Source organism: Planobispora longispora, assembly GCF_016863135.1.
Lineage (GTDB): Bacteria > Actinomycetota > Actinomycetes > Streptosporangiales > Streptosporangiaceae > Planobispora > Planobispora longispora.
This window is the reverse complement of sequence record NZ_BOOH01000016.1, coordinates 168,846-226,516: the sequence shown is the minus strand read 5'-3', so window position 1 is coordinate 226,516 and position 57,671 is coordinate 168,846. Positions and strand designations below refer to the sequence as shown.

Sequence of the window (57,671 nt, the reverse complement as noted above, 5' to 3'; positions counted from 1 at the left end):
GTACCGGACGGCGGGCGACGGGGACCCGCCGGGCGGCGCCCCGCCGTCGAACACGACGACCTCGTCACCCCGGCGGACCAGCTCGTCGACGAGGTGGCTGCCCAGGAACCCGCACCCGCCCGTGACCACGACTCGTGCCATCGCCGCTACCTGCCGATCCCCCGGTAGGCGTACCCGTGCCTCCGGAGATGCTCGATGGTGCTGCGCGGATAGTAGGCACGGCCGTCGACGATGACGCACGCCGGCGCCACGAGGTCCCGCAGGGCGACGAAGTCGATCTCCGTGAACTCGTCGTGCCACGCCAGGACGGCGATGCAGTCGGCCCCGGCCAGCGCCTCCCGCGCCGTCTGGACCGGCACCAGGTCGAAGAGCTTCTTGACCTCGCCGGGGTCCGCGAGCGGGTCGAAGACGGCCACCTCCGCGCCGGCCTCCCGCAGCATGGTCACGACCGGCAGCGCCGGGGTGGCGCGCAGGTCGCCGGTGTTGTTCTTGAAGGCGACGCCCAGTACCGCGATCTTCGCGCCGTCCGGCCGCCTGCCGGACTTCGCCAGCTCCTCGACGATCAGATCGACGGTGTAGCCCGGCATGGAGTCGTTGACCTCCCGCGCGGCGCCGATCGTGTTCAGCTGGACATCGCGGTCCCGGGCCGCCCGCCAGACCATCCACGGGTCCTTGGTGAGGCACGATCCGCCCACGCCCACGCTCGGCAGCAGGATGTTGACGTTCCCCGAGCCCTTGGGCATCGTGTTGGCCGCGCTGATCACTTCCAGCACGTCCACGTCCAGGGCGCCGCAGAGCTTGGCCAGCTCGTTGGCCATGGCGATGTTGTGGTCGATCCACCAGTTGCTGGCCAGCTTCACCGTCTCGGCGCTCTCCGGCGACTCGCAGCTGATGATCTCGACGCCGATCGTCCGCCGCCAGAAGCGCGCCGCGGCCGCCGCGCTCTCGCGGCACAGCCCGCCCACGATGATGGGGAACGTCCGCAGCTCGCGCAGGGCGTGGCCCTCCGACAGCCGCTCGGGGCAGAAGGCCAGTCCGAAGTCCTTCCCCGCGACCAGGCCGCTCTCCTCCAGCAGCGGGACGACCACGTCCCTGGTCGTCCCCGGCGGCACCGTGCTCTTGAGGATGACGAGCTGGCCCCTGCGCAGCCGTTTGGCCAGTTCGGCGCACGCGCTCCGCAGGTAGTCGTCGACGAGTTCGGTGCCGCGGACCGGCGTGCCCACCGAGATGATCACTACGTCCACGCCGGCCACCAGGTCGTAGTCGGTGCTGACGCTCAGGCGACCGGAGTCCAGGCCGTCGCAGAGCAGCTCCGCCAGCCCCGGCTCGCTGAACGCGCAGCGGCGTCGCGCGAGACCGGCCACCAGTTCGGGGTCGACGTCGATTCCCACGACGTTCACGCCCTGCTCGGCGAGCACCGCCGCGATAGGCGATCCCACATAGCCCATTCCGATTACCGCGGCCGAGGTATTTCCCTGATCAGACAGGAATTCCATGGGTAACCCACCTCAGAAATATGGCGTGTCGGTGCCATATCAGCCTGCCAACCGGCGCGTCGGCGACGCATCTCCTGCGGTGCTGTGAACCTTTTTCCACTCCGCAACTCACAAGATGCGCCACAAAATCCGAACGTAGGAAAATGCACGAAATCACACCACTCAATGGGGAGCCCCACGTTGCCTGCGCGACTCCACCAACTCAGCATGGGCACGCCTGCCGACCTCGCCGCCCGTATCACCGCCTCGGCGCTGACGACCGAGTCCCGGGTGAGCCCGTACATCGACGACTGGCTCGCCGAGAAGAGAAACCAGCCGTTCGAGAGCACACGCATAACGCTGGATCAGCTGTCGGAGCCGGACGGCTGGCACTTCGCCCCGGACACGGGGAACCTGGAACACCGCAGCGGCCGATTCTTCAGCGTGTCGGGACTGCACGTCCAGGCGAACCACGGGCACACCAGAGAATGGTGGCAGCCCATTCTGGTGCAGCGGGACATCGCCATCCTGGGGATAATCGCCAAGGAATTCGACGGCGTCCTGCACTTCCTGATGCAGGCCAAGATGGAGCCCGGAAACCTCCACATGGTGCAGCTGTCGCCCACGGTCCAGGCGACGTCCAGCAACTACACCCAGGTGCACCGGGGAAGGCGCGCCCGCTACGTCGAGTACTTCACCGAGCCGGGCATGGGCCGGGTCCTCGTCGACGTCCTGCAGTCGGAGCAGGGCGCCTGGTTCCATCTCAAGCGCAACCGGAACGTCGTCGTGGAGGTCACCGGCGACGTGCCCGTCCACGAGGACTTCTGCTGGCTGACCCTCGGGCAGATCCGCGAGCTGCTCAAGCTCCCCAACGTCATGAACATGGACGCGCGGACGGTTCTCGCGTGCCTGCTCAGCGCCGGCGGCGGCGCTCCGGCCGGCGACGGCCCGGAGCCCGGCGGCCTGCACACGATGACGGAGATCCTCAGCTGGTTCACCGGCCGCAAGGGCCACCACGAGCTCTCCGCCCGGCTGGTCCCGCTGGATTCCGTGGTGGGATGGCGCCGGGACGCCGGGCGGATCCTCGCCGAGGACGGCAGGCACTTCAGCATCGTCGGCGTCCGGGTCCACGCCCGCACCCGCGAGGTGACCAGCTGGAAGCAGCCGCTCCTCGCGCCGCACGGCCTGACCCTGGCGGGGCTCGTGGTCCGGCGCATCGGCGGGAGGCTGCACGCGCTGGTGCGCGCGGAGGCCCTGCCGGGCTACCGCGACACCATCGAGCTCGGTCCCACGGTGCGGTTCGCGATGGACGACCACGCGGACACCCCGGCGGACCGGCGCCCGGAGTTCCTCGACTACGTGCTGTCGGCGCGCGAAGGCGTGCGCTACGACGTCGTGCAGTCGGAGGAGGGAGGGCGCTTCCTCCACGCCGAGACCCGTTACCTCGTGGTGGAGGCGGGCGACGACTTCCCGCTGCCGGTGCCGCCGGACTTCGCGTGGATCGCGTTCGACCAGCTCCTGGCGCTGCAGCGGCACAGCTACTACCTCGGCGTCGAGGCGCGGACCCTGCTGCTGTGCCTGGGCAACCTCTGACGGGAAGACGAAGGCGGTGACCCGGTCGCGAGGACCGGGTCACCGCCTTCTCCGTGGTGATTCCCCGTGGCGGTCAGGCCCTCACCGCAGGGCCTTCTCCCCCTCGTGCTCCTCCACGGACCGCGCCGGGACCGAGTGCGCCGGACGCTTGCGCCGGGAGGTGGCGAAGCGCCGGAACATCGGCTCCTCGACCAGCTTGAACTGCACCCAGGCGATGGCCAGCGTGATCGCGATCATCACTCCCAGCATGGCCCAGCCGACGGGCGTGCTCCAGCCCTCCGGCGTCCCGAACAGCGGGCGGGCGTAGACGATGACCATGTAGTGCCAGATGTAGAAGGCGTAGGACAGGTTTCCGAGCGCGACCATCGGACGGCTGGCGAGCCATCCGGTACGGCCCCGGCCGTCCCTGACGGCCGCCGCGGCGATGATGAGGCCGACCGGGACGAGGTGGATCGCCGCCATGTTCAGCCGCTCGGGGATCAGCGGAGCGATCGCGAAGACGACGGCGAAGAGGGCGACGGCGGTGCCGAGGTTCACCGGAATCTTCCGGCCGCTGAGAACGATCTTGGCCAGGAGGATGCCGAAGACGAACTCCAGCATCCGGAACGGCGGGAACTGCTGGATCACCCACATCTCCAGCTCCGGCCAGCCGAAGCCCTCGATGGGCTTGGAGGCGGGCAGCAGCACCGGGGCCAGCAGCGGCACCGCGAAGGCGGCCGCCACCACCCCGCCGGCCCAGGCCCACAGCCGCTCGGGCCTGATCCGGTCGACGAGGCGGATGAGCAGCGGGAAGCACAGGTAGAAGAACAGCTCGGCCGAGAGCGACCAGGTCGGCGGGTTGAAGGCGACCCGGGTCATCAGGTCCGGTATGAACGCCTGCAGCCCCAGGACGTGCGCCACCACGGTCCCCCCGTTGATGGGGGTGCTGAGCACCAGGCCGAGCACCGCGATGTAGACCACCAGCGTGGTCCAGTAGTTGGGGAAGACCCGCACGGCGCGGCGCCGCCAGAACGTCGGGGCGCTGTCACCCGGCCGGCGCGCCCAGGTCATGACGAAACCGCTCAGCACGAAGAAGTAGACCAGTCCGGCCCAGCCGCCCTGGAAGATCCACTCGGTGTACTCGTACTGGAAGTTGGAGGCGAACAGGGCGCCGCCGAGGAGGGCGTGGGTGAGGAACACCAGAAGGGCGGCGACGAACCGCATTCCGGTGAGGGTTTCGAGGCGGGACGATTGCACATTCGGTGAAACGTCCTGCTGAGATGTTTTCTGTACCATCGGACGGCACTTTCTCGGAGTCGCGGATCAATCGTGTGATTTCGGCCGCACGCCCCGCGTTCGCGGCCGCACTCTTTAATCGACTATCGCTTTCGGGTACGGCGGTGACACCTTCGTGGATGCGCTCGTCATCGAATCCGCCGGCACCGGCCGATCGTCCATTCGATGTTGAGTCCGAGGGCGGTCCCCGCCGGGCCGTTCATCAGCTCGGGGAGCACGCGCTCCCGCATGAGGTGGTGGATGACGGCCTCGCGCAGGCCCTGGTCGTCGATCTCCGACAGGTACTCGGCCTGGTTGGCGGGGACGAGCGCCGTCATCAGGGACTCCTCCGCGAGGATCTCGTAGGTCCGCTCTTCGACGACCCCCCGGAAGCGGGGGGCCAGCGCCGCGGACACCGACGACCGGGTCTGCGGGACGGGCAGGATCCGCTTGTCTGCGCGGCGCTGGGCGGCCTCCCTGACGCCGGGCCGTACCCGCGCCACCGCCTCCCCGAGCACGGGCGCCAGGGCGTGCGGCGCGGGGGAGTCGAGCGCGGCGAGCCAGTACTGGCGCAGCAGGCGGTTGGAGTCGTGGAAGAGCAGGGCGTAGGGACCCGTGGGTCCCAGGTCGGGTGAGCTGAAGGAGAGCAGGCCGCCGGGGCTCAGGACGTCGGCGATGGAGTCCACGGCGTGCCGCATGGCATCGTCGGTGAGGAGGTGGAACACCATGTTGGCCATCACCACGTCCACCTGCTCGCCGCCCATGACCTCGATCAGCGGGCGGAAGGCGCCGTCCACGCGGAGCGCGTGGAAGCGGGTCCACGGGTTCTCGCCCAGCAGCTCGTAGCCCTTGGCGAACCAGGTGGTGGGGATGTCGACGAGGTGCAGCTCGAAGGCGGCCCCCCGGTCGGCCAGGCGCTGCTCGACGCCGTGCGAGACGCAGGCTTTGATCAGCTCTATCGAGGCCAGGCCGGTTCCCGCGCCGTAGTCGAGCACCCGGACGGTCTCACCGGGCCGGACGCTTTCGATCCGCGCCTCGATGGCCCGGAGCGTGTCGCGGACCACGATGCCCGTGGCGCCGGAGCTCCAGCTGCGCGGGTGGGCGAGGTCGCCGTCGGTGTAGAGGAGCCGGTGCAGGCTCTCGCCGTCGGTGAGATCGATGTCCGGGGTGGGCCGCCAGGTGTCCCGGCGCTCCGTCGAGATCCGCGGCGGCGGCGGCTGCACGGGCATCAGGCGGTTGAGGGAGACCGCCACGAAGGGCCGGGTGGTCGGGTAGCGGCGTTCGAGGTGGCTGACGGGCTGGAGCCCGGCCAGGCGCAGGCACCGCGTGAAGGCGGGGTACTCCATGGGGTACTGGTGCGACAGCCCGTGGTAGGCGTCGAAGGCCACCGAGTGCAGGGCCCCGAGGTGCCGCCGGGTCACGTGCGGCGGGACGCAGTGGCCCTCGAGGATGACGAGCCCGTGCCTGCCCACGTGGGGCACCCACCGCTGGAAGTGGGCGACCAGGTCCGACTCCATCTCGGCGGCGCTCAGCGCGCGGCCGTCCGGTCCCACGTAGGCGGCGGACGACCAGCCCGGCACGTCGTCGCGCGGCTCCCCGCCGAGGTAGGTGCGGTCGTGGTCGATGAAGGCGCGGATGTGCAGCCCGTCCTCTATCGCCAGCCCGTGGGCCGCCAGCTGCCCGGCCAGCGCGTCGGGGTCGCTGATGTCGCCCAGGAGCAGCAGCGGGTCGCGCACCCCGGCCGCCTCGAGCACGGCCCGCGCCGAGTCGAGGGCGACGCTGCTGGCGTCGATGCCGACGTAGCGGACGCTGTCCCCGAACAGGTTGTGCAGGTGGGCCAGCCAGCTGCCGTCCCCGCAGCCCATGTCGGCGATGAACGAGGGGCGCGGGTCGCGGCCGAGGATCTCCGCGAACACCGGGTCCGCCTCCGCGAAGTAGCGCCGGTGGGCGGCGGCGCTGGCCTCGACGTTGAGCCGGCGCTGGCAGTGCCACTCGCCGTCGCCGGGCCGCACGAGCAGGTCGCCGCGGCAGAGGTCCTCGAGCCGGGCGAGCATCGGCAGGTAGGAGCCGACCATCCCGAGGTGGTCGACCATCTTCAGGCCCGCCAGCCCGAGCGGGGTCCAGGCTCCCTCCCCGTCGAGCCAGCCGATCATGGCCAGCAGCCGGGCGGCGTCGCCCTCGGGCCGCCGGAGGCGCCCCGAACCGCGCAGCGACAGCAGCGCGGGCACGGCGAGCACGCCGTCCAGGTGCATGGTGACCATGTCCGCGGGGTCGGCGGCGGCCCGCCAGTGCTCGTGCGCCCTGAGCAGGTCCGAGAACGCCGCCTCGGTGGCGGGGTCCCAGGGGTGCTCCCAGGAGTCGGGGGCGTTGTCGGTGAAGCGGGCCAGGAACCGCCCGCCGGCGGCGTAGCGCTCGCGGTGCCGCTGCGCGGCCCGGCCCTCCTCGGTCCATTCCAGCGTCTTCTCGTCCAGCCAGCCGACGCCGGCGAGGGCTCGCCAGGCGACGCGGACGTATCCCGTGTCCAGCCGGTCGCTCCCGCCCTGCGCGTCCAGCAGGTCCAGGGCGTCGAGCGCGCGGATCGCGGAAGAGAGCATCACGCCGTCCTGATAAAAAAACAGGATCCGGCGGACCAGTCCCCGGTCTATATCATTGAATTGCGTCCGAGGCGGCGCGGCAGTCGTCACTGAAATCCTCCCTCAATCACCTCTGTTACGATCGCAACACCGGCTCGGACGGCGCAACTCCTCCATTGCGTGACCTCCGTTCCGAATTCACCGTGAATGGGAGAGGAAAAGCGCGCGCATAAGAAAAGGCGCCGAGCGGGTCGGCGCCTTTTCTCCCGGGACGGCCGCTGGTCGGGCCGCCCCGGTGCCGGTTCTCATCTCTCGGAGAGCGCGGGCTGCTCATCCACCTCCTTCGGCTCGTCTGCGGGCTTCTTCGCGGGCTCCCCGTCGAGCTCTCCGTCGAGCTCTCCGTCGAGCTCCTCGACGGGCCCTTCGGCGGCCGCGCCCATGGGGGACACGTGCCGCAGCGAGGTGACGGCGAGGATCGCCAGGCCGACGATGATCGCCGCGCTGGCCCACGCCGTCGTGTTCAGTGCGCTGGTGAGGGCGCTGTTGGCCGCCTCGGCCAGCTCCGCGGCCGCCTGACCGCCGCCGAGCTGCTGCACGGCCGTCGCGGCCCCGGGCGCGCTCTCCTGGGCGGCCGCCGCCGCGTCGGCCGGGATCCCGGCCGGCATCGTGTCGTCGATCTGGGAGCGGTAGACGGACATGCCCAGCATGCCGATCACGGCCACCCCCATCGCGGATCCGAACTCGGCGGAGGTCTCGTTCACCGACGCCGCGGCGCCGGCCTTCTCCAGCGGCACCGAGGTCATGATCAAGGTGGCGCTCAGCCCCGCCGCCGGGCCGATGCCGGCCGACACCGCGACCAGGCCCGGCACCAGGAGGCCCAGGCTGCCCTCGCCGTCGACCTGGGCGACCAGCGCGTAGCCGACGGCGACGAGGACCAGCCCTCCGGTGATGACGTACCCGGGACGGTACTTCTGGGCCAGGAGCGGGCCGACCTGGAGGCTGACCAGGGTCGCCAGGCCCATCGGGATCGTCCACAGCGCGGCGCTCAGCGGCGTCAGCCCCTCCACCAGCTGCAGGTACATGTAGACGAAGAGGTACGCCCCGGACAGGAACCCGGCGAAGACGGTCATCGCCACGGCCGAGCTGAACGTGCGGTTGCGGAACAGGCTCAGGTCCAGCAGCGGGTTGGCCAGCCTGGACTGCCGGCGCAGGAAGACCGTGAGGAAGACCGCGCCCGCGACGATGGCCAGCACGGCCAGGGGGCCGACGCCCTCACGCGAGATCTGCTTGAGGCCGTAGATGAAGGGCAGGACGGCCGCCAGCGAGAGCACCACGCTGGGCAGGTCGATCCGGCCGGCGTCGGGGTTGCGGAACTCGGGCAGCGTCCTCGGCCCGACGGCCAGCAGGAAGACGGTGACCGGCACGGCCAGCAGGAACACCGATCCCCACCAGAAGAACTGCAGCATCGCCCCGCCGACGACGGGACCGAGGATCGCGCCGAGCAGGAAGCAGCCCATCCACACGCCGATCGCCGCGGACTGCTGCTTCGGGTCCTTGAACATGTGGGAGATCAGGGAGAGCGTCGACGGCATCAGCGTCGCGCCGGCGACCCCCAGCAGGGCTCTGGCCGCGATGAGCATCTCCCCGCTGGTGGAGAGGGAGGCCAGCACCGAGGCGGCGGCGAACGCCGTGGCGCCGATGAACAGCAGCCGCCGGCGGCCGATCCGGTCGCCGATGTTGCCCATCGTGACCAGGAGTCCCGCGATCATGAAGCCGTAGATGTCGATGATCCACAGCTGCTGCAGGCTGGTGGCGCCGAGATCGGCGCTGAGGTGGGGGAGCGCCATGTAGAGCACGCTCATGTCCAGGGCGATCAGGATGGTGGGCAGAGCCAGCACGGCCAGGCCGACCCATTCCCGCCGTCCGGCTCGCATGCTCGCCTCTTCCGCGGTGGGCGTGTGCATGGATGCTCCTTTCTGCCGCGGCCGAGCGCAGGTAGAGGCGCCACCGCGCTCAGGGGTTCGGGGGTTCGGGTTCCACTTCGTGTTTAACCGCCGGCGCCTCTACGTCGCTTCTCCGTACGTGCGCAGCCAGGCGCCGTCAGCCGGTTGCGGGCGGAATGTTCTGGTTCAGACGGAACAGGTTGGCAGGGTCGTACTTCGCCTTGATCTCGGCCAGCCGCTCGTAGGCGCCGCCCGGGTAGGCCGCCCGGATCCGCTCCTCGCCCTCGTCGAGCAGGAAGTTGACGTAGACGCCGTCGTCGCTCTGCTTGAGCGAGGCGGCGAAGTCGGCCACCCAGGCGGCGTGCCGGTCCGCCTCGGCGGGGTCGGCGTAGATCGCGGCCAGGTTGACCATGATGCGGCTCTGGCGGTGGGCGAACGCGGTGGCGTCGGCGGGCACCCGCGCCATGGCGCCGCCCAGGACCCGCAGCTGCGTCGCGGCCATCAGCGCCGTCGAGGACTCGATGCGCCGGACGATGTTCTCGGCGACCGCGAGGTCGACGTAGTCGATGAACATGTTGGCGGAGGCGGCGATGGGGTGCATCTCCTCCTCCTCGGGCGGATACATGCCCGAGTACGGCATGGGCTCCACCATGTCGGCCAGCGGGGTGATGGCCCGGAAGGGTGCGAGAACCCGCTCGGCGTCCTCGTCGGGGCCCGAGTAGCAGATCATCGCGAAGATGACCGGCGTGCCGTGGAGCTCCTCGGCCAGGAACGGCATCGGCGGAGCCGGCATGATGTTCGCGATCGTGGACAGCTCCTCGGGGGCCGCCTCGGCCTCCGCGACGAAGGCGACGATGGCCTCGGGGGTCGCGGGCAGGATCAGGAAGCCGCCGTGGATGCCGGCCAGTTCGTGCAGGCGGAACTTGAACCGGGTGGCGACGCCGAAGTTCCCGCCCCCGCCCCGGATCGCCCAGAACAGGTCCGGGTGGTTGTCCTCGTCGACCTGGAGGATCTTCCCGTCGGCCGTGACGATCTCGGCGGCCAGCAGGTCGTCCACGGTGAGGCCGTGCTTGCGCACGAGGTAGCCGACGCCGCCGCCCAGCGTGATGCCGCCGACGCCCACCGTGCCGGTGTCCCCGAATCCGGTGACCAGGCCGTGTTCTCCGGTCGCGGCGGCGTACTCCCCGGCCGTCATGCCGGTCTGCACCCACGCGGTCCGGCCCTCGACGTCGATGTCCAGGGCCTTCATCGCCGCCAGGTCGAGACAGATGCCCCCGTCGGAGACACTGTGGCCCACACCGCTGTGCCCGCCGCTGCGGACGGACAGCTCCAGGCCGGTCTCCCTGGCGAGCGTGACGATCCGTGAGACCTGGGCGGCGTCGGCCGGCCGGATGATGACCGCGGGCCGGTGGTCGATCCCGCCGGCGTACAGGGCGCGGGCCCCGTCGTACTCGGCGTCGCCGGGCTTGATGATCTGCCCGTACAGTTCGGGGTCGAGGTCCTCCACGGACAGGGACCCGGTTTCTGCAGTTGTTGTCACGAGGCGGACTCCTTCTTCAGGCAGGATTCACAGACGACTCAATCGTGAGCGCCTCGATCCCCGCATCTTCCAGGATGCGAAACCGGCTTCCCGGAGCCGGAGCCGGGTCGGGCGGCGCCTGTCATGCCACGGCCGGGACCACGTGCTTGCCGATGAGCTCCACCTGCCGCGCCGGGTCCGGCCCGGAGACGATCCCGACGGCCGTCTGGATGCCGGCCGCCTCCAGCTTGCGCAGCTCCTCGACCAGCGCGCCGGCGTTCTGGCCCGCGTCCGCGACGTCGAAGGGCAGGATGCAGGTCTTCTCGATCTCGTCGTAGTCGCGCCCCTCGGCCGCGCAGTGGCCGCGCAGCACGTCCAGCCTGTCCCGGACATCGGATCCGGCGTAGAGGTTGCAGGCGTCCGCGTAGCGGGCCACCAGGCGCAGGGTCCTGTCACCGCCGCCGCCGATCATGATCGGCGGGCGCGGCCTGGAGTGGCTCTGCGGCAGGTTGAGCAGCCGCTCCAGCGCGTAGTGGCGCCCGGAGAAGGGCTGTTCGGAGCCCTGCTCGCCCTCCCACATCCCCCGGCAGATCTGGAGCGTCTCCTCCAGCATCTCGAAGCGCCGGGCCAGGGAGGGGAAGGGGATTCCCAGGCCGGCCGCCTCCGCCTCGTCCCACCCGACGCCCAGGCCCAGCACGGCCCGGCCGCCGGACAGCACGTCGAGGGTGGTCACGGTCTTGGCCAGCAGCCCCGGCGGGCGGAAGTGCACACCGGCCACCACCGGGGCGATCCGGCACCGCCGGGTGTGGGCCGCCAGGAAGGACAGGACGGTGAAGCACTCCAGCTGGGGGGCCTCCGGGCCGCCGGCGTGGGGTCCCTGCCACAGGTGGTCGCCCACGCCGATCAGTGAGAAGTCGAAGTCGTCGCCGGCGTGGGCGATCCTCGTCAGAGTCTCGACCGGGCTCCCGGCCCACCTGAAGTCGCCGATCACTACGCCGATCTTCATGCCGGGCCTCCCGTCAGCGCGGGCACGGTGAGCCGGACCGGCAGCGAACGGTGGCCGTTCATGATGAAGGTCGGCAGCGGCTGCAGCTCCTCGGCGGGCACCGCGAGGGACAGGTCCGGGAAGCGCTCGAACAGGGTGGACAGGCCGATCTCCCCGATCAGGCGCGCGATGCCCGCCCCGAGGCAGTAGTGCGGGCCGTACCCGAAGGAGATGTGCTCCTTGTCGGCGCGGGTGACGTCGAAGGCGTCGGGGTCGTGGTGCAGGGCCGGGTCGCGCCCGACCCCGGTGTAGTTGATGAGGATGGGCTCGCCCTTGCGGATGGTGATCCCGTCGAGCTCGATGTCGTCGGCCGCGAACCGCAGGGGGAGGCTGGCCAGCGGCGCCTCGGCGCGGAGCGTCTCCTCCAGGACCTCCTTCCACGACACCCGGCCGCTGGTGACCATCTCGCGCTGCTCCGGATGGGTCAGCAGCGCGGTGGTGGCCTTGTCGAGGAAGTTGATCGTGGTCTCGGTGCCGGCGCCGAGAATGGCGAAGATCGTGTCGGCGAGCTCCGGCTCGCTCAGGCGGCTGCCGTCCTCGTCACGGGCGGCGATCAGGTCGCTGGCGATGTCCTCGCCGGGGTTGCGGCGCTTGGACTCGATGAACTCGGCCATCGCGCCGCGCCAGCCCGCCAGGACCGCGGCGGCCTGCTCGGGGGTGGCGGTGGTGTCCACCATCAGCTCGATGACCACGGCCGTCTTGGCCAGCGCCGTCTCGTCCATCCCGATCAGGTCGGCCACCAGGCGGGCCGGGAGCGGGTAGGCGAAGGACTCGCGGAGGTCCACCACCTCGCCCGGCTCGGTGGCCGCCAGCGCGTCGATGAGCTGGTCGGTCAGCTCCACGATGCGGGGCTTGATCGCCTGCACGCGGCGGGGCGTGAACGCCTTGCCGACCAGTCTCCGCAGCCGCAGGTGATCCTTGCCCCAGGAGGTGGAGATGTTGTCCATCGCCACCCAGCTGATCAGCTCCCAGTCCGGCGGGACCTCCCCGCTCTGGAAGGCCGGCCAGTGGGCGCGGGCGCTCTTGGTGATCCGGGGATCGGTCAGCATCTTCCGGGCGGTGGCGTAGTCGTTCACCATCCAGGCCGTGACACCCCCGGGCAGCTCGACGGGGGTGGCGGAACCCTTGGCCCGCAACATGTGGGCCTCGGCGTGAATGTCTTTCCCCGTCACATCAAGGACATAGGGGCATTTGTCCATGAGAAGTCTCCAAAGACCTAGTCGGGCAGCCTGATGGAAAGCGCGTGACGGAACTCGTCACGGGGGTCGTATCGCCGCTTGACCTGTTGCAGGCGCGGGTAGTTGTCCTTGTAGTACAGGTGGTGCCAGGGGATCCCCGAGGTGTTGAGCGCGGGGTCGGCCAGGTCGGCGTCCGGGTAGTTGATGTAGGAGCCGTCGCTGTGCTCGTCGGGCGCGGGCACTCCCCCGCTGTGGGCGTAGACGTCCCGGTACATCTCCCGGATCAGGGCGATGTTGGCCTCGTCGTCGTCGGGACTCGACCAGGCGCCCAGGTGGGCGGCCTTCAGGATCGAGTCGCGCTGCGCGGTCGCCGTGGCGTCGGGGGCGACGGCGTTGACCCGCCCGCCGTACCCGACGAGCAGCAGCTGGGTCGGGTTGTAGGCCTCGCCGGCGAGGTGACCGTGGATCACCTCGATCTGGCGGTCGGTGTAACCCTTCCGCAGGTAGGCGGCCTTGATCTTGAAGCGGCGCATATCCGGATTGCCGGGATCGCCGTAGCCGGGGTAGGCCGCGGCGTACAGCCACGGCTGGGTCTGCAGGTTGCGGACCACGGGCTCGGCGCCGACCCCGGCCGCGACGGCGTCCAGGAACCCGGCCATCAGCTCCTCCGCGCCCGGCGCTCCGGCGTCGACCTGGGCGCCCGCCATCAGCCCCGGGGGCACCGAGCGGTGCGTCCCGTGGAACCACGGGAACAGGTGCCGGGCGGGCGAGTCGGGGTCGCTGTTCTTCTCGCACCAGTCGCCGAAGTTGCGCAGCATGGTGGTGAAACCGGCCTGGTCGATCGTGTCCCACGACCAGATCGCCACACCGCTGAGCGTCGCGGCCGGCGCCCTGGGCAGCAGCTCGGCGGGGTCCTCCGAGGTCGCGCCGGGGCTGCGCACCCAGTAGCGGGTCACCACGCCGAAGTTGCCGCCGCCCCCGCCGGTGTGCGCCCACCACAGCTCACGGTGCGGGTCGTCGGGCTCGCGGGTGGCCGTCACCGCCTTCGCCCGGCCGTCCTCCCCGACCACGACCACCTCCACCGCGTAGAGGTAGTCGACGACGGCGCCGTGACTGCGCGACAGGGGACCGAAACCACCGCCGGCGAAATGACCGCCGACTCCGACCTCCGGGCTCATCCCGGCCGGGACGGTCACCCCCCAGCCCTTGAACAGGACCCGGTAGACGTGGCCCAGCGTCGCGCCGGCCTCGATGGCGAAGGCGCGGCGCTCGCTGTCGTAGTAGACGCCGGTCATCTCAGAGATGTCCAGCAGGACTTTGACCTCCGGATTGGCGATGAAGTTCTCAAGGCCGTGCCCGCCGCTGCGCACAGCGATCCGCCTGCCCTCGGCCACGGCCTCGTTCACCGCCTCGACGACCTGCTCGGTGGTGGTCACCACGCGGACGCAGTCGGGCTTTCCCACGAATCTGTGATTCGTGCCGCGAAGCAGGCTTTCATATCGCGGGTCGTCGGGGGTGATGCGCGCAGACACAAGTGCCGGAACGTCGGTCATATCGATTCGTCCTCCAATGTCTGCGACCAGACTGGCGCGCGGCGACATCGCGGGCACCTTCCGATGTGCTGACAACCGAGCAACGGAGGAGATGCCGCCGGGACGGGCGTCACGGACTATCGATCGTTGGAGCAGTTCTGTGATCGCAGGCCCGGCGGCCGACCGCCGGGCTGGCCAGACATTACATTCTGGAAAGGATTGCGCCGGTGGCCGAGGCGAATCAAGCGGGCAGAATAGTAATCGACGCCCTCTTCTCCGAGTACACGTTCCCCAACTTCCTGGATCCCATCAAAAAGCGTGCGGCGGAATTCGAGAGACTCCACCCCGAATACCGCATCAACGTGGGCAGCTTCTACTTCCAGAACCTCGCCGAGGAGATCTCGGCGGCCACCCTGGAGGGGCGCCCGCCGACCATGGCCTCCTACTACAGCGGCGCGACGCAGCTGGCCCGGGACACGCTCACCCGTGAGGGCAGGCCGCTCTACACCTCGGTGGAGAAGGCGATCGCCGGCCGCACGGAGATCCTCGGCCACCCCGTCGTCCTCGACGACATGGTCGCCGCCGGCCGGGAGTTCTACACGATCGACGGCTCGTTCTGCGCCGTGCCGCTGACCCTCTCGACCATGCACATGTACACCAACACCACGCTGCTCAACGCCGCGGGAATCGAGGAGGTCCCGCGCACCTGGCAGGCGGTCGAGGCCGCGTGCCAGGCGATCGCCAAGCTGGACCCGGGCCCGTCGCACGCCATCAGCTGGGCCAACGACGGCAAGTTCTTCCAGCACGCGCTCATCCAGCAGGGGGCGACCCTCACCGACGCCGGCAACGGCCGCACCGGCCGTGCGAAGAGCGTCGATCTCACCTCCCCGGAGATGATGGCCTACGTCATGTGGTGGTACCGGCTGTTCCGGGACGGCCACTACCTCTACACCGGCAAGGTCGAGGACTGGGCGGGTTCGGCCCGCGCCTTCGCCGACCAGCAGGTGGTCTTCCGGTTCAGCTCCTCCTTCGACGCGCCCTACATGGTCAAGGCGGCCAGGGAGGCCGGCTTCGAGATCCACATCGGGCCGACGCCGCACAACGGCGACCTGCCGTACGGCGGGAACTGGATCGGCGGCGACGCCATGTGGCTGGCCGACGGGCTCGACCAGGCCACGCAGGACGGCGCCCTCGCCTTCATGCAGTACCTCAACAGCCCGCGCAACGCCGCCGAGTGGCACAAGGTGTACGGCTCCGCGCCCGTGACCTACCCCGCCGCCGAGCTGCTGGAGCGGGAGGGCTGGTACGACGAGCACCCCTACCACCGGGCGGTGTCCGAGCAGCTGGAGCTGGCCGACGGGGCCCCCGGCTCGCACGGCCCGATCCTGGGGCACTTCGCGCAGGTCCAGCACGCCATGATGGAGGCCCTGGAGGACGTCATGGGGCGCGGCCACGACCCGGTCGAGCGCTTCACCCGGGCCGCCGCCGAGGCCCAGCGGCTCCTCGACCACTACGGCGTCGCCTGCGTCGGCACCGGCCCGCGGCCCGGCCACTGCATGCTCATCGACTGCTGAGCCGGGAAAGCGACCGGACACGGGACACAGCACAACGCAAGGGGCCGATGGGAGGAGATCCCATCGGCCCCTTGGTCGTCGCCGGTCAACGACGCCGGGCGGGGAGCCCCAGCGGACGGCCCGCCGTACGGTAGAGCCACCACTGCACGATCATGAGGTTGGCCACCCAGCCGATCCAGCGGGCTCCTTCCAGGAGATAGTTGAAGTCGATCTGGATGCCGAACGCGAAGATGGTGTTGACGATCAGCACGCCCCACACGTTGTTCATCACGATGGCGAAGCTGTAGAGCATGAACCTGCGGTGCCGCTCCCAGTCGCGCCTGCGGGCCCAGACGAACCCGGTCAGGGTGAAGGCGAACCACAGGAGCGTGGCGCAGACGACCCCGATCTGGCCGACCGGCGGCGCGAACCGGACGATGATCAGCCCTATCACCGCGGAGACCAGGGCGGAGACCACGTACACCCGGCCGCTGATCCGGTGGACGGTCGGGTGGTGGACCCGGATCCGCGGCCAGACCTGCAGGATGACCGTGAGCATCGCCAGGGTCCCGCCGATCATGTGGACCACCAGCAGCGGGTAGTACAGCGGGAAGCCCTGGTGGTCGGGGAGCGGCGCCGTGCTCTCGGGCACGTACGGCCGGATCTGGAAGATGAGGTAAGCCACCACGATCAGGGCGAGCGGGGCGATCCACGGCCGGCGCCACCACTGCACCCGTGCGGAGGGCGGGCCTGCCGGCGCGGTGAGCTCGCGCGTGTCGAGTGCCACTGTGGTCTCCTCTACGGGTGCAGGACGTAGCTGACGTCCGGTGACTGGGCGCCGGTGAGCAGCGCCCGGTAGGCCTCTCCGATCGCCTCGGGGCCCTGGCCGTTCCTGATGGTGAGCCACGAGGCGGTGCTCTCGAGGAAGCGCCGCTCGGACGCGCCGTAGCGGGAGTAGTACGTCTGCGCCCCTTCCGCCTCCGCCTTCTCCCACTCGACGGCCGGAGTGAAGAAGACCTCCGCCGCGGGACCGCGCAGCCCGTCCGGGGGCGGCACGGCGGCCGTGGAGTGGGTGAAGCCGATCAGCACGGTCGCGGCGAGGTCCTTCTCGTACCGCTCCGCGACGGCGAGCCGGGTGCCGGCGTCGCCCGTGAGGTCGACGAAGACGATCGGGCCGTCGACCTCGGGCCACTCGCCGTAGGGCGTGACCGTGTCGTACAGCCCCAGGCCGGTGACGAAGGAGGCGGCGGCCGTGACGCCCGCCGTCGTCAGCTTGGAGCCGCGGTGCGCCAGCTCCTCCACCAGGCCGATGGCCACCTTGCTGGAGGCGCTGGTGATGACGGCCGACACGGCGCCCTGCGCCTCCTGGGCGACGAGCAGGTCGGCGAGGTTGTACGCGGCGGGATAGACCGGGTGGATGAGGGCCCGGCGGTCGTCCAGCTCGTCCGGCTCGGCCGCGAGCTCGAACGTCCAGTACCACGGGTGCAGGAAGTGCCGCGTGGGGGTCGTGTCGGCGAAGCCGCGCGGCGTGACGGCCGGCTTCACCACGTGGTGCGTGGACATCGGCACATAGCCGAAGTAACGGGCGCCCACGCTGATCTCGGGGTGCCGGGACTCGGCGACGCGGACGAAGCCCCAGACCGGGACCCGTCCGTATCCCTCGGGGCCGGGGAACGCGTCGAAGAACGGGATGTCCGATTCGCCGAACCGCGCGTAGGTGGCGTTGTTCGTGGTGAGCCCGAACTTCTCGACGGTCAGGAGCACCTCACCGTCCTCCAGCGCGACGGGGGACGCGGCACGAACCTCGATCGCCGACAGGTCGTCGCGCTTGACCACTAGGTCCCATCTGTCCAATTCGGGCACTGTCCTCTCGTGCATGGCGAGCCTCCGCCTGGACTGTTCTCAGGGGACATCGTGCTTTCCCCCGGCAGGCCGTACATCTTCGGGAATGCGGTGCGGGAGACAAGGAGGGAACACCGCAAACTGGGATACGCGCGGCCGGTCCGGAAACGCGAACCTAGCGGCGACACCGACTCGGACGGGACTCAGATCAGAAAGGACTGAGCGATGCCACCGTCAAAGTTCGCGAACCGCAACTCCGAAGATGCGAGAACACGATTGCCGTCCCTCACCGGGATGCGATTCATCGCCGCGTTCTCCGTGTTCGCCATCCACGCGCTGCTGACCCCGGTATTCGCCGAGAAATCGCTGCAGATGTTCCCCGCCCCCGGCGGGACCGCCATGCTCATGTGGCAGTCCGGCTTCGTGGGCGTCAGCTTCTTCTTCATTCTCAGCGGATTCGTGCTGGCCTGGTCGATGCGCCCCGGGGCGGGCGCCCGGTCGTTCTGGCGGCGGCGCTTCTTCAAGATCTACCCGAACCACCTGCTGACTCTCGTCGCCGCGATCGTCCTGTTCGGCGGAGTCTTCCAGATGCCCCTCGACCTCACCACGGGCATCCTCAACGCGCTGCTGGTGCACTCGTTCTTCCCGCAGATGGAGATCTGGACCAGCTTCAACTCCGTCTCGTGGTCGCTGTCCAACGAGGCGTTCTTCTACCTGCTGTTCCCCCTGCTCTGGCTCGCCGTCGGCCGCATCCGGCCGGAGCGGCTCTGGCTCTGGGCGGGCGTCGTGGTGGGGGTGATCTTCGCCGTCCCGCCGGCGGCGGCGCTGATCTTCCCCGACGGGCCGTGGGATCCGCTGACCCGCTCTCCGTACCTGGAGTTCTGGTTCACCTCCAAGTTCCCGCCCGTCCGCCTGCTGGAGTTCGTCTTCGGCATGATCCTGGCCCGGATCGTCATGACCGGCAGGAAGGTCCCGCTGAACCTGGGCAGCTGGACGCTGGTGACCGTCGTCGTCTTCTTCGTGGCGCCGTACCTCCCGCTGACCTACCCGCAGGTGGCGGCCATGGTCGTGCCGCTGGGCCTGCTCATCGCCACCGGGGCCCAGGCCGACATCGCGGGCAGGCGCACCTGGCTGGCCGGCCGTCCCATGGTCTGGCTCGGTGAGATCTCCTTCGCCTTCTACATGTGCCACCTGCTCGTCCTGAACTACGGGCACACGCTGCTGGGCGGCGGGAGCTGGGACACCCCGGCCGCGCTCGGCGTCCTGGCGATCCTCTTCCTCGCCTCGCTGGCCGTGGCGTGGCTGATGTACACGCTGGTCGAGAAGCCCATGATGCGCTTCAGCAGGCCGCGGCGGGCGCGTACGGCGGAGCCGGCCGAGGCCGCGGTGCCGGTGACCGCGTCGTCCGGGTGATCCGGAACACGGAAAGGACGCCATCTCGCCGGAGCCAGATGGCGTCCACAACAGGTGGCCTGCGCGACCGCGTGACGGTTGCGCAGGCCGCCGCCTCACTCGCCCATGAGGGGCCTGATCTCCACACCACCGCGCCAGGTGGCCGGGTTCTGCTTGGCCACCTCCATGGCGTGGTCGAGGTCGTTCGCCTCCAGGACGGCGAAGCCGCCGATGACGTAGGGGGCGTCCACGAAGGCGCCGTCCTTGACGCCGCCGTCCCGGGAGACGGACTTGCCCTGGGTGCTGGGGTGCAGGGCGTAGCCGGTGACGGTCTTGACGCCGATCTCGTCGACCTTGGCCGCGTAGGCCTCGAGCGCCTCCATCTCATCCGCCGGAGCGCTCTCCCAGTCACCGGGGGTGGGGGCGAAGATGATCATTGCGAACTGCGGCATGGTTTTCTCTTCCTTTCCTCTCGGTGCGCCTTCCCGGCCTCCAGAGCCCGGTCAGACCTGCAGGGTTGTTTCTGAACTGGAAGTCGCACTGCGGCGGGGACGGAACGCCGACAGCTACAACATTTTCCGGCCGCCGTCCGCGCGGTGTCTTCTTTCAAAAAGCGCTCTCGGCCGCGGGAAAGGCTCCCGTCATCCGCCGGCGGCCCCTGTTGCCCCTGACCAGGAGGTCCTTCAGGGTGTCGGCGCCGCGGGCGCCCCGCAGCGCCGCGGCGGCGGCGGCCAGATCCCGGACCACCTCGTCCAGCACCGCGGCGACCGGTTCCGCGTTGTGCTCCAGGATGTCGCACCACAGTTCCGGCAGGCCGGCGGCGATCCGCGTCGTGTCCCGCAGTCCCTTGCCCGCCAGGGAGAGCTCCGTCTCGTCCGCGTCCGCGAGCCGGGCCGCCAGCGCCGCGGACACCAGGTGCGGCACGTGCGACACGGCCGCGACGGCCCGGTCGTGCCTGCCCGGGGGGAGCAGGTTCACCCTCGCCCGGCAGGTCTCGACGAGCTCGACGACCGGCCGGACGGCCTCCCACGGCGTCTCGGGCCGCGGGCACAGCACCCACGGGCGGCCGGCGAACATCTCGGCGCAGGCCGCCGCCGGGCCGGGCAGCTCGCGCCCGGCCATGGGGTGTCCGGGCACGTAGGTGGCGAAGTCGCAGCCGGCGCGCGCGGCCTCCGCCACGATCAGCCCCTTCGTGCTGGCCACGTCGGTGTACACCGCGCCGAGACCGCGTTCCTGGGCCTCGCGCAGCACCGGGACCACCGAGGACGGCGGGGTCGCGACGACCACCACGTCGGCCGGCGGCGTGTCCGGGGTGAACCCGGTCCCGGCTCCCATCCGCTCCGCCGTGGCCAGGGCGTCGGGATCCTTGTCGATCAAGGTCACCTCGGCTCCGGCCCGCCGCATGGCGAGCGCTATCGAGGTCCCGATGACGCCGCTGCCGATGACCGTGACGGCGCGGAGGGCGGTCGCGTCCGGAAAGGCCGGCGCATCGGAGAAAGCCGATGCGCCGGGAAAAGCCGGCGCATCGGGAAAAGCCGATGAGACCTCAAGAGTGGCGACCGTCGTCATTGCATTCCTTCCGCCGTTTTCCGACCGCGTTTCCCGGTTCACGGGTCTGCTCTCACGGACCAATGATGTTGTCTTCGGTCCGCGGCCTCCAGGGGAATCGGAATCAGCAAGCTGTAGCCCCGCATCAGCTTCCTGCCACGGACGGAAACGCCGGGAAAACGCGCGGGGCCCCCGGTGGTTTCCACCGGGGGCCTCGCGGAGAATCCGGATCGGACGGGGACGGGATCAGGGGGCGGGGTCAAGGGGACAAGGGGAAGGGGTTCAGGAGGGACGGGGTCAGGTGGGGACCGGGTCAGGCGGGGACCGGGTCAGGCGGGGACCGGGGCGAACTGGCCGGGGGTCCGCCCGGCCCCGGCCGGGCCGCGGTACGCCTGGGCGATGGACAGCCAGTGCTCCGCTTCCTCGCCGGACGCCGCGACGGCCAGGTCGTCGCGGTGGCGCCGCCTCGTCACCAGCAGGCAGAAGTCCTCGGCGGGACCGGTCACCCGCTGGGGCGAGTCCTCCGGCCCGAAGGCCAGCACCTCGCCGGAGGGAGCGGTGATCTCGAAGCGGAACTCGGTGGCCGGCGGCGTCAGCCCGCGCGACAGGTAGCCGAAGTCGCGGGTCAGGACGGCGAAGAGCACCAGGTGCTTGATCCTGTCCGTCCGCTCGAGCCGGACGCCCAGGGCGTCGGCGATGTCCTGGCCGTGCGCGAACTGCTCCATGATGCCGGCGCAGGCGAGGATCACCGGCGGCAGCGGGTTCACCAGCCACGGCACGGTCTGGCCCTCGGGCACGGCGGCCAGCGCCTCGACGACCGCCTCCCGCTCGGCCCGCCACTTGCCCAGCAGCACCTCCGGAGTGTCGTTCTCGTAGAGCTTGAGCGCGGCGTTGACGGCGCCGTCGAAGTCGTCCTTGGCGCCGGCCACCAGGGCCTGGAAGGCCTCGGCGTCCGAGGCCGCCGTCTTCGCCAGGGCGAAGATGAAGGTCAGGTGCGCGATCTGGTCCGCGATCGTCCACCCCGGGGCCGGCGTGGGCGCCTTCCATTGCTCCGGGCTGAGCCCGGCGACCAGCCGGTCCAGCACGTCGCCTTCCACGGCCAGGTCGCGCAGAACCTCGTCCAGGGCGGTCATGATGTCCTCCTCTTGCTGGGGATTGGTGAGAGCGCGGGGACGGCCGCCCTCCGCGCCGCGGCGAAGGCCGCCCATGAAGTGAGCTCGATCAGGGCCCGGTCGCCCGGCCGCCCCTGCCGGAACTCCTCGATGACCTGGTCGTCGACCTGGTAGGCCGCCATCGCCGTCAGCAGGGCCAGCCGCCCGGCCGGACGGTGCACGGGAGCGAGGAGCCGCACCGCGTCCGTCACCCAGGACCGGCTGAGCCCGACGGGCGCGCCGTCCCAGCCGGCCAGGTGCGCGGTGACGAGCTCCCGGACGGTTCTGGGCACCGAGAGGCTCCCGGCCGTCTCGACGGCCGCGGCGGCCCGGCTGAACGCCTGGGCGAGGATGGGTTCCTCTCGCGCCCAGGAGAGGTCGGCGGGCAGTTCGGCGCCCGGCAGCAGGCTCAGCGACGCGCCCGGCGCTCCGGGCCGGCCGGTCGCCGAACTCATGACCGTCCCGAACAGCCTCATCAGGACGCGCTGCAGGGAGCCGGGCACCTGGGGCGGTATCGGGGAGTCGGCCAGGAACACGTTGACCATGCGGTTGAGGTAGTGGAACGTGGTCGCGACCGCGACCAGCTCCGCGTGCGGGCGCCACGAGATCTCCCGCGGCTGCCACGACCGCGCCCAGGCGGCGATCCGGCGCATGTCGGGGTCGGGGACGGTCTCCAGCTCCCCGGCCGTGTACCTCCCGCCGGTCATGCTGCGCAGCATGGCCCCGTGCACGTCGACGCAGTACGGGCAGCGGTTGCCGAGCGACACCGCCGCGGCGGCCATCTCCTTGGCCGCCCTGCCCACCGTGCCCTCCGCGAGCAGCGACTCGCGCAGCATGATCCAGCACGCGGCGAGCAGCTCGGGAGCGGGCGCGTGCAGGATCACGGGCGGCGCCAGCATCCCGAAATCGTGTTCGAGCTGGGCGTACACGCGTGTCACCGGCTCCGGCGCGGCGCTCGGCCGTACCGGGGCGACGTGCCGGATCTGCGCCAGCACACCGGGCAGCGAGGCCCGCGCGAGCATCACTCCCATCGACGCGTCCCCTAGCTCCGCGTGAGGGTGGGCAGGAGGTCGGCCACGCCGCGCCGGCCGCCGGTGCCTCCGTCCGGCGCGGGAGCCCCGTATTTGACGTCGATCCCGCGGGCCCGGGCCGCCTCCACGATTCCCGGCACGGCGCGCTCGGCCAGCGCGGCGATGGTCATGGCCGGGTTGACGGTCAGGCCCGCCGGCACGGCCGAGCCGTCGGTGACGAAGATCCCCGGGTGGCCCCGCAGCTCGTGCCGGTCGTCGAGGGCGGAGGTCGCGGGGTCGTCCCCGATGCGGCACGAGGCCAGCGGATGCACGGTGTAGGCGCCGATCAGGTCGTTGGTCCACGGCGTCACCGTGGCCAGGCCGTCACGCTCCAGGATGTCCTTCACCTCGGCGTCGGCGAGGTTCCATCCGCGCCAGGTGTTCTCGGTCGGCTGGTAGCGCAGCCGGCCGAGGCCCAGCATCTGCTGGGAGATCCTGTCGGCGTTGCCGCGCGCCGGCGGCGGGCCGAAGACGCCCTCGTTGTCGTCCTCGGTCATCTGGAAGATGATCAGCCACGACTGCCAGTCCTTGAGCATCTCCTTCTTGCGCGGGCCGAACCAGGTCAGTCCCTCCTCGTCCGCCACCTGCGCCAGGATGGTGCCCAGGCCCGGCGGGAAGTAGAGCTGCTCCAGCGAGAACCGGGTGTATTCCGGCAGGGAGCCGTCCAGCCGGTCCCAGTTCGCCACGGTCGGGCCCTTGCCGATCTGGTTGGCGGCGTACGCCAGGCCGTCGTCGCGGCTGAGGCCGAGCACCTCGCGCACCCGGTCCTCGTTGAAGACGGCGGTGTTGAGCCGCTCGCCGTTGCCGGAGAAGTAGCGGCCCACGGCGTGGGGCATGTCGCCCAGCGTCCCGGCGCTGCGCTGGAGGATGACGGGGGTGGCGCCGGCTCCCGCGGCCAGTACGACGATCTTCGCCTCGATCGTCCCGCCGCCCGTGACGACCCGGTAGTCCTCCTCGTCGACGTGGCTGTAGTCGACCCTGTAGTAGCCGTCGTCCGCCCGCGCGATGGACTGCACCTCGTGCAGCGGCCTGATCTGGGCGCCGTGCGCCAGCGCGGCCGGCAGGTAGTTCACCAGCAGCGACTGCTTGGCGTCGAACCGGCAGCCCGCCATCATCCAGTTGCAGTTGGTGCAGGAGCCGGTGTCGATGGCCGCCGGGACGGGGTTCGCCGTACGGCCCGCGTGGTCGCAGGCCGCCGCCCACAGCCCGCCGGCGTAGGAGACGTCCTCCCAGCCCTGCTGCGTGATGGAGATCGACTCCGCGACCCGGTCGTACCAGGGGTCGAGGGAGTCGCGGCTGATGGCGGCCGGCCACATCCGCCTGCCGATGCTGCCGCGGCGCTCGAAGACGAAGCGCGGCGCGCGCGGCATGGCCGCGAAGTAGACCACGCTGCCGCCGCCCACGCAGTTGCCGCCCAGGATGCTCATGCCGTCGCCCACGACGAAATCGAAGGCGCGCGTGTACGACGAGCCGAGCTTGAAGTTGTGCTCGAAGTCGGTGGTGGTCAGCCAGGGGCCGCGTTCGAGGATCACGACCTTGGCGCCGCCCGCGGCCAGGTGGTAGGCGGTGATCGCACCGCCGAATCCGCTCCCTACGACCAGGACGTCGGTGCGTTCGTGGCTCATGCGGGGCTCCCTGAAGGCGTCGTGTTCGGGTGCGGGACAGCCAGCGCTCTGCCGTAGGAGAACTTCCGGAACCGCCACAGCCCGTCCGCGTCCGGTCTGGTGATGCCCATCGCGGTGAGGCCGGGGTGGCCCGCTGCGAGCGCTTCGGCGGTGTCCAGGTGGGCGCCCGAGTCGTAGGCCATGTAGCAGAAAAGCGCCAGGCTGATCCACATGGCCTTCTCCGGATGACCGGGCGCGGTCAGCCGCCGCACCAGATCGGTGCGCTCGGCGAAGGACAGCGTCACGAAGGCCGGCCCCTCCGGGGACAGGCCCTTCTCCGCCGCGTAGGCGCGGGCGTGTTCGTTCAGCAGGCGGGCGAAGTCGTCCAGACCCTCGGAGACGCCGGTGGCGTCCCATTCGAGGAGTTCGACGGCGCCCGCCGCCACCGCGCCTCCACCGGGGGAGACCCCGGCGACGGCCCGGTCGTCGGGGGATCGCTTCTCCCCCGGGAGGATCGTGTCGGCGAACGCTTCGAGAGTCGTCGTCCTGATCTGATATTCGTCCGGGGCAGGCGACCGCATACGCATTCCTCATGTCAGGTCCAGCTCGGTCCGGCCCCATCGTCCATCCGCCGGTGAAGCGCCCGCATCTCGCCGCTTGCTTTACCTGAAAGAATTACTGCACACTGTCCTGAACCATTCAGAAACCCTCTCGGCCGGGTGACCCCTAACACCCCTAGCCCTCTCCCGCATCTTTGGGACAGCCACCCGAGAATCGCAAGATAAGCATCCATTTCCCACCCCTCCCGGTGCTACCTTCCCAGTGGATAAGTCAAGCCCTTCTTGATCGCCATCGCCGGGGATTCCGCATCCATTCTCGGGGAGGGGAAATGGAGAATGAGAGATCCGTTCTGCGAGCCATTCTCGCCATGCAGGCGGAACTCGGAGAACCACTTACCGTAGACGATCTCGCACGTACGGCGATGTTCAGCAAGTTCCACTTCTCCCGCATCTTCCAGCGGGTGACGGGACTGTCGCCCGGCCGGTTCCTGTCGGCGCTGCGCATCCAGGAGGCCAAGCGGCTGCTCGTGACGACCCGCTTCGCCGTAACCGAGATCAGTCACCAGATCGGCTACTCCAGCGTGGGAACCTTCAGCACGCGGTTCACCCACAGCGTGGGCGTCTCCCCGATCAAATACCGCCAGCTGCAGAGCGCGGTCCCCTGGTCGCTGATCGGCCACCGGCACGACCTGGAGGGCGTCTCCTCGGCACGGATCACCGGCGAGATCTCCTCTCCGATAGAGAGGCCCGTGTTCGCCGGCCTGTTCCCCGGCAGGCTCCTCGAAGGCCGCCCCGTCCGCTACACGGTGATCGACGGCCCCGGCTCGTTCGAACTGGCCGACATCCCCCCGGGGAATTGGTACCTGATGACGCAGTCCGTCGAGGCCGGACGGGAAGACGCCCTCGATCACCCTCCCGGCGGCGACAGGTCACTGTACGTCGGATTCGGAGGTCCGATATCCGTCCCGCCGCATTCGATGACGCGGCGGATGGACGTGCAACTGCGGCCGATGACCCCGCTGCACCCGCCGGCGCTGCTGGCGCTGCGCGAACTGTTCAGCACATGAAGTGAAGCACACGGGGTGTGCGGTCCGCAATACGCGGCATGCAAGCGCGCGAATTTTCTGGAAAGCCGCCGCCGTAATGAGAGAACCATCGGGAAACGAATTCCGATGAATTCACGGGAACATAAACGACCGCCCGGACCGGAGTCCGGGCGGTCGTGTGACCCGTGTGATTCACAGAACGGCGGCCACCTCCCTCGAACGGCCCGCGGCCGCGGATTCCACCGCGCTCACCGTCATCGGCAACCCGCCGCGGATGCGCAGTGACAACATCGGCTCCGGGACGGCCCGGCGCCCCGGCACCGCGGTCAGCCGCAGGTCGCGGGAGACCATGGCGATGACGAAGACGGCCTCCATCATCCCGAGGTGGTTCCCGACGCAGAAGCGCGGGCCGGCGCCGAACGGGATGTAGGCGTACCGCGGCCGGTTCGCCGGGGCGCCGGGATCGAACCGCTCGGGGACGAACCGGTCGGGCTCCTCCCAGAAGCGGGGGTGCCGGTGCAGGGTGTAAGGACTGATCATGACGTCCGCGCCGGCGGGGACGTGGTACCCGCCGACCTCGTCGTCGGCCAGCGCCCGGCGGGGAAGCGCCCAGACCGGCGGGTAGAGCCGCATGACCTCCTCCACCACCATCGCGGTGTACCTGAGCTGATGCAGGTCCTCGTAGACCGGGAGCCGGTCGCCCAGCACCGTGACGGCCTCGGCGTGCAGCCGCTCGCGGACCCGCGGATGCCCGTCGATGAGGTGGAAGGCCCAGGACAGCGTGCTCGCCGTGGTCTCGTGCCCGGCCAGCAGCAGCGTGACCAGTTCCTCGCGGATCCGCCCCAGGCCGTCCTCGCGGCTGGCGGCGATGATCCGGGAGACCGCGTCGTCGCCGTCGCCGTCGTAGCCGGAGAGCCGCTGGGCGACGAGGCTGTCGGCCACGCGGTGCAGATCCTTCAGCGCGCGGCGGAAGCGCACCCGCTTGGGCAGCGGCAGCCAGGCCGGCACCTTGTTCAGCGACACCATGTCGAACATCGCCTGGTCCTGCAGCGCCTCGAAGGAATGCCCGATCGAGGTGAAGGCGTCCAGGTCGGCGTCGAGCACGGTCCGCCCGAGCACGCCCAGGGTGAGACCGGTCATCTCCTCGGCCATGTCGACGGGCTCGCCGGGCCCGTGCGCCCGCAGCCGGTCCACCAGTTTGGCCGCCTCCAGGCCGATGGCGTCCGCCTGCCGGGCCAGGCGCCGGTTCTGGAAGACGGGCTGGACCGTCTTGCGCTGCCTGCGCCAGAGCTCGCCCTCGCTGGTCAGCAGCCCGTCGCCGATGGCCTGCCTGGCCTCGGCCAGGCCGAGACCCTTGTGGTAGTTGCCGCTGTTGTCCGCCAGGACGTGCTTGGCGTGGTCGGGATGGTTGAAGTAGTAGAGCGACTTGGGGCCGATGGTCAGTTTGACCGCGTCGCCGTACCGGGCGTTCGCGGTGGTCAGCATGCCGAGCCGGTCGGCCACGAGCTGCCGGAACAGCGCGGGGCCGGCCGTGAGCGGAGGGCCGGGCGGGGTCCGCCTGCTCATCCGGGGACCTCGTCCCAGTTCGAGCAGACCTTCTGGAACCCGCCCCGGAAGACCAGCAGCGGCTCCCGGTCGGCCCACTGGTTCATGGACAGCACTCTTCCGATGAAGACCGTGTGGTCGCCGCCGTCGTAGGAGCGCCACAGCTCGCACTCGAAGTGCGCCAGGGCCTCCTCCATGAGCGGCACGCCGGTGGTCTCGCCCGGCCGCCAGTCGACGCCGTCGAACTGCGCCGCGCCCAGGGTGCGCCAGCGGTCGGCGAAGTGCCTGGCCATGGCCTCCTGGTGGGAGGCCAGGACCGAGACGCCGAAGTGCGGCGTCATGGTGAGGCACTGGTGCATGACCGCTCCCCGGTCGACGCAGATGAGCACCAGCGGGGGGTCGAGCGACACGGACGTGAACGAGTTGGCGGTCATCGCGTGCGGCGGGGCGCCGGTGGTCACGACGGTGACGCCCGTGGCGAAGGCGCTGAAGGCCCGCCGCAGTGATCTAGCGTTGGAGATGTCTCCGATCGGGGTGGATTGGTCGACTGTCACGATGACCTCCTAGGCCATGTACGGTTCGAGCGCCGAGGCCAGCGCGTCGGGAACCCTCGCCGGCACCGTGCGGGTGTTCGGGCCCCGCATGCAGGCGACCCGCTGGCGGCCGCGCGCGACGAGCGTCTCGCTCCCGTCCCGGTTGACTCGCACGTAGTCGAAGCTGAACTCCACCTGGGTCTGGGCCAGGTCGACCAGCCGCATCCTGATGGAGAGCTCGTCGAAAGCCGTGATCTCGGCGAAGAACTCGCAGTCGACCTTCAGCGTGAACAGCTTCAGGTCGTCCTGCAGGTCGGCGAGCACCTCCGGCGCCCGCTCCTTCAGGAACATCTCACGGCAACGTCCCTGCCAGCGCAGGTAGTTGACGTAGTAGACGTTGCCGACGATGTTGGTCTCTTCGAATCCCACGGTGTGCGTGTACTCGAAGTACTTGCTCATGATTCATGACCGCCCTTCGACGAGGATCGCGATGACGACGGGATCGGGGACGTTCCACACGGAGGTGACCAGCGTCGCGATGCGGGCCTGACCGCAGGCGAACACCGTCCAGGGACCCTTGCCGTCGCCGGTGAGGGTCAGGGGCTCATCGGTCCGCAGGCCGGCGTGCTCCACGGCGGCCAGGGCCGTGCGCACGCGCGATCCGGCGTCGTCCAGGCTCTCCCCTCGCGCCGCGGCGACCTTCCCGGCGAGTTCGGCCGCACCGCCCAGCAGCTCGCTCCACCGCTCGGCGGAGTCCTCGACCACCCAGTCCGCCGCCCCGCCGACGGTGAACTCGGCCGCGATGCCCAGCATCAGGTCCGCGCCGTAGGTCGCGGCGATCGTCCAGCCGTCGTCGCTCCGCAGGCCGTCGGGCCGGCCGAGGGCCCGGCCGGCGACCAGGCCGGCCAGCTCCAGGCTGTCCGCCTCGCCCTCCGGGACGCCCGGCTCCACGGCGATCGCCGCCCGGCGGCCGGTCAGGTCCTCGATCGTCCGCTCCAGGTACGGCCCGAGCAGCGGGACCACCCAGGGGCCGCGGCCGTCCTTCTTCCTGACCGCCTGGAGCCGCAGGCCCTCCCAGCGCTCGACGACCTCGCCCGAGGCGGTGCGCACGGCGATGTCGTAGACGTAGGAGTCGCCCACGCGCTCCCGCTCCGTCGCGGTGAAGCGCAGCTCCTCCTCGGCGGCCAGCGCGGCCCCGCCGGGATGGATCCTGTCGATGCCGGTGGGCAGCAGGGTGGCGTCGGGGACGCACACCTGGTTGCCGTGCATCAGCGCGTCGCGCATGCCCGGATCCGCCAGCAGGAGCCGGCCGGGCAGGAACGCGGCGAACCAGTCCGCCGCCTCCCGCACCGAGACGACCGCGTCCACGTGCCGGGCCGCGGCCCGGTGGTAGCGGCGCAGGCGGTGGAAGCGCGGCCCCTGGAACAGGACCTCTCCGTACATCTCCGCGGCCGGGTCCAGCGGGACCGGCGGCAGCCCGGCGGGCACCTGCTCCGGCGGCCCGTCCGGCACGGCCTGGCCGGTGTAGCGCAGCCGGGCGCGGAAGTGGTCGACCTCGAAGCCCGTCTCCGAGCTGCGGATCGCCACCTGCACGGTGTCGTCGTCCGTGACGACGGCGGCGATCCTGATCCGCCCGCTGTCGTTGCCCGGCACGACGATGGGCCGGGAGAATTCCGCCTTCTCGATGACGGGAAGGTCCTCGCGCCCCGTGACGGCGGCGCCGACCTGCACCATGGCCTCCATGCCGAAGACCGCGGGGAACAGGTAGTTGCCGTCCAGCAGGTGATCGGCGAGGTAGAGGTCCGTGCCGCCGCTCATCTCGGCCTCGCAGACCAGCTCGACCCCGTGGTAGCGGATCAGCGGCTTGTCGACGAACCGCAGCAGCGGCAGGTCGGGCAGGTCGTAGCGGACGGTGTTGACGCCCTCGGTGCGGCCGCTGATCACCACGACCGGCGGAGTGGCGGGATCGGCGACCAGCCGTCGCATGATCTCCACGCCCTGCTCCGGCGTGATGGGGGTGATGCCCTTGCGGACCAGGCCGTCCACCACCGACAGCCGCTCACCCATGCCCACCTCGGACCAGACCGACCACTCCATGCAGATGGCGCGGCACTGCGGGTGCTCCCGGCCGACCTCGGCGGTGAGGTCGGCCAGCCACTCGTTGGCCGTGGCGTAGTGCGCCTCACCGTGCAGCCCGGCGCGGCCGATGATGCTTCCGAAGGTGACCAGCAGGCGCAGCCCGCCCGGCTCCACCGCCGCCAGCACGTTGCGCAGCCCGTCGACCTTGGGGGCGAAGGTGCGCCGGAACGCGGCCATGTCGAGGCTCGCCAGGCCGGCCGGCTCGTTGCGTCCCGCGCCGTGCAGAACCGCGGTGACGGGCCCGAGGGCCGCCTCGGCCTCGGCCACCGCCCGCTGCACCTGGGCCGGATCGGTGATGTCGGCGCGGGCGTAGTGGACCGTCAGACCCGAGTCCGCCATCCGCCGCAGGTTCCCGGCCAGCTCGGAGTCGTCGGCCGGATCGGAGCGGCCCAGGACGGCCAGCTTGGCGCCGCTGTCGCCGGCCACGGCGATGGCGCACTCGGCGGTGATCCCCTTGCCGCCGCCCGTCACCAGCAGGACGTCGCCGGGGGTCAGCGCCGCCGCGGTCTCCGCGGGCCGTACGGGCATCGCGCGCAGGGTCGGGACCCGCCGCACCCCGTCGGCGTCGTAGTGGACCTCGGCGTAACCGCCGGTCGCCGCCACCTCCGCGACCACCCAGCCGACCGCCTCGGGGACCGCCGGCACGTGCACGATGGTCACGCGCAGGTGCGGGGCCTCCAGGTGAAGCGTCTTGGCCAGTCCGGCGGCGCCCCGGCCGTGCTGGACGAGCACGAACCTGGTGTCCTCGGGAGCGGCGACGGCCTCCTGGGCGGCCAGGAGGGCCTGCTCCAGGTGCTCCTCCGCGCAGTTCTCGGGAAGGCAGACCAGCACGCCGGATCCGACCTTCTCCTGCTCCAGCGCCTCGCGCAGCGACTCGGCGAGCGCGGAGGCCCCGTAGGCCCGCCACTCCCCCCTGGCCTTGGGCGCCACGGCGGGGGACAGCGGGACCTCGTCGAGATCGACGACGAACGGCCTGGCCCAGGCCGCGGCGCCGGCGACCAGTGAGGCGGCGGCCGATCCGCCTCCGCCGGAGGTCTGCGTGATCTCGTCCAGGGCGTCGGCCAGCTCGCGCAGGTTCGCGGTGGCCACGTTGGTCGGGACGTGCGTCGCCGGGATGCCGAGGATCTGGGCGGCCTGGTCGATGATGTGCATCACGGTGACCGAGCTCAGGTGCAGCTCGTCCAGGGGCCTGCTGTCCTCGTGCACCATCTCCAGCGGCAGCTCCGCCCGCTGGGCGGCCAGGCGGCGCAGCAGGTCCACGGTGGACTCCCCGGCCTCGACGGCCTCGGTCCCCTCGGGCGCGGCCTGCGGCTGCGCCGTACGGACGACCTCGCCGTGGACCTGGACCTGCGGGGCCTGCTCGGCCGGGCTGGCGAAGAACCGGAACTCGGCGCCGATCTCCAGCGGGCGGATGAGCCGGCCGTGGAACAGCTCCTCGTGGGCCACGGGGACCCCGGCCACGTACGCCGCGGCCACCACGCGCAGGAGCGCGGCGATCGACTCCGAGTCCGTGTCCAGGGACACGGCGGGCACGTCGCTCACCCCCGCGGCCAGGCGGCCGAGCACGGACCCGGGACCGACCTCGACGAACAGGTCGACCTGCGCGGCCGCGCGCTCCACGGCCTGGGTGAACAGCACCGGATCGGTGATCTGGCGCCGGAGCAGCGCGGGGATGTCGGTGTCCGGGGCCAGCGTCTCCCCGGTGACGGTGGAGACGACGTTCCGGGAGATCCGGTCGAAGCTCTCGGTCTCCAGGTGCTCGCCGAGGACCTTGGTCGCCGGCGCCACCAGGGGCGAGTGGAAGGCGTGCGACACCGACAGCCGCGTGAAACGGATCCCGGCCTCGGCGGCCCGCGCGCCCGCCGCCTCGATCGCGTCGACCGGGCCCGCGATCACGGTCTGCTCGGGCCCGTTGTAACCGGCGATCACGACGGGCAGCTCGCCGATCAGCCTCAGCACCGGGCCGGGGGCCGCGCTGAGTCCCGCCATGGTGCCGGGCTCGCTGTGCTCGGTCATCGCCCGGCCCCGCACGCCGGCCACGCGCAGCAGGGTCTCCTCGTCCATCGCCTCGGCCCAGTGCAGCGCCGACAGCTCGCCCAGGCTGTGGCCCAGAGCGACCTCGGCCTCGACGCCCAGGAGGTCCAGCGCCCGCAGACCGGCCATCGATCCGGTGACGATGCGCGGCTGGGCGACGGCGGTGGACACCATGTCGCCGCTGACGGGGAGGTCCGCCTTCAGGTAGATCTCCTCCACCTCGGCGAACCGCCTGCGCAGGGCACCGCCGCTGGTGCCCCGGCCGGATCCCTGGCCGGGGAAGAGGAAGCCGATCTTCCCCTCCCGGTCGGCGTGGCCGAGGAAGGCGCGCCCGTCGGCCCGCACCAGGCGGGTCTCCCCCGCCTCGAGCGCGTCCAGCACGGTCCGCAGCTGCTTCTCGGCGTCCTCCGGCGAGGTGACCACGACGGCCGCCCGGTACGGCAGGCCCCGCAGCTCCCGCTGGAGCGCGGCGCCCAGGTCGGCGAGCTGGGCGTAGGAGACCTGCGGCACGAAGTCCGCCAGCTCCCGCACCCGCTCGCGCAGGGCGTCCGGCGAGGCCCCGTCCATCAGCAGGACCTCGGCGTCCTGCAGGGAGGCGGCCAGCGCCTTGGTGCGGGTGCTGAACTGGGCCCGCCGGCGCGGGTTGGGGTTCTCCAGCACCACGTGGGTGTTGATCCCGCCGAAGCCCATGGCGGTGACCGCGGCCCGGACCGGCGCGCCGGAGGGCCAGGGCTCGGCCTTGCGCAGCACGCGCAGCGAGGCCCCCTCCTCCGCCAGCACCGGGTGCGGGTCGACGCAGCCGACGGTGGGCGGGAGCACCTGCTCGTGGACTGCCATCGCGGCCTTGATCAGGCCGGCCACCCCGGCCGCCGCCTTGGTGTGCCCGATCATCCCCTTGATCGAGGTGACCGCGGCGGGCGCGGCGGTCGGATCCGCCGTCGCCCGGGCGCCCGAGAGCGCCTTGAGCTCGGTGGCGTCGCCCAGGGCGGTGCCGGTGCCGTGCCCCTCGAACAGGTGGACCGTCTCGACGCCGAAGCCCGCCTTCTCGTAGGCCCGGCGCATGGCCAGCTGGTAGCCGCTGATCTCCGGCCGGGTCATCCCGCCCTTGCCGTCGGAGGAGATGCCCCAGCTGGCGACGGTGGCGTAGATCCGCCGCCCGGACCTGACGGCGTCCTCCTCGCGCATCAGCACGACCATGCCGCAGCCCTCGCCGGGCCAGAAGCCGTTGGAACCGCGGTCGTAGAGCTTGAACTCGCCCTTGGCCAGGGCGCCGGTCTTCGCGAAGCCGATGATCTCGAACGGGTCGATCGACAGGTCGACCCCGCCGGCGAGCGCCACGTCGATGTCGCCGTCCACCAGGCCCTTGGCGGCCGTGGCCACCGCGAGCAGGGAGGAGGAGCAGGCGCCGTCGACCGTGTAGCCGCCGCCGTTGAGGTCGAAGTGGTTGCAGATGCGCCCGGCGATCGTGTTCGACAGGCCCCCGGCCAGGGTGTCCTCGTCGATGGACGGGAACGGGCTCTTGTAGGTGGCCTCCAGGTCGGCCAGGAACGTGGCCAGCCGGTCGTCGTCCCAGCCCTCCGCCTTGAGCGCGGCGGCGACGGTCCTGCGCACGTACGGCCAGCGCAGGCGGAGCACGTTGGCCCGGGTGAACTCCCCGGTCAGCGTGTTGCCCACGATGGCCGCGGTGCGCTCGCGCGGAAGCCCGTCCGCCTGGGGGAACCCGGCGTCGGTCAGCGCCCGGCCCGCGACGTCGAGGGCCAGCCAGTGCGTGAGGTCGGTCGAGCGGTAGGTGCTGCCGGCGATCTTGTGGGAGAGCCGGTCGAACTCGTACCCCTCGATGACCGCGGCGTTGCGCGCGTAGAAGCGGTCCGGGGTGGCCGGGTCGGCGTCCCAGTAGTCCTCCAGCCGCATGCGGACGTCGGGCAGGCGGCGGAAGGCCCGCCGTCCCGCGACGGCGTTCTCCCACAGCTCTCTGGGCGAGGTCGCGTCCGGGTAGAGGCACGCCATGCCCACGATGGCGACTCTGGTCATGCCTTGGCCGCCTCTCCCTGGACCCCGGCCAGCGCCTGGGCGGCCTGCTTCTGGACCTGCTCGGCCTCCTTGGCGCGGGTCTTGAGGGAGATGTCCAGCGCCCACAGGTAGCCGCCGCGGATCAGGCAGACGGCGGCGGTGGCGAAGAAGATCCCGTAGGGGATGTTCATGCCGGTGAGCACGCCGTACATCACGGCCACGCCGCCGCCGAAGGCGATCTGCGAGAGCGGCTTGGAGGGGCTGGTCCCGGGGTCGGTGATCATGTAGTTGGTGAACAGGACGAAGGCGATGCCGGTCATCATCGACAGGCCGCCGAGGATCGAGATGTCATCGATGATCAGTCCGCGGACGACGGCCTGGACGACGAAGCCGCCGACCCAGGCGCCGATCAGCCACATGCGGTTGGTCAGCTTGGCGTTGAGCATGGTGCCGAAGAAGATGATGACCAGCGGGATGATCCAGTCGACCGGGTTCCCGACGTGCTCGCTGAAGTGGTACGGCGGGGCGATGCTGGCCCAGGGGAACAGGATCAGGATCACGGCGATGCCGAAGTTGGAGGGGTTCATGAAGTGCCGCAGGCGTCCGCGCACCGGCGCCCTCAGCACCCACTTGGCCCCCACCGCCACGGTGACCCCGAACATCATCACCAGGATCTGGTCGTTGACGTAGGTCAGCATGTTCAGCGCGACGCTGGTGATGTGCGCCGGGAGCAGGAAGTCCACCAGCCCCCTGAACCCGTTGCCGCGGAACCGCGGCGCGCGTCCCTCGGTCCGCGCCCCGATGATCTCCAGGACGATCTCGACGGTGTAGCCGGTGGCCAGTGCCACGAAGGGCCAGGCGAACCCCTGCTCGAACCCCCACCACGAGTAGCCGAGGATGTTGAAGATCGTGATCGAGAGCGCGAACCGGCGCAGGGCCGTGATGGTCTTGGCGTCGTGCCGCGGCGGGGCCTTCGCGGCCGGCGGGGCCGGCGGGGTCGGCGGGGTCGGCGGGGTCGGGGTCTGCTCGGCCATCGTCACTTCTCCTTCGCCTGCGAGCCGAGCTGGATCGTGTGCCAGCCGGGAGTGAGCTGAAGATCTTGCTCGCGCACCTGACCCGTGCGGTCACGCCACTTCAGGTGCACCTTCTGCGGGCCCGAGACGTCCTTGCCGAGGCCGATGTGCACGGAGTGGGCGCGCTTGCCGGAGTGGCCGCTGCCGCCGTCCACCCGGTTGACGAACGTCCGCCCGTCCTGGGCGGTCACGGTCACCTCGGCGCCGATCACCGGGGCGCCCGTGGTCTCCTCGCGCAGCCGCAGTCCGAGGAAGGCCCCGGCGTCCGGGCTCACGTTCTGGTAGAACACCGGCGGGCCGAACTGCCTGGCGACGGCGAAGTCGAGCCGGCCGTCGCCGTCGGCGTCACCGGTGGCGATGCCGCGCGTGGGGATCGGCACGGCCAGGCCGAGCTCCTTGGACAGGTTGGCGTAGGTGCCGTCCGCCTGCTTGGCGAAGAAGGCCAGCGTCTGATCGCCGGCGATGTCCACGCCCTCCTGGACGACCGGCCACGACTTGACGTCGTGGACGACGATGTCGTTGGCGGTGGCCAGCTCCTGCAGCTGGGCCCAGCGGTTGACCCAGCCCTTGACGAAGCCCGTCGCCTGCACGATGGCGGGCTCGCCGCTGTTGTCGAAGTCGTTGATCTTGACGTCCCAGCCCCAGCCGGACCAGGCCGTGCGCAGCTCGGCACTGCGGTCGACGAACGGCGCGTGCCCGCTGCTGAGCTGGTTGCGCAGGTCGGCGTGGTCCTTGGCGGTGGAGATCAGGTGGAAGTTGCTCTCCTGGATGCCGTAGGGGGTGGTGATGTTGCTGACGAAGAAGTCGTAGAGGCCGTCGTGGTCGAGGTCGGCCGCGTCGGAGCCCATGCCCTTGAACGAGTCCTTCCCGAGGGACTTGGACTTGGGGGTCCAGGCGTCCCGGCTCTTCTCCACCAGCTTGAACTGGATCTTTCCGGGGGTGGAGGTGTTGTACAGCAGCCGGTCGGGGCCGAAGTCGTTGTTCAGGAACAGCTCGGGGAGCTGGTCGCGGTCGAGGTCGACCGCGGTCGCGCCGAGCTCCCAGCCCCTGGAGACCTCCTCGGACAGGACGTCGTCCAGCTTCTGGAAGCTCACCGAGTCCGCGGTCGCGCCCGTCCACCGGAAGAAGTAGTTCCGGCCGCCGTTGAAGCCGGCGGACATGGAGTCGTTCATCTCCACGCCGCCCTCGACCGTGGCGTCCAGGACCCGGGAGTCGTCCTTGAAGTAGTTGCCGACGAAGACGTCCTGGTGCCCGTCTCCGTCGAAGTCGGCGACGGAGGCGACGTTGCTGTTCCAGACCGGGCCGTCGTACTTGCTCCCGCCCGAGTTCGGCACCAGCTCGACGGCCTGGAAGGCGGCCGCGCTCAGCCCCTTGGCGTCGGCCTTCTGCAGGTACACGATCGGCGAGCGGCCCCACAGGTAGACGAGGACGTCCATCCGGCCGTCCTCGTTGAGGTCGGCGGGGACGCAGCCCATGGGGGCCATGGTCTCGTCCATCGGCAGGGAGCCGGGGGTGAGCGCGAACGGCGCGTAGCGGTCGGCGCGCACGCCGGGAGCCGGTGTGATCACCGTCTGGTCGATGCGTGTGTCCACGACGCACAGGTCGTTGTCCAGCCCGTCCGCGTCGAGGTCGTTCATGGCGACCGCGGCCCCGACCGAGGAGATCCACGCGCTGATCTTCTCGTACGTCTTGTTCACCTTGCGGATCGTCTGCTGCTGGTAACCGCCGGGAAGGGCCACGCTCAGCGGCGTGAACTTGTACCGCTGCGCGAGCTCCTCCCGCTCTCCGTCGGACGCGAAGCTCGGCTGGGAGACCACGAAGAACGTGGCCATCAGCCCGAGCGCGACGATTCCCGGCAGCTGCCGGCGCAGCCAGCCAACTGTCGTGGTCACGAGGTGACACCTCCAAGAGATACGAATTGATCGGCGATGTTCTGCCGCCACACCTCATAGGCCGGCAGTCCGCCCTGCGCCGCCGCCGTGTCGGGACGGGTCTCGCGGCTGATCTGGGCCGCGCGCTCGGGGGTGATGCCGCACAGGACCCGGGTGGCCACCTCGTTGTGCGGCACCAGCAGGTCCGCCCTGATCCGGGCCTCGGCTGCGAAGACGCTCCCCTGCGCCAGCTGCGGGCGGTACCGGCCGGCCCGCTCGCGCAGTCTCACCAGTTCCTCCTCGGGCGCCCCGCCCGCGTAGGTGGCGGCCAGCCCGATACCGCTCCACAGGTCGGCCCACCGCGGCTCGGGGAACTTCTCGAGCAGGGAGACGGCCTGGTCGACGTCGGTCCCGCCGATGAACCACAGCGCCCGGCCGATGCCCTGGTCGATGGCCCGGTCGGCGTACGAGTGCGGGTCGTGCGCCGGCCAGGGGAACCGCGGCTCCCGGTGGTGCCGGTGGACGTACTCCCGGGTGCGGAAATACGCCTGGTGGAATCCGTATCCGTCGTGGACGAGCCACATCAGCAGCGGGTCGAGAGCCTCGCTGCTCGGCCACCTGAACCGGGGCAGCCGGGCCATCGCCCAGCCGATTCCGACGTACACCATGTAGAGGTGGTCGTCGCCGCGCCCCCGCAGGAAGGTCTCCACGTTGCGCGAGCCGCCGAACGGCAACCCGTCCAGGACTCCGAATCCCATCCCGGCGCCCTCGTAGGCGAAGCCGCGGAATCTCCTGGGCACCTGCTCCAGGCGTTCCTCCGCCTCCACGGGGGTACGGGCCTCGACCGCATAGGCGTAGCCGGCGAGGAAGGTCTCACCGACCGTCTCGAGCAGATCCTTGGCCTCATGGTTTTTGACGTGGAAGCCGCGCGTTTCCATCTTCGTTTCAGAAATGCTCGGCGTCAGAATGCGTCGTCTCAATGACCGTAGAGCGCCAGTCAATTGCGTCTCCACTCCCCTTGCAGGAATTATCACGATAAATTTATCCATAGGGGTTGCGAGAGAGCCCACTTCCGGCGTGCGCATTCCGGTAGGAACGATTTCCGGCGCGCCGAAGGGCCCCCGTTCCGCGGAACGGCGGCCCCTCGTGACGGTTCGGATTCCTTTTTCGGGCGGCAGATCAGATGAGCGCGTGTTCCGCGGAGAAGTGGCCGCGCACCCGCCGGCGCCACAATTCGTATTGCGGAACGGGGGCCGCGCCGTGCGGATCGGCGGTGAAGTCGTCGGCGAGCGCCGCCGCGTCCGCGACGGACAGGTCGGTGAGGACGGCCGCCGCCGCGGCGGCGTGCTCGGGCACGAACCCGGCGTGGTCGCGCGCCTTGACCGCGAAGACCGACCCCTGGGCCAGCTCCGGGGCGTACTCCCCGGCCTCCCGGCGCAGCGTCTCCAGGGCGGCGCGGTCGACGCCGCCGGCGAACGTGGCGGCCAGCCCCACCCCGCTCCACAGGTCGGCGTGGCGGTGGGCGGCGAAGTTCCGGACCGCCGACGCGACGTCGGCCACCTGCCCGCCGTTGATGAACCACAGGGCCCGGCCGATGCCCTGGTCCACCGCGTGCGGGAAGTAGTCGGGCGAGCCCTGCCAGGCGTAGGGCCTGGGGACCCGCTGCCGGCCGACCCAGGTGTCCGTGTGGAAGTAGGCGAGGTCGAAGCCGTACCCGTCGACCGCCAGCCAGCTCATCGTCGGGTAGTACGCGGATCCGGCGAGATCGGGCACGACCTTCTTCCACAGCGGCCGGGGCAGCCGGGCCATCGCGAAGCCGATGCCGATGTAGGCCAGGAAGATGTGCGGCTGCCCCGGCCCGAGCAGCAGGTCGCGCGTGCGGGTGCCGCCGCCCATGGCGTCCCGCACGGTGAAGGCCATGGTCGCGCCCTCGTAGGCGAAGCCCCGCAATTCGATGTCCACCATGTCGAGGCGGCGCTCGACCTCCCACTGGTCCTTCGCGTCTATTCCCCATTCGAATCCGCACACCACCGCCTGCGGAATCTTCTCCAGCCGTTCCGTGACGGCGGAGGGCGTCACGGGGAATCGTCGGCCGGCGAAACCCACATCGGCGAGCGAGGGCGCGAGAATTAGCCTGCGGACCGATCCGAGAAATGTCGACACCGGATCTCCTCACGTCAGCTGGATATCGGGGACGAGTCAATGATCGATCGGATGCGCCGGGGGGCGCACCTCATCGTGTGCGGACGTCAGCTCCAGGGGGCGATCGGGTACCACGGGATGATCTCCCGCCTCGCGAGCAGCCGCACGTCCCAGTAGAGGAAGGTGAACACCCCCACGATGATCAGCGAGGCGCCCGTGACCGCCGCGAGCCGGCCCGGCTTGCTCGTGAGCCACCGGTGCACCCGGTTGCCGGCCACGGACGTCAGCAGCAGGAAGAGAACCGCCATGATGACGATGTTCCCGACGGACTGCAGCACGAAGGCGAACGCGCCGTACAGGGGGTCGCCGCTCTCGGCCGCGTCCCGGAAGAGCTGCCTGAACAGCGGGAAGGGCCGTCCGATCAGGAAGCCGCCGATCAGTGCTCCCATCACCACGTGCGGCGTGCCGGGGAAGCGGCGGGTCAGCCGGGCGAGCGGGTCGGGCACCACGCCGAGCGCCGCCAGCCCCAGGTAGAACATGGCCAGCCCGATCAGACCGAAGACGACCATCGACTGGATGCTGCGCGCCGAGAGAGCGCCGGGCACGTTCTGGGCGGTGGAGAACTGCGCCATCCCCGTCCCCGCCACACCCACGATCGCCCCGTAGACGGCCGAGACGGTGACCATGCCCGCCGAGAGCCGGCCCAGTGGTTTGAGGGCCTGGGCGAGGCGGCCCCAGCGGCTGCCGACCCCGCCCAGCATGGGGGCCATCGCGCCGAAGGCGGCGATGTTGCACGCCGTGAAGGAACCGGCCAGCCCGGTGACGAAGGCGAACACGACGCCGGCGGCCGTGCCCGCGATGGGCGTCTCCTTGGCGTCGTGACCGAGCAGCGAGTCGGCCACGGTGTCACCGATGACCTGGTCGACGAACTCCGCCGACCAGACGACGGTCAGCAGGAAGCCCACCAGGCTGCTGACCAGGATGAGCAGACCGCGCCGGCGCGGGAACGCGCCTGCCTCGACCGGTGCGGTCGTGCCGACCGGCGATTGTGTGACAGCCACGTCTCGTCTCCTTCGCGTGGGGCGGGCGCCCTCGGCGCCTAGCCGGACCAGGTGCTCATTCGCCAGGGAGTGCGGGAGACCGCCGGGGGCCGCCGGAGCAGGCGCGGCCGGCCGGTGTCCGGCGCCGCCGGAGCGGCCGGGCCGCGCGCGATGAGGATCGCGATCGCCGCCTCCAGCGCCTCAAGGTCCTCGGCGGTCGGATTGCCGCGCACCACCCTCGTCCGTCGCTGCGACATGCCTCGACGATCGCCCGGGCGGCGCCGTGGCGCATCTCCGTGTATGCGGATCTCCGTGTATGCGGATCTCCGTGTATGCGGATCTCCGTGTATGCGGGTCCTCGTGTATATGAAGGTCAGACCTCGATCTCGAGGTCGGTGGGGAGCTCCTCCCGCCGCCCGATCTCCAGCTTCCGGTAGGTCCGCGTCAGATGCTGCTCCACCGTGCTCACGGCGATGCAGAGCTTGGCCGCGATCTCGGCGTTGGTGTAGCCCATCGCGGCCAGGGTCGCGACCCTGCGCTCGGCGGCGCTCAACACCCGGGACCGGTCGCTCACCGAGGGGACGACCGTGGAGTGCCTGTCCTCCCCGGAGAGGGCCTCGACGAGGGGGACCGCACCGCATTCCCGGGCCACGGACATCGCCCTGTCCGTCATGATCTTCGCGCGCCGGTACTCCTCCACGAGCTGGTAGGCGGCGGCGAGGTCGCACATCGTCCGGGCCAGCTCGTAACGGTCGCCGGCGCCCTGCAGCAGGTCCACGGTCTGTCTCAGCAGTTTGGGACGCCCGTCCGGCTCACCGGCCGCCGCGAGCACGCGCATGGCGAGCCCCCGCCCCCGCAGGGCCAGCGCGCCGCATCGGTCCAGCTGCTCCTGCGCCAGCTCCCTGGCCTCCCCGACCTGGCCCAGGCTGAGGCACGCCTCGGCGGCGTCGGTCCGCCACGGGATGAGCTCCGGCGCGTCGAGCTCCCACTTCACCATCAGCTCGCCGCACAGCTGGAAGTCGCGCAGCGCCATCACGGGATAGCCGGTCGCCAGGTGGTAGCGGCCTCTGGCCTGCAGGTAGTGCAGGCCGTACCGACTGTCGAACATCGCGTCGGGAACCGGCTCGTCCAGCCAGTCGTGCGCCTCGGCCAGCCTGCCCATCGCGGTCAGCGCGATGATCAGCGCGCTCACCGGCCCGCCGACCGCGATGCCCCAGCTGCTCAAGGGGATGATCTCCAGTGCCTCCCGGGCGTGGCGCTCGACGCCGGCCAGGTCTCCCTGCCGGATCGAGATCTGGGCCCGGATGGCGCTGAGCCGCGCCTGCCTGCTCGGGGCGTGCCGCGACGCGGCCTCGGACCCGAACCTGTCGCACCAGGGCATGGCGCTGTCGGCCCGCCCGGCGTAGGTGAGCGCCAGGAGCGCGTTCTCGACCGTGTCCATCGACATGTCGTTCAGCCGGGCGCGCTGCAGGATCCGCTCGGCCCCGAAGACGGCCCGCCTCTCGGCCGGGATGGTGAGGACCTCCGCCAGGGCGAGGGCGGACTCGAGGCGGCGGCTGGTCGCCACCGAGGCCGCCCCCAGCGCCTGAGGCTCCGCCGTGTGCCTGACGTGCTCCATGAAGGGCGGGCAGGTGACACGCAACCACAGCTGCAGCGCGATGAGCTCGGGCACCGTCGCGGGGTCGGCGGACCGGCCGAGCTGCTCCAGGACCTGCTGCGCGCTCTCCGTACGGCCATGCCACAACAGCGCCTGGGCCAGCACGACGGCGTCGCTCCCGCGCAGGCTCCCGCGGCTCATCGCATCGGTGAGCTCGGGGAAATGCGTCGTGGACGCCCCGGGATTGATGCGCCATTCCGCCCGGACCAGCATCGTTGTGATCTTGGTGCGCTGGCTCTCGTCCGCGCACTCGCGCCACGCTCTGCGCAGGTACCTGACGGCGGACTCCACCGCCCCGGCCCGCAGCGCCATCATGGCCGCCTCCTCCAGGCAGGAGACGGCCCAGGGGAAGTCGATCCGGTCGGCCCCGAGAAGGTGCTCGGCCACGACCTCGGGCGGCGCTCCGATGCCGTAGGAGACCTCCGCCGCCCAGCGGTGGAGGTAACCGCGCTCCTCCTCGCCTATCTCCCCCAGGACGGCGACGCGAGCCACCTCGTGCCGGAAGCGGCTGTTCTCCAGGAGGCTGGCCGCGTTCAGGACCTGCAGCTCCTGCCTGACCTGCTCCGAGCTCATGTCGAGCATCCGCGCCAGGGAGGTGGGCTCGCCCAGGACCGCCAGCGCCCGTACCACGCGGAGGGTTCGCGGATCGCAGTCTCCCAGGCACGACAGCACGGCGCGGCCGTATTCGTCCCCCACGACGATGTCCGCCGGTTCCCGCCCGTCGCCCGTGCCCGACGCGGTCACGTGATCGCTGATCAGGGCGTGCGTCAGGAGGGGGCTGCCGCCGCTGAAGGCGTGCCAGGCGTCGGCCAGTCTCGCCGCGGTCTCGCTTCCCACCCGTGCGGCGGCCAGCGTCCTCACCCCGGCGGGAGAGAGCGGCGTGAGGTGGATCCTGTGCCAGTGCGGCTGGCGGACCTCGGTGTGGAAGTAGGTGTCGGTGTAGCGGCCCTGGTCCGACCGGGCGAGGATCACCACCATGCGGGCGAATCTCACCCGCCGGGTCAGATAGGCCAGGCACAGCAGGGAGGCCCGGTCGGCGTGGTGGACGTCGTCGACCACGATGACCAGCGGGTGCTTCTCCGACAGCTCCAGCAGGACGGTGCAGAGGGCGTGCACGAGCTGGGCGTCGAGCGGGGGCGGAGAGTCGCTCTGCCATTCGGCGGTCACGATGGACCGCACGCCTTCGTCCAGGAGCGCCAGCGCCCGGGTCCGTTCCCCTGCCATCAGGGGCGCGTCGCGGATGAGCTGGCCCAGCACCCCCAGCGGCAGATCACGTTCCCGGCGGGAGCCCATGGCCGCGATGGGCAGCGCTCCGAGGAGCGTCGCCTCCTCCGCGAGGGAGCCGAGCAGGACGCTCTTGCCCATCGCGACGGCTCCCGTGACCAGCGCGACCCGACCGCGGCCGCTGAGCGAGTCGCGGAGGAGCTCGCGAAGGGCGGCATGTTCCTCTTCTCGTTCGACCAGGCTCATGGCCCGCCTCGCTCTCCTCTAGTCACCCCGCCCTCCTCGCCGTCCGCGTCGCGTCCGGCTATGACGGCTGCCCGAACTCTAAACCGGCGTAACTTTGATTCGTTATCGCCGTGTTTTCGCGAGGGTCCCGCAGCCGTTCTGAGCTCACCGGATGAACACGGCCGCCGGGCGCGGGACGGATCGCGGCCCCGCCGCCGGTGAGTTTCACCGCCGCACCGGGAGGAAGCCGCCGGCCGACGGGACGCTTACAGTTCGCTGTCAGATTTCAGGATGAAATTCAAGGATTCCGCGGATGGGCGCGTATAGCAACCGGGATGATACTCGATGTGACGGCGGGGGCCGGTCGGCCGCGCCTTCAATTTCCCCGGCCCGGGGGCGCTCGCTTCGCCGTTCCCGCCGCCCCGGGCAGCGAAATGACTATCCCGGCGCCGCGCCGCCGGACCGGGCGGAGCCCCAGCTCAGAGTGTATGAAACGCACTGACGACGGACCCGCCTCCGGCTCGCGGCGAGATTAAAGAATCGAAGTCCCGCGAACTCGCCGAAAGCTCATGGATATCACGGCGATACTGCCCGGATAAGGGCCGCCTCGTACGATGGCGAGGATCCGGCGGGCCGCGTGCAGCCACATCCGGCGATGGAAGAGGGAATCGAGCGAAATTCCCCGGGGATAGGTCAATAATGGGCATCGCGATTCAGGCGCTTGACGGCGTGTACGGTCGGCCCGCAGCCGGTGTGCGGACCCGCGTGGAACGCATGAAGGCCGATCGGTGGGGAGACGGCCTTCAAGGGGAGACGGACCGGAATGGCGGTGTTCTGACCTGGCGGGCCGTCGAGTTCGACGCCGGCCTCTACCGGATCGTTCTCGAGACCGACAGCTATTTCGCCGGCCTCGGCCATTATGCCGCTTATCCGGAAGTCACGGTCGTGTTCCGCATACAGCGGCCTTCCGACACGTACAGCCTCCAGATCACTCTTTCCCCCTACTCCCATTCGGCGAGCTTCAGCTCCGTCGAATAGGATCATGTGATTCGACCGCGGAAGCCCCCGCGCCACCCGCGTCACCCCTCCCGGATCACCGAGATCCGCTCGCCGGAGGGCCGGGACGGGCACAGGTCGACGACGGCGATAAGCGACGATAGGCGCGTCCGGAATCCGGAAAAAATCCTGCGCCGCCCGCCGGTCACGGCGCGCTTCCCGCGGATAACGCGATCTCTCCGGCCGGGCGTCCCGGCCGGGGCGTCGCACACGGCGGAGGTCGCGCGTCACACCCGGAGCCACGGCGCGCCCGAGCCCCGGGGGACGTCCGAGCGGAATATCCGCAGATCACCGCCCTGACTGAGGCTTCCCGCCGGCCATGACCCCTCCGCCGCCGCAACCACTCTCCGCATCGCCATTTTTACCGAGAGTAGTTGCATGGCGGCCGTTTCTCTACCCCTTATTCCCGTGGGCTCGCCTGAGGATGCTCCACCAGTAGGGCATCGATAATAGGACGATATTTGACGCTGGAATACTTCTGAATTGCCACCCCGAAGCGCGAGATAAGGAACCGACCATGGGAAGAGACGCCAAGCGTTTCGCCGCAATCTTCATCTCGGCCATTGCATTCTGTTTCGCGGCGACGGGAATCAGCCTTGCGGCCGACGAGCCCTCCGTCACGTCGCAGTCGGAGCCGACCTCGACGCCGACGCCCACGCCGACGACCAGCAACGGCACCCCCTGGAACGGAAGCTAGACCGATTCATCGGCGAAATTCCTCGCCGGGGCACGAGCTCGGCAGCGCATTGTTTAACTAATCAACCAGGCGCCCACCGACGGGTTACAGAGTAACGCAGCGTCTTACCTTGGCACTCTTGATAGGCTTGTGTACACTTGCGACGCGAAATACAAGCCTCTGTGCCAGGATGCCAGATAGCGCGACCTGTCCGTCACGCGGGCGCCTGGTTGTCGTCGAGGAGACATGCGTGCAGTTTCGCCTGTTGGGTTCGCTCGAAGTCGTCGCTGACGGGCTTCGCATCGACCCAGGGGGCACGCGGCAGCAGATCGTCCTGGCGACCTTGCTGCTCAATGTCGGCCGCGTCGTATCCATCGATCAGCTTATAGAGGCCGTTTACGACGATCCGCCCGTCACCGCACGCGTCCAGGTGCAAATTTGCATCTCGAATCTCCGCAGGCTCTTCACCGCGCACGGCTATCCGACCGCCATCCTCACCCGCACCAACGGATACATGCTGCAGGTGGACGAGCGGCAGATAGATTCGTTCACCTTCGAGGCATACGTTTCCCAGGCTCGCCGCGCCCGTGACAATCACGGCCTCGACGAGGCCATCAAGCACTACAGGCAGGCCCTCGACCTGTGGCGCGGCCCCGCCCTCGGCGGGATGAGGAGCAGGCTCGTGCAGCTGTGGGCCAACGAGCTGAACGAGCACCGGATCGCCGCCAACGAGGAATGCATCGAGCTGGAGCTCGAGCTCGGCATGCACCACGAGCTGATCGGCGAGCTCACCCGCCTCGTCAAGGCCTATCCCCTGCGCGAAGGCCTCGTCGGGCAGCTCATGGTCGCTCTCTACCGGTCCGAACGGCAGGCGGAAGCGCTGCAGGTCTATCGGGACGCCCGCACGATGATGGTCGACGAGCTGGGGATCGAGCCCCACGAGCGCCTCCAGCAGCTCGAGTATCTGATCCTCACCTCCGCCGAGGACCTCGATCTCGCCGAACAGCCGGGCCAGGCCGCGCCCAGGCGTTCGAGCGAAGCCGCCAAGCCGCCCACGATGATTCCGGGGGCCATCGCCGATTTCACCGGCCGGGACGCGCAGGTCAGGCTGATCCGCGAGAAGATCATCAACTCGCCCGCGGGAGCGGTCCGCTTCGCCGTGCCCACGGTCGCGATCATCGGGAGGGCGGGCATCGGGAAGTCGACCCTCGCCGTGCACTGCGCGCACGACGTGGCCGAGCTCTTCCCCGACGGCCAGCTCTTCGCCAGCCTGCACGGGGGCACGCCCAACCCGACCAGTCCGACCAACGTCCTGGAGCGCTTCCTGCGCGCGCTCGGCGTCCCGGGCCACGACATCCCCGACGCCCTGGAACAACGCGCCGAGCTGTACCGCACGTTGCTGGCCGAGCGCCGGACGCTGGTCGTGCTGGACGACGCCAACGGCGAGCACCAGGTGTCGCCGCTGCTTCCCGGAAACGCGCAGTCCGCCGTCATCATCACCAGCAGGACGAGGCTCGGCGGGCTGGCCGGGGTCCTCCACGTGGACCTGGACGTGCTCGACGCGACGCAGTCGATGAGGCTCATCTCCCAGATCGCGGGAGAGGAACGCGTGCAGGCCGACCCCAGGTCTTCCGCCAACCTCGCCGAGCTGTGCGAAGGGCTGCCGCTGGCGCTCCGCATCGCCGGGTCCCGCCTGGCGGCGCGCCCGCACTGGGACATCAGGCAACTGGTCAACCGGCTGGAGGACGAGACCCGCCGGCTCGACGAGCTCAAGCACGGGGAGATGGGAATCCGGGCGAGCCTCTCGCTCACCTACGAGGGGCTGAGCGGTCCGGCGCGACGGCTCTTCCGGCTGCTGGCCGCGCTGAACTCCCACGTCCTCCCGGCGTGGGCCGCCGCCGCCGCGCTCGATCAGCCGATCTTCGTCGCCCACGACCTGCTGGACGAGCTGGCCGACACCCACTTCATCGAGGCGACCGACGCGGGGCTCGGGGTGCGGACCCACTACCGCTTCCACGACCTCATCCGCGTGTTCGCCAAGGAACGCCTGGCGGCCGAGGAGCCTCCGGCCGAACGGGCGGCGGCCCTGGAGCGGATACTCAGCGCGCAGCTGGTCCTCACCGCGAAGGCCCAGAATCGCGAGTTCGGCTTCATCGAGTTCCCGGAACCCCCGATCGACCAGCACCCGTCACTGCCCGACCAGCTGGTCGACCAGCTGGTCGCCGCACCGCTCGAATGGTTCGAACGCGAGCGGCGCTTCCTCGTCGCGAGCATCCATCAGGCCATGCAGGCCGGATTCGCCGAACTCTGCTGGCGCCTCACGGCGGTCACCACGAAGTTCTTCGAGGCCAGGGCTTATCTCGACGACTGGCGGGAGACCCACAAACTCGCGCTGGAGGCCGCCCGGCAGGCGCAGGACCGCCTCGGCCAGGCGACGATGCTGTTCAAAATCGGCACGTTGAGCCTGACCGAGCAGCGCTTCTCCAACGCCCGGCACGTCCTGGAGGCGGCGGCGGAGATCTTCGCGGATCTGCACGACGACCCCAGACGCGCCATGGTGGACAGCAGGCTCGCCATCCTCGACCGGCTGAGCGGGCGCTTCGAGAACGCCTCCAAGCGCTTCGACCGCGCGCTGTCGCTCCTCGGCGGCGGCGTCAACGCCGACTCCGTCTACATCCTCTACAGCCAGGCCAAGCTCTACCTCGACTGCGAACGTCCCGACGACTCCTACCGGCTGCTCTCCGAGGTGCTGGAGTTCGCACGCTCCAGCGGCGACAGAAGGCTGCGCGCCCAGGTTCTGTTCCGGCTGGGCGAGACGCACTTCAGCAAGCAGGACTTCGAGCCCGGCGAGGAGGCGTACGCGGAGGCGATGACCGCCGTGCGGGAGATCGGCGACCGGATAGGCGAGGCCTTCGTCCTGCTCGGCCTGGGGACCGCCCGCTTCCACCAGGGTGAGCTGGCGACGGTGGGCGACCTGCTGGGGCAGGCCCGTGATCTGGCCAAGGCGACGCGTCAGCGCCTCGTGGAGATGCAGGCGATCACGGGCCTGGGCGAGCTCGCGCTGGCCACGGGTGACGCCCCGCGGGCGCAGGCCCTCCTGACCGAGGCGGGCGACTTCTTCGCCGAGGTGGAGCTCCCGCTGCTCGAGGCCGAGGCCCGCGTCCTGCTCAAGCGGGCGTACCTGGCCACCGGAGACCAGGCCGCCGCCGAGGCGGAGGAGATCCGGATCCAGTATCTGGTCGAGCAGATCGATCCGCTGCCCGCGCAGCACATCCGCGATCGGCTGGCGGAAGCGCAGCACGGCGGAAGGTGAACACCGGGCGGACGCCGGATCAGGATGGTGCGGAACGCCATCCTGGGAGCAACGGTGAAGACTGCGCATCGGACCTGTCCCATCTGCGACGCCGTCTGCGGACTGCGCCTCACGCTTGACGACGCCGGACACGTCACCTCTGTCAAGGGCGACCCGGACGACCCGTTCTCCAAGGGGTACGTCTGCCCGAAGGGGGCCTCCCTCGGCGCGCTGGACGAGGACCCCGATCGGCTGCGCTCCCCCATGATCCGCGAGGGGGACCGGTGGCGGGAGGTCTCCTGGGAGGAGGCCTTCCAGGCGGTCGAGCGCGGTCTGACCCGCGTCGCCGACGCCCACGGTCGCCAGGCGCTGGCCGTCTATTTCGGCAACCCGACCTTCCACACGATGGCCGGACCGCTGTACCGGGGCCCGCTGAGCCAGGCCCTCGACACCCCCAACATCTACTCGGCCAGCACCATCGATCAGATGCCCAAGCATGTGGCCTGCGGCTTCATGCTCGGCAACCCCTTCGCGATCGCCGTACCGGACCTCGACCGGACCGACTATCTCCTGGTCCTGGGGGCCAACCCGGCCGAGTCGCACGGCTCGCTGTGCGCCGCGCCCAACTTCCCCGGCCGGCTCAAGGCCCTGCGCGCGCGAGGGGGCAAGCTGGTCGTCGTCGACCCGCGGTTCACCCGCACCGCCGGCCTGGCCGACGAGCACCTGTTCATCCGGCCCGGAACGGACGCCTACCTGCTGTTCGGAATCGTGCACACACTGGTGGCCGAAGGGCTCGTCTCGACGAACATCGAGGTCGGCGGTCTGGCCGAGCTCCAGGAACTCGCCGCGGACTTCGCGCCCGAGGTCGTCTCCGCGCGGTGCGGCGTCCCCGCCGGCGACATCAGGCGGCTGGCCCGCGAGCTGGCCGCCGCTCCCACGGCCGCCGTCTACACGCGGGTCGGCACCTGCACCTCCGAGTTCGGCACCGCCACGCAGTGGCTCGTGGACGTGATCAACGTCCTCACCGGCAACTTCGACCGGCCCGGCGGCGTGATGTTCGCCCGGACGGCCACGATCGGACCGCCCAACGCCGGCCCGTTCACCACCGGACGCTGGCACAGCAGGGTCCGCGGGCTGCCCGAGGTGCTGGGCGAGCTTCCGGTCGCCACCCTGGCCGACGAGATCGAGACGCCGGGGCAGGGGCAGGTCCGCGCGCTGATCACCGTCGGCGGCAACCTGGTCCTGTCGGCTCCGAACGGCCCGCGGCTGGGAAGGGCCCTGCGGGATCTGGAGTTCATGGTCAGCGTCGATCCCTACCTGAACGAGACCACCAGCCACGCCGACGTGATCCTGCCGCCCCCGCGGATCACGCAGATGCCGCACTACGACTTCCTGCTGCTGAGCGTCACCGTGCGCAACTACTCCCGCTTCTCCCCGGCGATCCTGCCGCTGGAACCGGACCAGCTCTCCGAGGCGGAGATCATGGCGAAGCTGGCGCTGATCGCCGCCGGGGCGGGAGCCGGCGCCGACCCGGCGGTCCTGGACGAGCAGATCCTGGCCGGGCTGCTCCAGGCCGCTCCCCTCATGGGCAAGGACCCCGTCGAACTGCGCGCCTCGCTGGAAGGATCGCCGGGGCCGGAACGGCTGTTGGACGCCATGCTCAAGCTCGGCCCCTTCGGGCTCTCGCTGTCGGACCTGCTGGCGAACCCGCACGGCATCGACCTGGGCCCGCTGCAGCCGCGCCTGGCCGAGCTGCTGGCCACCGAGTCCGGCCGGGTCGAGCTCGCCCCGCTCCAGCTCACCCGCGACGTCGCGCGGTTGCGCGCGCGCATGGGGGAGCCGGCTCCGCAGATGCTGCTCATCGGACGGCGTCAGCTGCGCTCCAACAACAGCTGGCTGCACAACGTGGGAGCGCTGGTGGGCGGGAGCAACCGGTGCACCCTGCACGTCAATCCGGCCGACGCGGACAGGCTGAACCTGCGGGACCGGGCGGTGATCCGCTCGGCCACCGGAGAGCTGCTCGTCGACGTCGAGGCGACTGGGGCGATCATGCCCGGGGTGGTCAGCCTGCCGCACGGCTGGGGGCACGGCGGCAGCACCCAGCGGACAGCCGCGGCGCACGCCGGGGTCAACGCGAACGCCCTGACCGATGAACTGGTGGTGGAAGCGCTGTCAGGCAACGCCGTCTTCAACGCGGTCCCCGTCACGCTGGCCCCGTGGGACGGCCGGCCGCTGGAGGAGGTTCCCGCCGGCGATAAAACATCCGCCCGGTAATTCACGGAACAGCCGGTCATAGCCGTACAGATTCCGTCCGCAGCACCATCCGTTGTCGTCTCGATCCCGCCATCGACCTGATACGCCTCCGTCGGCGTCGGTATCCTCCAGGCGCATCGATCCGGCCGGTCAGCCCGTTTCCAGAAAAGAGCTGTTCGGAAATACCAGAATCGCTCCATCCGGCCCTCGGTGCGACATGTGACATCGAACCGTTTCCGGACGGAAATCAGGAGGAACGGATGAACCCCGACGCGCCGTGGAAAGATCACCGGCGAGGGCGGCGGCTGAGGCGGATGAGCGTGATCTCCCTGCTCGCGACCGCCCTCCTGGCCGTCCCGACGGTCGCGGCCTCGGCCGCCGGAACGGGCGAAGGCCCCCTCTCGTCGATCGTCACGCACGTGACCTGCTGGCACGGTCACGTCGTCACCGTCCACGTGCGCCTCCCCACCGGCGAGCACCGCGTCGATCCGGCCTCCGACGCCGTCTGCGTGAAAAGTGAATGACCTCCGGCGGGAAATTCGAACCGCAGGGAACGGACGCCGATATGAGGGCCGGGACAGATCTCGGCCCTCGTTCTCGCTTTCCCGTACGTAAAAGGCCGGAACGCCCGGAACGGGCCGGCGGTCAGTGCCCGGCGGCCCGGATGCGGGCGGTGATCCGCTCGACGTCGCCGCGCTCGGCGGGCGGAAGGGGCGCCCCGGCGGATTCACGGAGCGCGGCGGCCTCGGCGAGCAGGCGTCCGGCCTCCTCATGAGAACCTTCCAGGGCGGCGGCTCCGGCCAGGCCCTCCAAGGCCAGCGCGACGGCGCGGGGGTCGCCGATCGTCCGGGCGGCGGCCAGGCCCTCCTGGTGCAGCGCCCGGGCTCGCGCCGCCTCGCCGCGCTGCTCGGCGACGAAGCCGAGCTCGGCCAGGAGCAGCGTCACGCCGTAGAACGGCACGCCGTAACCGTCCTCCAGCCGCCGGTTCCAGGCCAGCGACTCGCGCAGGTACGCCTCGGCTCCGGCGAGGTCGCCCGAGCGCCTGGCGACCAGGGCGAGCCCGACCCGGGCGAACTCCTCGGCGAAACGATCGGCCTGCTCGGCCGCCAGCCGCATGCCCCGCTCGTGGAACTCCCCGGCGCGGGCCAGGTCACCGGCCAGCAGGGCGACGCGGCCGAGGCTGGACAACCTGTAGGACACATCGCCCCACAGCCGCAGGTCCTCGGCGAAGCGCAGCCCGTCGCGGTGGAAACGGCCGGCTCGCTCGTAGTCGCCGGTGATCTCGGCCAGGTAGCCGAGCATGTCGGCGGCCTGGAGCTGTCCCCAGCGATCCCCGAGGGCGGTGAACCGCGCCAGACTGTCGGCGCCGCTCCGTTCGGCCAGGGCGAGATCGCCTTGGAAGAGGGCCTGCTTGGCCCGTCCGGCCAGCGCCGCGGCCTCCCCCCACTGGTCGTCCAGCGCGCGGAAGCCGGTCAGCGCCGAGTCGATCAGTTCCCCGCCCCTGGCGGCGTCTCCGATGTGCAGGTGGGCCAGGGCGAGGAACCAGCGCGCCCGCGGGCTCGCCCCGGTCACCGGGCCCCGGTCCGCGGGCCCCTCGCCCGTCAGCAGCGCGAAGGCGCGCGCCCAGGCCGCGGCTTCGGGATCTTCGGCGACCGCGGCCAGGTACCGGTGTCCCTCCTGGTGCCTGCCGCGCAGATACCAGTACCAGGCCAGGCGGACGGTCATGCCCGGGTCCCGGGTGCGGTCGAGCACGACACGCAGGTTGGGCCACTCCTCGTCGAGGCGCCGCAGCCACTGCCGCTGGGCCGGGCCGTACAGGTCGGCCCGCTCGACGAGATCCGCGTAGTGGGCGTCACGGCGGATCAGCAGCCGGTCGGCGCCGGGGAGGCGCTCCAGGCAGTAGGCGGCGACCGATTCGAGCAGCCGGTACCTCATCGCGCCCGACGGCTGCGGCTCGGCCACCGCCATGGACCGGTTCACGAGCTGCTCCAGCAGGTCGAGCGGTACGCCGGACGCGTCGAGGGTGCATCCGCCGGGATGTACGGCCAGCGCGCACAGGGCCTCCCGCTGCGCCCGGTCGAGCTGCTCCCAGCTCCAGTCGATCACGGCGCGCAGGGTCCGCTGCCGCGGCGGGAGTCCTCTGGTCGCGGCGGACAGCAGGGTGAAACGATCGTCCAGCCGTTCGGCCACGCCACGCACCCCGAGCGTGCGCACCCGGGCGGCGGCCAGCTCCAGCGCCAGCGGGAGGCCGTCGAGCCGCTCGCAGATCGCCGCCACCCACGCCGCGTTCTCCGCGCCGGGGGTGACGCCGGCCCGGGCCGCGAACAGCTCGGCGGCGTCGTCCCGGCCGAGCGGACCGAGCTGGTGCACGCTCTCGCCGGGGATCGCCAGCGGCTCCTGGCTCGTGGTCAGGACGCGCAGTCCCGGAGCGGCCCGCAGCAGCGTCAGGACCAGTTCGGCGACCGGCTCGACGAGGTGCTCGCAGTTGTCCAGGACCAGGAGCATCCGGTGCCCGCGCAGGGCCTCGGCGAGCCGGCCGGCCAGGTCGCCGGCGGGCACCCCGCCGGCGGTCTCGTCCCGGACCCCCAGCGCTCCCGCCACGACCTCCGCCACCTGGGCCAGGTCGCCGGAACGGAGGGCGGCCAGCTCGACCAGCCACGTCTCTTCCGGTGATCGCGCCGCCGCGGCCAGCGCCAGCCTGGTCTTGCCCACCCCTCCGGGCCCGGTCACCGTGACGAGCCGCGAGGAGGCGAGCGACGCCCTCACCGCCGCCACCGCCTCCCGCCTGCCGACGAGCCCCGCGATCGGCACGGGCAGGTTCGGCCTGGGCCGGACGGCCGAGGTGGCGGGGACCGCGGCCGGAGCCAGGGCCGGGTCCTGCTCCAGCATCGCCCGGTGGAGGGCGACCAGCTCGGGCCCGGGATCCAGGCCGAGCTCGTCGGCCAGCAACCGGCGCACCTCGTCGAACCCGGCCAGCGCCTCACTCTGGCGCCCCGACAGGTAGAGAGCGCGCAGATGCGCCGCGCGGAGCCGCTCGCGCAGAGGGTGTCCGGCCACCAGCGGCCCCAGCTCGTCGGCCAGCACGCTGTGGTCCCCCAGCGCCAGCCGTACCTCGGCCTGCTCCTCCAGCGCGGTGAGCCGCCGCTCCTCCAGCCGGGTGACGGCGGGGCGGGCGAACTCCTCGTCCTGGAAGTCGGCGTAGGCGGGGCCGCGCCACAACGCCAGCGCGTCCGCCAGCAGCCCCGCCCTGGCCAGCGGCTCCTCGACGGCGCGGGCCCGGGCGAGCAGCGCGGTGAACTGCGCGGCGTCCACCTCCTCGGCCCGCAGCACGTATCCGGACGGCTGGAACGCCACCAGATCGCGGGCGCCCGGCTCCGCCCGCTCCAGGGCGCGGCGCAGCTGGGAGACCTTGGTCTGCAACGTGTTGGTCGGATTGCCGGGCGGGTCCTCGCCCCACAGGTCGTCGACGAGCCGGTCCGCCGGCACCGGACGGCCCTCGTGCACGAGCAGGTCGGCCAGCAGCGCCCGGACCTTCACCTCGGGAACCCGCACCGGCCGCCCGTCGGCCGTCCACACCGCCAGGGGACCGAGCACTCCGAAACGCACCGGATCACGGTACCCCCAGCCGACCGTCAGCAGATCATGCGCGCCCTCCCGCAAGGTGGAGTCGGCCATCCGGCCCGACGATCGAATGAGGAGCGGAAATGACCGAGAACCGCGAGGTCCGCCTGACCGCCTACCCCGTGGGCGAGCCCACGCCGGAGCACTTCGCGCTGGTGGACAGCGAGCTGCCCGAACTCGCCGAGGGGCAGATCCTGGTCCGCAACACCTGGATGTCGGTGGATCCGTACATGCGCGGACGCATGAACGACGCCGAGTCCTACCTGCCGCCGTTCCGGCTCGGCGCCGCCATGGACGGCTCGGCGGTGGGCGAGGTGGTGGCCTCGCGGGCCGAGGCGGTCCCGGAGGGCTCGGTGGTGTCGCACTTCCTGGGCTGGCGCGAGTACGCCGTGCTCGACGCCGCCGCGGCGACCGTCATCGACACCGGCCTCGCTCCGGCCGAGGCCTACCTGGGCGTCCTGGGCACCACCGGGCTGACGGCCTACGCCGCGCTCACGGAGGTCGCCCCGGTACGGCAGGGCGACGTGGTCTTCGTCTCGGCCGCCGCCGGAGCCGTCGGCAGCGTCGCCGGCCAGCTGGCCCGCAAGCTCGGCGCCGCCCGCGTGATCGGCTCGGCCGGAGGCCCGGAGAAGGCCGCGAGGCTGGTGACCGACTTCGGCTACGACACGGCCATCGACTACCGGGCCGGCGCGCTGGGCGAGCAGCTGACGGCCGCGGCCCCCGACGGGATCGACGTCTACGTGGACCACGTGGGCGGCGACCACCTGGCGGCGGCCATCGACGCGCTCCGCCCCGGCGGCCGGATCGCCATGGTGGGCGCGATCAGCGGTTACAACGCGACGGAGCCCGTCCCCGGACCGGCGAACCTGTTCCAGCTGGCGGCCAAGGACGCCACCCTGCGCGGCATGCTGGTCAACTCCTACTTCCACCTGTTCGGCGAGTGGATCGGCAAGGCGGCGGGCTGGCTGGCCGACGGCTCGCTCCGCACCGAATACACCGTGGCCGAGGGTCTCGACCGGGCGCCGGCGGCCTTCCTGGACATGATGCGCGGCGGCAACGTCGGCAAGATGCTGGTGAGGCTCTGACCTCCCTCGTCCACGGCGGTGTCGTGAACGGGCGCGCGAGCGCGGCGGCGATCGCCCGGCCCCCGGACGGGCTCGGCGGACTCGGCAGCCCGGCAGCCCGGCGGCCCGGTATAAATTCCTCGATACCGGGCCCCTGGCGATCTAGGGTATGGACATGCTGCGCGGAGAAAGAGTCTTGCTCAGGGCCATGGCCCGGGACGATCTGGCGGTGCTGTACCGGCTGCACGAGGACGTCGACACGGCGGTCCTCACCGAAGTGGATCCCTGGGTCCCGGAGACGCTGGAGCAGAGGCTCTCCCGCTACGACGACCGTTCCCCGGACCCGGCCAACGTGCGCTTCACCGTGGTCTCCCTCGCCGACGGGCAGGTGCTGGGCAGCTGCATCGTCTGGGGGATCGATTCCTTCAACCGCAACGCCCACCTGGGGATCTCCCTGCTGCCGCAGGCCCGCGGCCGGGGACACGGCCTGGACGCGCTCCGCGTGATGTGCGACTACGCCTTCCGCATCCGCGGCCTGCACCGGCTGGGGCTGGAGACCCTCGCGACCAACACCGCGATGATCACCACTGCCGAGAAGGCCGGGTTCCGGCGTGAGGGCGTCCGCCGCGACCACGCCTGGGTGATGGGCTCCTTCGTCGACGAGCTGCTGTTCGGCCTGCTGGCCGCCGAGTTCTCCTGATCCCCGGCCGGGGTCTCCGCCCCCGGCCGGAGGGCACGCCCGTCGCCCGCGACCTGCTCAGCCGCTCCAGACGGCGTTCTTGAGGATCTTCGCCAGGCCCGGGGTCCTCCAGTGATCCACGACGAGCACCTTCTTCGCCTTGAGGTACCAGACACGCTGCGTGTAGGAGGCGGAGGTCGGCTTACCCTGCTGCGTGACGCAGGGCAGCCGCCACTCGGTGAACCGCGCCGCCACCCCGCCGACTTCGACGTTCATAGACCGGGCGGGCCGGGTGGGCAGCGCCCCGTTCATGTACTTCTTCACCGGCACGCACTCCATCACGCCGGTGCTGGGGTGGTACGGCTGGCCCAGCCGGTACGGCCCGCCCTCGTAGGCGTACTTGATGCCCTGCGGCCCCTTCAGCGAGAAACCGGGGCACTCCGCGGCGCGCTTGGAGCAGGCGCCGGTGGTGACACGCAGTTCGCCGTACTCCTTCCGGGTCTTCCACGCGGCCGGGATCCGGATGACGAGGCCCCGGAACGACACCGTCCTGGTGGCGCCCGCCTCGGCGGACGCGCCCGCGGCGGGCGAGGTCGCGGCGGACACGGCTCCGGCGGGCGTGCCGGCGAGAATGAGCGAGGCACCGAGCGCAAAAGTAGCGATCATGAAAGTGATCATAAGGGATGGAACGATCCAAAGATCGGTATACCGCCCTCGAACCGCTCCCTCCCGGCATCCCCCATCGGGCCCGCGCTACTGCTCCCGGATGTCCGTCAGCGGCAGCGGCTGGGTGAGGTTCGCCGGGGCGTTCCACTTCTGCAGCTCGGACCCGGTGCAGGGGGCCACCTTGACCTTGCTGGTGCCGTCGCTGTGCGTGTCGGGCTTCAGCACGTCCAGGTCGGTCGGGGTCAGGCAGTTCCCGTAGTGGTCCATGACCCGGTAGCTGGTGGCGTAGTCGCCGGTGTTGCCGTACACGGTCCACTTGAGGTTGTCGGCCAGCGTGCCGGTGGCGGCGCAGGAGGTCACCGTGACGTACTGGTTGGACGCGGTGGAGTTGGGACTGCGCAGGCAGTACCCACTCCCGTAGTTGGTACGGATGCGACCCGCGGCTTTGATCGCGGGAGCGGTGACCGCCGGGATCGACCACTTCTGGTTCCAGCTGATGTTGCCGTCGGGTGCCTGCTTGCAGAACCAGGCGATCATGTACGCCCGGGTGACGACGTGGTCGGTGACGTCCAGGCACCGGCTGAACTGCTTGAAGTTCACCAGCTGCCCGACGGCGACCCCGGCCATGCCCGCGCCCACGCCGGGCTGGGGCCGGAAGATGCTCTGGGTCTGGTTGGCGCTGCAACTGCCGAGGACGACCAGGCTGCCGGCCAGGCCGGGGTTCTTCAGGTTGAAGCAGAAGCTGTTCAGCCCGACGCCGTTGGTGGTGCCCTGGAAGTTCGAGTTGTTGTTGAGGCTCCACTGCTGCTGCGGGATGCGGCGCGCGTCGCACGGCTGGAACGCCACGGTCGCACCCGTTCTCTGCGGCGAGCCCGCGTCGAGGCACATGCCCAGCGGCGCCTTCGGCGCATTCGAGCCCTCGGAGCTCTCGGAGCTCTCGGAGCCGATCAGCTTCAGGGTCAGGTCCTCGGTGTAGGCGAACTGCTGCCCGCT

At 70.7% G+C, this 57,671-nt stretch carries 42 protein-coding genes (2 of these 42 cut by a window edge); 11 read left to right on the top strand and 31 right to left on the bottom strand.

Annotated elements, in window-relative coordinates; translation table 11 throughout:
- On the bottom strand, positions 1-141 hold the beginning of the coding sequence (locus Plo01_RS09510) for an NAD-dependent epimerase/dehydratase family protein (protein ID WP_203890142.1). It extends 927 nt beyond the left edge of the window; 141 of the gene's 1,068 nt are visible here — the first part of the coding sequence; it begins with the start codon at positions 139-141; the stop codon falls past the left edge of the window.
- A 5-nt stretch (positions 142-146) separates the two neighbouring features.
- Positions 147-1,496 carry a nucleotide sugar dehydrogenase gene (locus tag Plo01_RS09505; protein ID WP_203890141.1) on the bottom strand — a complete coding sequence of 450 codons (1,350 nt, stop codon included), beginning with the start codon at positions 1,494-1,496 and terminating at the stop codon, positions 147-149.
- Positions 1,497-1,703: 207 nt separating this feature from the next.
- Here Plo01_RS09505 and Plo01_RS09500 point away from each other — a divergent pair, with 207 nt between their 5' ends.
- Complete coding sequence (locus Plo01_RS09500) at positions 1,704-3,068, top strand: NDP-hexose 2,3-dehydratase family protein (RefSeq protein WP_203890140.1); 1,365 nt, start codon at positions 1,704-1,706, stop codon at positions 3,066-3,068.
- Positions 3,069-3,149: 81 nt separating this feature from the next.
- On the opposite strand, the gene Plo01_RS09495 is transcribed toward Plo01_RS09500, so the two are convergent.
- The 7 genes from Plo01_RS09495 to Plo01_RS09465 all read right to left on the bottom strand — a co-directional run bounded on the left by Plo01_RS09495 (position 3,150) and on the right by Plo01_RS09465 (position 14,043).
- Positions 3,150-4,271, bottom strand: coding sequence for an acyltransferase family protein (locus Plo01_RS09495; RefSeq protein WP_203890139.1), 1,122 nt, complete (start codon positions 4,269-4,271; stop codon positions 3,150-3,152).
- Between the two features lie 200 nt (positions 4,272-4,471).
- The gene (locus Plo01_RS09490; RefSeq protein WP_239316092.1) at positions 4,472-6,916 is read right to left on the bottom strand and encodes a class I SAM-dependent methyltransferase; all 2,445 of its coding nucleotides are present in this window, start codon (positions 6,914-6,916) and stop codon (positions 4,472-4,474) included.
- A 284-nt stretch (positions 6,917-7,200) separates the two neighbouring features.
- On the bottom strand, positions 7,201-8,859 hold the full coding sequence (locus Plo01_RS09485) for an MFS transporter (RefSeq protein WP_239316059.1): 1,659 nt from the start codon (positions 8,857-8,859) through the stop codon (positions 7,201-7,203).
- A gap of 136 nt (positions 8,860-8,995) precedes the next feature.
- On the bottom strand, positions 8,996-10,378 hold the full coding sequence (locus Plo01_RS09480) for an FAD-binding oxidoreductase (RefSeq protein ID WP_203890137.1): 1,383 nt from the start codon (positions 10,376-10,378) through the stop codon (positions 8,996-8,998).
- A 121-nt stretch (positions 10,379-10,499) separates the two neighbouring features.
- The gene (locus Plo01_RS09475; protein ID WP_203890136.1) at positions 10,500-11,363 is read right to left on the bottom strand and encodes an LLM class F420-dependent oxidoreductase; all 864 of its coding nucleotides are present in this window, start codon (positions 11,361-11,363) and stop codon (positions 10,500-10,502) included.
- Positions 11,360-12,574, bottom strand: a complete 1,215-nt coding sequence (locus Plo01_RS09470) for a cytochrome P450 family protein (protein ID WP_239316057.1) — start codon at positions 12,572-12,574, stop codon at positions 11,360-11,362. Before Plo01_RS09470 ends, Plo01_RS09475 begins: the two co-directional genes overlap by 4 nt.
- Positions 12,575-12,618: 44 nt before the next feature.
- Positions 12,619-14,043 carry an FAD-binding oxidoreductase gene (locus Plo01_RS09465; RefSeq protein WP_239316056.1) on the bottom strand — a complete coding sequence of 475 codons (1,425 nt, stop codon included), beginning with the start codon at positions 14,041-14,043 and terminating at the stop codon, positions 12,619-12,621.
- A 296-nt stretch (positions 14,044-14,339) separates the two neighbouring features.
- On the opposite strand from Plo01_RS09465, the gene Plo01_RS09460 reads away from it, so the two are divergent.
- Positions 14,340-15,686: an extracellular solute-binding protein gene (locus Plo01_RS09460; protein ID WP_203890133.1), complete on the top strand. Its 1,347-nt coding sequence runs from the start codon at positions 14,340-14,342 to the stop codon at positions 15,684-15,686.
- Positions 15,687-15,771: 85 nt separating this feature from the next.
- Here the strand turns inward: Plo01_RS09460 and Plo01_RS09455 are convergent, their stop codons facing one another.
- The gene (locus Plo01_RS09455) at positions 15,772-16,452 is read right to left on the bottom strand and encodes a DUF2306 domain-containing protein (protein WP_203890132.1); all 681 of its coding nucleotides are present in this window, start codon (positions 16,450-16,452) and stop codon (positions 15,772-15,774) included.
- An 11-nt stretch (positions 16,453-16,463) separates the two neighbouring features.
- Complete coding sequence (locus Plo01_RS09450) at positions 16,464-17,519, bottom strand: DUF2855 family protein (RefSeq protein WP_203890131.1); 1,056 nt, start codon at positions 17,517-17,519, stop codon at positions 16,464-16,466.
- Between the two features lie 282 nt (positions 17,520-17,801).
- On the opposite strand from Plo01_RS09450, the gene Plo01_RS09445 reads away from it, so the two are divergent.
- The gene (locus tag Plo01_RS09445; RefSeq protein ID WP_203890130.1) at positions 17,802-18,920 is read left to right on the top strand and encodes an acyltransferase family protein; all 1,119 of its coding nucleotides are present in this window, start codon (positions 17,802-17,804) and stop codon (positions 18,918-18,920) included.
- A 95-nt stretch (positions 18,921-19,015) separates the two neighbouring features.
- Here Plo01_RS09445 and Plo01_RS09440 read toward each other — a convergent pair whose 3' ends face one another.
- From Plo01_RS09440 to Plo01_RS09415, 6 genes are all read right to left on the bottom strand, one after another.
- Positions 19,016-19,351, bottom strand: coding sequence for a YciI family protein (locus tag Plo01_RS09440; RefSeq protein WP_203890129.1), 336 nt, complete (start codon positions 19,349-19,351; stop codon positions 19,016-19,018).
- 154 nt (positions 19,352-19,505) lie between these two features.
- Positions 19,506-20,468: a prephenate dehydrogenase gene (locus tag Plo01_RS09435; RefSeq protein WP_203890128.1), complete on the bottom strand. Its 963-nt coding sequence runs from the start codon at positions 20,466-20,468 to the stop codon at positions 19,506-19,508.
- A gap of 308 nt (positions 20,469-20,776) precedes the next feature.
- A complete protein-coding gene (locus Plo01_RS09430; RefSeq protein WP_203890127.1) occupies positions 20,777-21,580 on the bottom strand; it encodes a TIGR03084 family metal-binding protein in 804 nt (267 codons plus the stop codon).
- A complete protein-coding gene (locus Plo01_RS09425) occupies positions 21,577-22,629 on the bottom strand; it encodes a carboxymuconolactone decarboxylase family protein (protein ID WP_203890126.1) in 1,053 nt (350 codons plus the stop codon). Before Plo01_RS09425 ends, Plo01_RS09430 begins: the two co-directional genes overlap by 4 nt.
- An 11-nt stretch (positions 22,630-22,640) precedes the next feature.
- Positions 22,641-24,293, bottom strand: coding sequence for an FAD-dependent oxidoreductase (locus Plo01_RS09420; protein ID WP_203890125.1), 1,653 nt, complete (start codon positions 24,291-24,293; stop codon positions 22,641-22,643).
- Positions 24,290-24,853 (bottom strand): DUF5987 family protein, encoded by a 564-nt coding sequence (locus Plo01_RS09415; RefSeq protein ID WP_203890124.1) that lies wholly within the window; start codon positions 24,851-24,853, stop codon positions 24,290-24,292. The genes Plo01_RS09420 and Plo01_RS09415 overlap by 4 nt, the downstream gene beginning before the upstream one ends.
- Before the next feature lie 308 nt (positions 24,854-25,161).
- Here Plo01_RS09415 and Plo01_RS09410 point away from each other — a divergent pair, with 308 nt between their 5' ends.
- On the top strand, positions 25,162-25,899 hold the full coding sequence (locus Plo01_RS09410; RefSeq protein WP_203890123.1) for a helix-turn-helix domain-containing protein: 738 nt from the start codon (positions 25,162-25,164) through the stop codon (positions 25,897-25,899).
- A 171-nt stretch (positions 25,900-26,070) separates the two neighbouring features.
- On the opposite strand, the gene Plo01_RS09405 is transcribed toward Plo01_RS09410, so the two are convergent.
- The 11 genes from Plo01_RS09405 to Plo01_RS09355 form a co-directional block, all read right to left on the bottom strand.
- Entirely contained in the window at positions 26,071-27,444 is a 1,374-nt protein-coding gene (locus Plo01_RS09405; protein WP_203890122.1) for a cytochrome P450, read from the bottom strand.
- Entirely contained in the window at positions 27,441-27,977 is a 537-nt protein-coding gene (locus Plo01_RS09400; RefSeq protein ID WP_203890121.1) for a flavin reductase family protein, read from the bottom strand. Before Plo01_RS09400 ends, Plo01_RS09405 begins: the two co-directional genes overlap by 4 nt.
- 9 nt (positions 27,978-27,986) lie before the next feature.
- Positions 27,987-28,415, bottom strand: a complete 429-nt coding sequence (locus Plo01_RS09395; RefSeq protein WP_203890120.1) for an acyl-CoA thioesterase — start codon at positions 28,413-28,415, stop codon at positions 27,987-27,989.
- A 3-nt stretch (positions 28,416-28,418) separates the two neighbouring features.
- Positions 28,419-34,160: a type I polyketide synthase gene (locus Plo01_RS09390; RefSeq protein ID WP_203890119.1), complete on the bottom strand. Its 5,742-nt coding sequence runs from the start codon at positions 34,158-34,160 to the stop codon at positions 28,419-28,421.
- Entirely contained in the window at positions 34,157-35,173 is a 1,017-nt protein-coding gene (locus Plo01_RS09385) for an enediyne biosynthesis protein (RefSeq protein WP_239316053.1), read from the bottom strand. The genes Plo01_RS09390 and Plo01_RS09385 overlap by 4 nt, the downstream gene beginning before the upstream one ends.
- A gap of 2 nt (positions 35,174-35,175) precedes the next feature.
- Complete coding sequence (locus Plo01_RS09380) at positions 35,176-37,104, bottom strand: CRTAC1 family protein (protein WP_203890118.1); 1,929 nt, start codon at positions 37,102-37,104, stop codon at positions 35,176-35,178.
- Complete coding sequence (locus Plo01_RS09375) at positions 37,101-38,132, bottom strand: DUF1702 family protein (RefSeq protein WP_203890117.1); 1,032 nt, start codon at positions 38,130-38,132, stop codon at positions 37,101-37,103. The genes Plo01_RS09380 and Plo01_RS09375 overlap by 4 nt, the downstream gene beginning before the upstream one ends.
- Before the next feature lie 130 nt (positions 38,133-38,262).
- On the bottom strand, positions 38,263-39,246 hold the full coding sequence (locus Plo01_RS09370) for a DUF1702 family protein (protein ID WP_203890116.1): 984 nt from the start codon (positions 39,244-39,246) through the stop codon (positions 38,263-38,265).
- Between the two features lie 86 nt (positions 39,247-39,332).
- Entirely contained in the window at positions 39,333-40,286 is a 954-nt protein-coding gene (locus Plo01_RS09365) for a hypothetical protein (RefSeq protein ID WP_203890115.1), read from the bottom strand.
- Positions 40,287-40,324: 38 nt separating this feature from the next.
- Positions 40,325-40,522, bottom strand: a complete 198-nt coding sequence (locus Plo01_RS09360) for an acyl-CoA carboxylase epsilon subunit (RefSeq protein WP_203890114.1) — start codon at positions 40,520-40,522, stop codon at positions 40,325-40,327.
- Positions 40,523-40,638: 116 nt separating this feature from the next.
- Positions 40,639-43,392 (bottom strand): helix-turn-helix transcriptional regulator, encoded by a 2,754-nt coding sequence (locus Plo01_RS09355; protein WP_203890113.1) that lies wholly within the window; start codon positions 43,390-43,392, stop codon positions 40,639-40,641.
- Between the two features lie 678 nt (positions 43,393-44,070).
- Between Plo01_RS09355 and Plo01_RS09350 the strand changes: the two genes are divergently transcribed.
- The 5 genes from Plo01_RS09350 (at position 44,071) to Plo01_RS09330 (ending at position 51,172) form a co-directional block, all read left to right on the top strand.
- Positions 44,071-44,409: a hydroxyisourate hydrolase gene (locus Plo01_RS09350; RefSeq protein ID WP_203890112.1), complete on the top strand. Its 339-nt coding sequence runs from the start codon at positions 44,071-44,073 to the stop codon at positions 44,407-44,409.
- A 535-nt stretch (positions 44,410-44,944) separates the two neighbouring features.
- Positions 44,945-45,124 carry a hypothetical protein gene (locus Plo01_RS09345; protein ID WP_203890111.1) on the top strand — a complete coding sequence of 60 codons (180 nt, stop codon included), beginning with the start codon at positions 44,945-44,947 and terminating at the stop codon, positions 45,122-45,124.
- A gap of 169 nt (positions 45,125-45,293) precedes the next feature.
- On the top strand, positions 45,294-48,416 hold the full coding sequence (locus Plo01_RS09340; RefSeq protein ID WP_239316051.1) for an AfsR/SARP family transcriptional regulator: 3,123 nt from the start codon (positions 45,294-45,296) through the stop codon (positions 48,414-48,416).
- A gap of 54 nt (positions 48,417-48,470) precedes the next feature.
- Complete coding sequence (locus Plo01_RS09335) at positions 48,471-50,669, top strand: molybdopterin-dependent oxidoreductase (RefSeq protein WP_203890109.1); 2,199 nt, start codon at positions 48,471-48,473, stop codon at positions 50,667-50,669.
- A gap of 239 nt (positions 50,670-50,908) precedes the next feature.
- A complete protein-coding gene (locus tag Plo01_RS09330; RefSeq protein WP_203890108.1) occupies positions 50,909-51,172 on the top strand; it encodes a hypothetical protein in 264 nt (87 codons plus the stop codon).
- Positions 51,173-51,293: 121 nt separating this feature from the next.
- Here Plo01_RS09330 and Plo01_RS09325 read toward each other — a convergent pair whose 3' ends face one another.
- Complete coding sequence (locus Plo01_RS09325; RefSeq protein ID WP_239316050.1) at positions 51,294-54,323, bottom strand: AfsR/SARP family transcriptional regulator; 3,030 nt, start codon at positions 54,321-54,323, stop codon at positions 51,294-51,296.
- A 29-nt stretch (positions 54,324-54,352) separates the two neighbouring features.
- Here Plo01_RS09325 and Plo01_RS09320 point away from each other — a divergent pair, with 29 nt between their 5' ends.
- Both Plo01_RS09320 and Plo01_RS09315 read left to right on the top strand, forming a co-directional pair.
- Entirely contained in the window at positions 54,353-55,354 is a 1,002-nt protein-coding gene (locus Plo01_RS09320) for an NADP-dependent oxidoreductase (protein ID WP_203890107.1), read from the top strand.
- Positions 55,355-55,502: 148 nt separating this feature from the next.
- Positions 55,503-56,033: a GNAT family N-acetyltransferase gene (locus tag Plo01_RS09315; protein WP_307837368.1), complete on the top strand. Its 531-nt coding sequence runs from the start codon at positions 55,503-55,505 to the stop codon at positions 56,031-56,033.
- A gap of 57 nt (positions 56,034-56,090) precedes the next feature.
- Here the strand turns inward: Plo01_RS09315 and Plo01_RS09310 are convergent, their stop codons facing one another.
- Positions 56,091-56,678 carry a hypothetical protein gene (locus Plo01_RS09310; protein WP_203890105.1) on the bottom strand — a complete coding sequence of 196 codons (588 nt, stop codon included), beginning with the start codon at positions 56,676-56,678 and terminating at the stop codon, positions 56,091-56,093.
- Between the two features lie 87 nt (positions 56,679-56,765).
- Positions 56,766-57,671 carry the 3' portion of an RICIN domain-containing protein gene (locus Plo01_RS09305; RefSeq protein WP_203890104.1) on the bottom strand. It continues 657 nt past the right edge of the window, so the window shows 906 of its 1,563 coding nt (coding positions 658-1,563); its start codon lies beyond the right edge, outside the window — the gene reads right to left on this strand; the stop codon is at positions 56,766-56,768.

Bases quoted from the DNA above. Each gene is read 5' to 3' on its own strand.
- Plo01_RS09505 (WP_203890141.1), bottom strand. From the start codon at position 1,496: ATGGAATTCCTGTCTGATCAGGGAAATACCTCGGCCGCGGTAATCGGA.
- Plo01_RS09500 (WP_203890140.1), top strand. From the start codon at position 1,704: ATGGGCACGCCTGCCGACCTCGCCGCCCGTATCACCGCCTCGGCGCTG.
- Plo01_RS09495 (WP_203890139.1), bottom strand. From the start codon at position 4,271: ATGCGGTTCGTCGCCGCCCTTCTGGTGTTCCTCACCCACGCCCTCCTC.
- Plo01_RS09490 (WP_239316092.1), bottom strand. From the start codon at position 6,916: ATGCTCTCTTCCGCGATCCGCGCGCTCGACGCCCTGGACCTGCTGGAC.
- Plo01_RS09485 (WP_239316059.1), bottom strand. From the start codon at position 8,859: ATGCACACGCCCACCGCGGAAGAGGCGAGCATGCGAGCCGGACGGCGG.
- Plo01_RS09475 (WP_203890136.1), bottom strand. From the start codon at position 11,363: ATGAAGATCGGCGTAGTGATCGGCGACTTCAGGTGGGCCGGGAGCCCG.
- Plo01_RS09445 (WP_203890130.1), top strand. From the start codon at position 17,802: ATGCGATTCATCGCCGCGTTCTCCGTGTTCGCCATCCACGCGCTGCTG.
- Plo01_RS09440 (WP_203890129.1), bottom strand. From the start codon at position 19,351: ATGCCGCAGTTCGCAATGATCATCTTCGCCCCCACCCCCGGTGACTGG.
- Plo01_RS09435 (WP_203890128.1), bottom strand. From the start codon at position 20,468: ATGACGACGGTCGCCACTCTTGAGGTCTCATCGGCTTTTCCCGATGCG.
- Plo01_RS09430 (WP_203890127.1), bottom strand. From the start codon at position 21,580: ATGACCGCCCTGGACGAGGTTCTGCGCGACCTGGCCGTGGAAGGCGAC.
- Plo01_RS09425 (WP_203890126.1), bottom strand. From the start codon at position 22,629: ATGGGAGTGATGCTCGCGCGGGCCTCGCTGCCCGGTGTGCTGGCGCAG.
- Plo01_RS09420 (WP_203890125.1), bottom strand. From the start codon at position 24,293: ATGAGCCACGAACGCACCGACGTCCTGGTCGTAGGGAGCGGATTCGGC.
- Plo01_RS09415 (WP_203890124.1), bottom strand. From the start codon at position 24,853: ATGCGGTCGCCTGCCCCGGACGAATATCAGATCAGGACGACGACTCTC.
- Plo01_RS09410 (WP_203890123.1), top strand. From the start codon at position 25,162: ATGGAGAATGAGAGATCCGTTCTGCGAGCCATTCTCGCCATGCAGGCG.
- Plo01_RS09405 (WP_203890122.1), bottom strand. From the start codon at position 27,444: ATGAGCAGGCGGACCCCGCCCGGCCCTCCGCTCACGGCCGGCCCCGCG.
- Plo01_RS09395 (WP_203890120.1), bottom strand. From the start codon at position 28,415: ATGAGCAAGTACTTCGAGTACACGCACACCGTGGGATTCGAAGAGACC.
- Plo01_RS09390 (WP_203890119.1), bottom strand. From the start codon at position 34,160: ATGACCAGAGTCGCCATCGTGGGCATGGCGTGCCTCTACCCGGACGCG.
- Plo01_RS09385 (WP_239316053.1), bottom strand. From the start codon at position 35,173: ATGGCCGAGCAGACCCCGACCCCGCCGACCCCGCCGACCCCGCCGGCC.
- Plo01_RS09375 (WP_203890117.1), bottom strand. From the start codon at position 38,132: ATGGATAAATTTATCGTGATAATTCCTGCAAGGGGAGTGGAGACGCAA.
- Plo01_RS09360 (WP_203890114.1), bottom strand. From the start codon at position 40,522: ATGTCGCAGCGACGGACGAGGGTGGTGCGCGGCAATCCGACCGCCGAG.
- Plo01_RS09355 (WP_203890113.1), bottom strand. From the start codon at position 43,392: ATGAGCCTGGTCGAACGAGAAGAGGAACATGCCGCCCTTCGCGAGCTC.
- Plo01_RS09350 (WP_203890112.1), top strand. From the start codon at position 44,071: ATGGGCATCGCGATTCAGGCGCTTGACGGCGTGTACGGTCGGCCCGCA.
- Plo01_RS09345 (WP_203890111.1), top strand. From the start codon at position 44,945: ATGGGAAGAGACGCCAAGCGTTTCGCCGCAATCTTCATCTCGGCCATT.
- Plo01_RS09340 (WP_239316051.1), top strand. From the start codon at position 45,294: ATGCCAGATAGCGCGACCTGTCCGTCACGCGGGCGCCTGGTTGTCGTC.
- Plo01_RS09330 (WP_203890108.1), top strand. From the start codon at position 50,909: ATGAACCCCGACGCGCCGTGGAAAGATCACCGGCGAGGGCGGCGGCTG.
- Plo01_RS09325 (WP_239316050.1), bottom strand. From the start codon at position 54,323: ATGGCCGACTCCACCTTGCGGGAGGGCGCGCATGATCTGCTGACGGTC.
- Plo01_RS09320 (WP_203890107.1), top strand. From the start codon at position 54,353: ATGACCGAGAACCGCGAGGTCCGCCTGACCGCCTACCCCGTGGGCGAG.
- Plo01_RS09315 (WP_307837368.1), top strand. From the start codon at position 55,503: ATGGACATGCTGCGCGGAGAAAGAGTCTTGCTCAGGGCCATGGCCCGG.
- Plo01_RS09310 (WP_203890105.1), bottom strand. From the start codon at position 56,678: ATGATCGCTACTTTTGCGCTCGGTGCCTCGCTCATTCTCGCCGGCACG.